The organism is Paraburkholderia franconis (assembly GCF_009362735.1).
Classification (GTDB): domain Bacteria; phylum Pseudomonadota; class Gammaproteobacteria; order Burkholderiales; family Burkholderiaceae; genus Paraburkholderia; species Paraburkholderia franconis.
Genome location: NZ_WHNP01000010.1, coordinates 167123 through 224793 on the forward strand (window position 1 = coordinate 167123; position 57671 = coordinate 224793).

Sequence of the window (57671 nt, forward strand, 5' to 3'; positions counted from 1 at the left end):
TACATCGCGCCGATCGGACAGATCGGCATGCAGTTGTTGTTGCCGCAGCAGGTGGGCCGCGCATCATACGGACGGCTGTTGCGCGCGACGGGCTCGGGTACGACCTTGAAGCCGTTCGCGTTCAGCACGTCGGAGAAGCGCTGGTCCATGTACGACAGCGGCAAGCCCGCCATCGGATACGGCTTCGAGCGCGGCGAGCCGAGATCGATCGACGGGTCCGGCCCGGACACGCCCAGTTGCACTTCGGCCGCGTAGTACCACGGCTCGAGCGTTTCATACGGATACGGCCAGTCGCGGCCCACGCCGTACCGCTTCTTCAGTTCGAAATCCGATGGCAGCAGACGCCACGTCGCGGCGGCCCAGTGCCACGTGGTGCCGCCGACGAGCCGCAGGTACTGCGAGTTATACGGATAGTCGCCCTTCTGGATCAGATAGTCGTTCGCGGGCGAGTACTCGGGATGCGGCGCATAAGGCGTCGACGGATACGGCGTCGCGAAGTCCAGCTTCGCGGGCGAATTGCGGAAGTTCTCGACGATCTGCCCACGCTGCAGACGCGGCCCGGCTTCGAGCAGAATCACCGACGCGCCCGCGAGCGCCATCTGATGCGCGACGAGACCGCCCGCCACGCCCGAGCCGACTACGACGACGTCGGCGGAATTTGCGTTTGCCATCCTTGCCCTCTTCTTTGCCTTCTGCGGCTGGCTTGATCCGCTGGCTTATGTGTTGTTCACGGGTGTGGCAACCCGTCCGGAGACCCCGCCGCGCGTCGAAGGCAAGCGGCGTGCGAGACGTACGCGTGACGCTGCATGCGCAGCGCTCACGCATTCGAGGGTTTCCGGGTCCAGTAAAACGGCACGTCGCGGCAATACGACGGAATCGTCAGGATGTCCTTCACGGGCTCGAACATCAGTGCGCTTTCATACGCGATCACCTGGACGTTCGGCGAATCGCCGACGAGCCCCAGATACCACGCTCGCGTGATCGCGCTGACGGTCTTCGCGAGATTCGGCTGCTCGGCCTGCAATGCCTGCGTGACGGTATCGGACGGCACGCCGCCGTGGGTTTGCAGCCACGTATTGAGCGCGGCGACGTTCTGCGTGAACTGGCTGTCCGCCCTGGACAACGCTTTGTAAGCACGCTTGCCGAGCACGGGATCGAAGCTGGCATGCCCCGTGAGCTTGCCCGACAGCGCGATGAACGCATCGAAGCCGCCGCCCGCGGGCAGCGTATCGGCGTAGGCAGGCGAAATGCCCGCGAGGTGCGAAAGGCTCGCAAGGCCCACAACGGGACGGATGCCGCGCGCGGCACGATGGCTCGCCGCTGTTGAAAACGCAAAGCCTGCCGCCGATGCGAGCGCACCGAGCATCCACATGCGCCGGCGCGGCGAGCGCGCGATGAAGCCGGAACCCGAACCCGGGCTGTGATGGCAACCGCCCTGCGCGCCGTCGATGCCCGCCGCTTGCACCGCCTCATGAGCGGCCTCGCCGGCGTGCGCGGCATCCGTGCGCGCAGCGTGTTGTTCTACATCTGTCATTGGGGGCTCCAGATGATGTTTGTCTTTCGACGGGCGCGCGGCGTCCGGCTATTGGCCGAACCCTGCGAGCACGCCGTGCGTCCACCCCAATACTGGTCTTGCTGGTCTTGCGCCGCTGTCTTGCGGTCTCTTATCGTCGGGCGCATTCGAGCGCTTCGATCGGGGCCGTCCGCGCGGCGCCAGCGATTGCGCCACACATCCGGTAATTCCGGCGATGCCCGATCGTGATCGACGGCCTGTTGCGTGCTTCTAGCTTCTTGCTTCCTTTGCGCCCCGGGACAAGGCAACGCACCTCGTGAAAGCCGCATGCAAGGCCATTGAGCAAAACTGCGGGAAAACTATAACGTCCAGGTACCCTTTTCGACAAATCATGCTGCATGCAAACGTAGAATCGCCGCAACCTTTGGCATCGCTTCGCGACATGCCCTTGTCACAACATCCTGCCAGGAACGCGCGCCCATGAACGTCTATCCCCAGGTACTACGCAACCGCCCGCGCATGATGGCGGGCCTGCTTGTCGGCGTGCTGATCGGCGCGCTGCTCGCGGGCACGCAGATGCGCCCGATGATCCGCGTGCTCGTCTCGTGGGACGTCACCGTATGGACTTATCTTGCGCTGATGTGGATCGAGATGGCGCGCGCCGATCACGACCGCGTGCGCGAGATCGCGCAGCGCGAGGACGAGAACGCGACGGTCGTGCTGTTCATCATCTGTCTTGCGACGGTGGCGAGCATCGCGGCGATCGTGCTGGAGCTGGCGTCGTCGAAAGGCGGCTCCGGTTCGCAGGGGCCGGGCCTGTCGCATTACGTCGTGACGGCCGTCACGCTGATCGGCGCGTGGTTCCTGATACCGACCATCTTCACGCTGCACTACGCGCGTCTGCACTTCGCGACGGACAAGCAGGAAACGGCGCTGAAGTTTCCCGATCACAAGCTCGATCCGAACTACTGGGACTTCCTGTACTTCTCGTTCACGATCGCCGTCGCTTCGCAGACATCGGACGTCGTGCTGCGCTCGCGAGACATACGCCGCGCGGCGCTCGCGCAATCAGTTCTGTCGTTCTACTTCAACGTGGCCGTGCTCGGGCTGTGCATCAATATGGCGGCGGGGCTGCTCGGCTCGTAGCCCACATTTGCGGCAGGCGACGCTTCGCGCTTCGCATGCCGCGCCGGCCCGCTGCGCATTCGAGCGACGATGCCGAAACAACCTGCCATGTAACAGCCGGCGCACGACACGCCCGATTTACACGCCTTCCATTGAGCCGCGCATCGCCATTCATATGAACGCCGATGCGCGCGCGCCGTTTCAACGCGCCGTATCCGCCCGCGCCAGCCTTCGCCCGCGCGCGTGTCGCCTTGCCTGCCTTGCCGGCACGGCATCGGCTTCTGGCATAGCGCTTGCTGCTTTACCGCCTGCCGACGCATGCCGGACCGACGACATGACGCGCATCCTGTTCAGACCGGCTAGTCCGAATCAGACGCTTTGAACTGGCGCGCGGCATTTCGATCAATGCACTACATTGAGCAATACGCGCCGTCGCAGGACGCATCGCGCGGCATCCGGCTCTGAAGCCTAATAGGCGGTCGTGATCGTACGAATGTGCATCCACGCCGCAAAGCAGGACGAATCTGGAAACGACCGATGGAAGCTCCTCACGCTTATGCGCCGCGGATCTACTTTGTTCATTCCCCCCTCGTCGGACGGCTGGATGCGTGGCTCGCGCAGTTCGAACATGCCGCCGCGCTCGGTTTCGATCATGTGCTGATCGGCGGGCTGTTTCAGCCGGGACAGGCCGGGCACGCGCAGATCGTCAGCGATCACGCGCGGCTGCATCCCGCTTTCGCCACCGATCAATCCGCGCCCGACGTGCTGCACCGTCTCGCCGAATCCGCGAGCCGGCATGGGCTGACATTGCTCGTCGATCTCGTGATCGATCGCGCGGCCGCCGACGGCCAGCTCTACCACCAGCATCGCGACTGGTTTCATCCGTTCGAGCCGGAGGAAGCGCGGCTCGATCCGCGTCACGCGCGCCACGAGGACAACGTCGCGTATGCGAACTTCAGCAACGAGCAGGCCGCCGCGCCGCTGATCGACTGGTGGGCGCATACGCTCGATGCGCTCGCGGAAACGGGCATCGGCGGCTTCCGTTTCGATTCGCCGCATCGCGTGCCCGCCTTCGCATGGCGGCGTCTCGAAGATGCCGTGCGCTCGTCGCAACATCCGTCGACGCGCTTTCTCGCGGCGACGCCCGGACTCGCGCGCGCGGACATCGCGGCGCTCGAAGGCGTGGGCTTCGATGCCGTGTTTACGTCGTCGCGGTGGTGGGACTTTCGCGCGCCATGGCTCTTCGACGAGCACGCGGTGCTGATGCGCGTCGGTTCGCCCGTCGCGTTTCCCGAAGCGCCGTACGGCACGCGGCTCGCCGCCGACCTCTCGCACGTGCACGATTCGGCCATCGTCGAGCGCGCGTACCGTCGCGCGCTGCTGACGGCGGCATCGACGGGCACCGGCTGGCTGATGCCGACGGGCTTCGAGTACGGCATCGCCGAGCCGATCTCGCACACGCTCGGCAACGCCGACGAATACGCGAGCAAGCGCGCTGCGGCGCGCTTCGATCTCTCCGAGCGCGTGCGCCACGCGAACGCCGTTTCCCGCGACACCTGGCCGCTACAGACGAACGGCGAGCTGTGCTCGCTGTCGAGCCCCGACACACACGCGACGATCCTGATGCGCGGCGATCAGCGCGATCTGCGCAACGCGGGCGAAGCCGTGCTGATCGCGATCAATCCCGAACTCGGCATGCCCGTGCACGTCGATCCCGCGCGCTTTCTCGACGGCGTGCCCGGCAGCTTCACACGCTTCGTGCCGCTCGGCACGGAGACGCGCAGCGCGCCGCAGCCGCTTGGCTCCTTCACGCTAGCGCCGGGCGCCTGCCGCCTGTTTCGCGCCGTCGCTGAAAAGCCTGTGCTGCTCGCGCCGCCCATCGACAAGAAGCACGACGACAAGACCTCCGGACACAAGAGCGTGCTGGACGCGATCGCGACGTCGCGCGTGGCGATCGAAAGCGTGTCGCCCGCCGTCGATCATGGGCGCTTTCCGGCGAAGCGGATCGTCGGCGAACGCGTGCCCGTCACGGCGGCCGTATTCGCGGAAGGCCACGACAAGATCGCGGCCGCCGTCATCTGGCGCGCCGCCGACGAAACAGCATGGCACGAAGTACCGATGACGCCCGCGCAGCCCGCCGGCAACGACATCTGGGAAGCGCGCGTTCCGCTCGAACGCATCGGGCGGCACGAGTTCACGGTGATCGCGTGGCGCGACGACTTCGCGTCGCTCGCCGATCACATGCAGAAGAAGCTGAAGGCCGATCAACCCGTCGATCTCGAACTCGAAGAGGCGAAGCATCTGTTCGCGCTCGCGCTGGCCGAAGCGGAAACGGCCGACGGCTCGCAGCCGCAGCAACTCGAAGAGATCACGAGGGAGTTCATGAAGGCCGATACAGGCGAACGGCTCGCGATCGTGCTCGCGCCGACGACGGCGCAGGCGTTCGCGGCCGCGCGTCACCGGCCGGGCCTGTCGCGCGATCCCATCGTTTATCGGATCGACGCCGAACGCGCGGAGGCGCGCTTCGGCAGCTGGTACGAGATCTTCCCGCGCTCGATGAGCGACGACGAGCATCGTCACGGCACGTTCGACGATGTGATCGCGAAGCTGCCGCGCATCCGCGACATGGGCTTCGACGTGCTCTACTTTCCGCCGATCCATCCGATCGGCCTCGCCAATCGCAAGGGGCGCAACAACACGCTGACGGCGAAGCCCGACGACGTCGGCAGCCCGTACGCGATCGGCGGCGAAGCGGGCGGCCACGATGGTGTGCATCCGCAGCTCGGCACGCTCGACGATTTCAGGCGGATGCTCGCCGCCGCGCACGACGAGGGCCTCGAAATCGCGCTCGATTTCGCGATTCAATGCTCGCCCGATCACCCGTGGCTCAAGCGACATCCGACATGGTTCGCATGGCGTCCCGACGGCACGCTGCGCTACGCGGAAAATCCGCCAAAGAAGTATCAGGACATCGTGAACCCGGACTTCTACGCGCGCGACGCGAAGCCCGATTTGTGGATCGCGCTGCGCGACGTGATCCTGTTCTGGATCGATGCGGGCGTGCGCATTTTCCGCGTCGACAATCCGCACACGAAGCCGTTCCCGTTCTGGGAATGGATGATCAACGACGTGCGCTCGCGTCATCCAGACGTGATCTTTCTCTCGGAAGCGTTCACGCGCCCGCGCGTGATGGCGCGGCTCGCGAAGCTCGGCTTCTCGCAGTCGTACACGTACTTCACGTGGCGCGAGTCGAAGCGCGACTTCACCGAGTATCTGACGGAGCTCACGCAGACCAATCTGCGCGAATTTTTCCGGCCGAATTTCTTCGTCAACACACCGGACATCAACCCGCGTCACTTGCAGGCTCAGGGACGTCCGGGCTTTCTGATCCGCGCCGCGCTCGCGACGATGCTCTCGGGACTCTGGGGCGTCTATAGCGGCTTCGAGCTGTGCGAAGCGGCCGCGCTGCCGAACAGCGAAGAGTATCTGGACTCGGAGAAGTACCAGATCCGCGCGTGGGACTGGAACCGGCCCGGCAACATCGTCGGTGAGATCACGGAACTGAACCGTATCCGCCGCACGAATCCGGCGCTGCACACGCATCTGAATCTCACGTTTCTGCCCGCGCACAACGATCACATCCTGTTCTTCGAAAAAGCCACCGAGGCGCGCGACAACGTGATCGTCGTCGCGATCAATCTCGATCCGTACAACGAACAGGGCGCCGATATCGAACTATCGTGGGCAACGTTCAACCGCTGGGGCCTGCACGATCACGCAGCCATCGACGTGATCGACCAGATGACGGGCGAGCGGTTTCAATGGCATGGCAGATGGCAACACGTGCGGCTCAATCCCGGCTTGAGGCCCTTCGCGATCTGGCGCATTGCGCCGGCGGGCGGCCTGCCGCGCGATGAGGTTCCCGAAGACACAGAGCCGACCGCCAACGACACACTGATCAACGAATTGCAGGTGCGATATGAAACGTGACGATCCCGCGGAAAGCACGTCGCAAGCGCATATCACCGATACGACGGCCGCCGTGCCCGAGAAACCTCGCAAGGCGCGCCGCGGCAAGGTCTCGATGCTCGCCGACGATCCGCTCTGGTACAAGGACGCGATCATCTACCAGGTGCACATCAAGTCGTTCTTCGATGCGAACAACGACGGCGTGGGCGATTTCCCTGGTTTGATCGCGAAGCTCGACTACATCGCTGAACTGGGCGTGAGCGCAATCTGGCTGCTGCCGTTCTATCCGTCGCCGCGCCGCGACGACGGCTACGACATCGCCGATTACAGGAACGTGCACCCCGATTACGGCTCGATCGGCGACGTCAAGCGCTTCATTCAGGAAGCGCACGCGCGCGGCCTGCGCGTAATCACCGAGCTCGTCATCAACCACACGTCCGACCAGCATCCGTGGTTCCAGCGCGCGCGCCGCGCGAAGCCCGGCTCGAATCATCGCAACTACTACGTGTGGTCCGACACGGACAAGAAATACGAAGAGACGCGCATCATCTTCATCGACGCGGAGCCGTCGAACTGGACACACGATCCCGTCGCGGGCCAGTACTACTGGCATCGCTTCTATTCGCACCAGCCCGACCTGAACTTCGACAATCCCGCCGTGATGCGGGAAGTGCTGCAGGTGATGCGCTTCTGGCTCGACATGGGCATCGACGGTCTGCGGCTTGATGCCGTGCCGTATCTCGTCGAGCGCGAAGGCACCAACAACGAGAATCTGCCGGAGACACACGCGGTCCTGAAGAAGATCCGCGCGACCATCGACGCCGAGTACCCGAACCGTATGCTGCTCGCCGAAGCGAACCAGTGGCCGGAAGACGTGCAGGAATACTTCGGCGACGAAGACGAATGCCATATGGCGTTCCACTTCCCGCTGATGCCGCGCATCTACATGTCGATTGCGAGCGAGGACCGCTTCCCGATCACCGACATCATGAAACAAACGCCGGATCTCGCCGAAACGAACCAGTGGGCGATCTTCCTGCGCAATCACGATGAACTCACGCTCGAAATGGTCACGGACTCCGAGCGCGACTACTTGTGGAACACGTACGCGAGCGACCGGCGCGCGCGGCTGAACCTCGGCATCCGCCGCCGGCTCGCGCCGCTGATGGAGCGCGATCGCCGTCGCATCGAACTGATCAATTCGCTGCTGCTGTCGATGCCGGGCACGCCCGTCATCTATTACGGCGACGAGCTCGGCATGGGCGACAACATCCACCTGGGCGACCGCGACGGCGTGCGCACGCCGATGCAATGGTCGTCCGACAGAAACGGCGGCTTCTCGCGCGCCGACCCCGAACAGCTCGTGCTGCCACCCGTGATGGGCGCGCTGTATGGATTCGATGCCGTCAACGTCGAAGCGCAGAGCCGCGATCCGCATTCGCTGCTCAACTGGACGCGCCGCATGCTTTCGACGCGCCGCTCGAAGCACACGTTCGGACGCGGCACGATCCGCTTCCTGAAGCCGAGCAACCGCAAGATTCTCGCGTATCTGCGCGAGCTGCCCGGCGAGCCGCCCATTCTGTGCGTCGCGAACCTGTCGCGCGCGCCGCAAGCCGTCGAGCTCGACCTGTCCGAATTCAACGGCGCGGTGCCCATCGAAATGACGGCGGACTCCGTGTTCCCCGCGATCGGGCAACTGACCTATCTGCTGACGTTCCCGCCGTACGGCTTTCTGTGGTTCCTTCTTTGCGAAGACGGAGGCCGCCCGACATGGAGCCAGGCGCCGTCCGAACCGCTGCCCGACTTCGTGACCATCGTGATTCGCGAAGGGCAAACGGGCCCGACACCCGAGAACGTGCGGCTGCTCGAATCGGAAGTGCTGCCGTCTTGGCTCGGGCGGCGGCGCTGGTTTGCATCGAAGGATCAGAAGATGCATGCGGTGCGGCTCGCCGCGCTCACGACGATTCCCGAAGCGGGCTTTGCGTTCACGGAACTCGAAGCGGATGTCGGCAAGCACACCGAGCGTTACGTGCTGCCGATCGCAATCACATGGGGCGCCGACACGACGACACCGCTCTTCATGCAACTGGCGCTTGCGCGCGTGCGGCGCGGCCGCACTGTCGGCCATCTGACGGATGCGTTTTCGCTGCCGCAATTCGCGTATGGCGTGCTGCGCAAGCTGCGCGAGCGCGCCGCCGTGCCGACCGTGCAGAAGAGCACGATCCACTTCATGCCGACCGACCGTTTCGCCGAACTCGATCTCAGCGACCAGCCCGAAATCCGCTGGCTCGCCGCCGAGCAAAGCAACAGCTCGCTCGTGATCGCCGACAAGATCGTGCTCAAGCTCGTGCGGCGTCTGTTGAAGGGCACGCATCCCGAAGCGGAGATGAGCCGCTATCTGACGCAGCTCGGCTATGCGAACACGGCGCCGCTGTACGGCGAAGTCGTGCGCATCGATCCCGAGGACGTGCCGCATACGCTGTGCATCCTGCAAGGCTTCGTCGAAAACCAGGGCGATGCATGGAACTGGGCGCTCGACACGCTGCGCCGTTCCGTCGACGAGCTCGCGCTCGCCGTCGAAAGCGGCGATGCGAATCAGGCGAACCAGGACCGCGTGAACGAGGAAGAGGCGATCGAAGGCTACGCGTCGTATATGGGCATCATCGGCAAGCGCCTGGGCGAACTGCACGTCGCGCTCGCGACGCCTTCCGACAATGCCGCGTTCGCGCCCGAACCCGCCGATCCGGGCCACGTGCAGGCGTGGATCGACGGCACGCAGACGATGCTCGCGACCGCGCTCGAATTGCTCGAGAAGAACGTCGAGCATCTGACGGAAGACGGCGCGCTGCTCGGGCGCAGCATTCTCGATCGCAAGGACAAGCTGGTCGAAGCCGTCGCGAACCTCGTGAAGCCCGACGCGCATGCGCTGCGCACGCGCATTCACGGCGACTTCCATCTGGGCCAGGTGCTCGTGTCGCAAGGCGACGCGTTTCTGATCGACTTCGAGGGCGAGCCCGCGCGCGAACTCGAAGAGCGCCGTGCGAAGTCGAGCCCGTTGCGCGATGTGGCGGGTCTGCTGCGTTCGCTGTCGTATGCGAGCGCCGCCGCGCAATCGTCGACGGAAGCCGCGCCGCAAATCACGGCCGACCGCAAGCGTGCCCTCTTCGACCGCTTCCGCCAGGCCGCCGCCGAAGCGTTCCTCGACGAGTACCGTGCCGCGACGGAAGCTGCATCGCAGCCGCTCGTCGCGCCGGAGCACGAACAGGCGCTGCTCGATCTGTTCCTGATCGAGAAAGCCGCCTACGAAATCCGCTATGAAGCAGCCAACCGGCCCGCGTGGCTCAGCTTGCCGGTGCGCGGGCTCGCGGCGCTGACGAGCCGCCTGCTCGGCGACACGGGCGCGCCGCCGGAGCCGCCCGCTGACGACTCCGCGCCTCCCGCCGCATCGGAGGGTGACTATGAGTGAGCAACACGACGTTCAGCTTGAAGCGGCCGGTCTGCATCGTGTGGACCTGGATGCGCTCGTCGATGCGCGCCATCACGATCCGTTCTCGCAGCTCGGCATGCATCACACGAGCGCCGGTCCCGTCGTGCGCGTGATGCAGCCGAACGCGGCGCGCGTGTCGGTGATCGCGCGCGACGACGGCAGACTGCTCGGCGAACTGGAGCCGCTGCATCCGGGCGGCCTGTTCGCGGGCCCTGTCAGCGAGGCCGTGCCGTATCGCTTGCGGATCGACTGGCATGGTCCCGTTCAGGAAATCGAGGACACGTATTCGTTCGGCCCCGTGCTCGGCGACGAGCCGTTGCAGCGCGTCGCGTGGGGCGATCCGTATGCAGTGCTCGAATGCCTCGGCTCGCGGCCTTACACGATGGACGGCGTGCCGGGCGTGCGCTTTGCCGTGTGGGCGCCGAATGCGCGGCGCGTCTCCGTGGTGGGCGACTTCAACGCGTGGGACGGCCGCCGGCATCCGATGCGGATGCGGCATCAGGCGGGCGTGTGGGAACTGTTCGTGCCGCGTATCGGCGCGGGCACGCGCTACAAGTACGAGATGCTGACGCGCGACGGCCATCCGTTGCCGCTGAAGGCCGACCCTTGCGCGATGCAAACGGAGAAGCCGCCCGCGACGGCCTCCGTGGTTGCGCATGTCGATGACGTCGAGCGCTTTGCGTGGACGGACGGCGACTGGATGCAGACGCGCGCGGCGAAGCAGACGGTGCAATCCGCGATCTCGATCTACGAGGTGCATGCGGAGTCGTGGCTGCGTATCGCGGAGGAAGGGCATCGCGGGCTCGACTGGTCCGAGCTTGCGGACCGTCTGATTCCATACGCGAAGGAGATGGGTTTCACGCATATCGAGTTCATGCCGATCGCCGAGCATCCGTTCGGCGGATCGTGGGGGTATCAGCCGTTGTCGCAATTCGCGCCGTCGGCGCGCTTCGGCACGCCGGAGCAGTTCGCGGGCTTCGTGAACCGCGCGCACGAAGCGGGGCTCGGCGTGATACTCGACTGGGTGCCCGCGCACTTTCCGAATGATTCACATGGGCTCGTGCAATTCGACGGCACCCCGCTCTACGAGCACGCCGATCCACGCGAGGGCTATCACCAGGACTGGAACACGATGATCTACAACCTCGGACGCAACGAGGTCAGCGCGTTCCTGATCGCATCGGCGCTTGCGTGGCTCAAGCGTTATCACGTCGACGGATTGCGCGTCGACGCCGTGGCATCGATGCTGTATCGCGACTACTCGCGCGCAGCGGGCGAATGGGTGCCGAATATCTATGGCGGCCGCGAGAACCTCGAATCGATTGCGTTCCTGAAGCGGCTGAATCATGAAGTGCAGCATATGCCGGACGTGCATGGCGCGATCACGATTGCGGAGGAGTCGACGGCATGGCCTGGCGTGACGGCGCGCACGGAGGACGGAGGACTCGGCTTCCAGTTCAAATGGAACATGGGGTGGATGCACGACACGCTGCACTACATGCATGAGGACCCGATCAATCGCCGATGGCATCACCACAACATGACGTTCGCAATGGTGTATGCGTACTCGGAGAAATTCGTGCTGCCGCTCTCGCATGACGAGGTCGTGCATGGCAAGGGATCGTTGCTCGGCAAGATGCCTGGCGACCGGTGGCAGAAGTTTGCGAATCTGCGAGCGTACTTCGCGTTCATGTGGACGCATCCTGGCAAGAAGCTAATGTTCATGGGCGGCGAGTTCGGTCAGATGGCCGAATTCGATCACGACGGCTCGCCGCATTGGCATCTGCTCGACGACGACTTGCACCATGGCGTGCAAAGGCTCGTGCGTGATCTGAACCGTCTGTATCGCGAGGAGCCTGCGTTGCATCGGCTCGATTCGGAGCCTGGCGGGTTCGAGTGGATCGTCGGCGACGACACGGGGAATTCTGTGTTTGCGTGGCGGCGCGTGGATGGCGCGGGGCGCGAGCTCATCACCGTTTGCAACTTCACGCCGGTGCCGCGACAGGGATATCGGGTTGGCATGCCGCGTCCGGGGCGTTGGGTCGAAGTCGTGAATACCGATGCGGGTGTTTATGGCGGGTCGAATGTGGGGAATGCCGGTGTGATCTATACGGAAGAGGTGGCGGCGCATGGACGGCCGCAGTCGGCTTCGTTGATCTTGCCGCCGTTGGGGACGGTAGTACTCCGGGCGGATTAATTATTCTCTGCGAGGCTGTTTGGGTTTTTGGCTTGCCGTTGCTTTGCCCTTAACGCGGGCGTCTGCGATTTTTTTGGTTTGCCTTGCACTTTGCGGGCATCCGCGATGCATTGGTTTGCTTTGCACTTCGCGGGCATCCGCGATGCGCCTCGCGGCGCGGGCGTTGCCCCTGTGCGGGGCGGCACTCACTTTCTTTGCCGCCGCAAAGAAAGTAAGCAAAGAAAGCGGGCTCACACCGCCAGTGCTTGACGTTTACCCACGGGCTCTCAACGGCCCCGTGCTTCACACCGCAATGTGCTCGCTGATGTTCGTTGCCAACGCGCTACTTGAACGCCTCACCCGCTTCATGCGCGTGTGGCACAGCTAAGGGCATCGAACGTTTCAGCGGCGCATCTCGGTAGTGAATATGGGTTGCTGTGCCGCACAGGACGCCGCCCGCACTTGTAGCGCATTGAGTAACGAGGGGTGTCCTGTGTGGTGCGAATGCCTACACACAGTTTGCCGCAAAGGGGCCGGGGATATTCGATGTCGCGGGCCGCAATTCGGGTACTCGATGCAGGTGAGGCGCTTGGTAGTGCGTTGGCAACGAACATGGGCCAATACGCTGCCGTGTGAACGATGGGGACGTTGAGGGCCCGTGGGTAACAAATAGCACTAGCGGTGTAAGCGGCTTTCTTTTGCCTACTTTTCTTTGCCGCTGCAAAGAAAAGTAGGTGCCGCCCCGCACAGGGGCAACGCCCGCGCCGCGAGGCGCATTGCGGATGCCCGCGATAAGGGCAAGGCAACGAACGCATACGCGGATGCCCGCGAAGAGCAAAGCGAACCCAAAAAAATCGCAGACGCCCGCGATAAGGGCAAAACAGCAGTCGCAGACAAAGTGAAATACGCAACAGCAGTCGCAGACAAAAAAGGAAAACCATGTCCCATGTACTACCAGACCGACTGTTGCCGGGCAACCCATACCCCCTGGGTTCGAGCTGGGATGGCTTGGGCGTGAACTTCGCGGTCTTCTCCGCGAACGCGCAACGAATCGAACTGTGCCTGTTCGAGCCGACAGGCAGAAAGGAACTCAAACGCTACGCACTGCCCGAATGCACCGACGAGATATGGCATGGCTATCTGCCCCACGCGCACCCCGGCGCCGTCTACGCGTTCCGGGCCCACGGCCCCTATCAGCCGCAAAACGGGCATCGTTTCAATCCGCACAAGCTGCTGCTCGACCCCTACGCGAGAAAGCTCATCGGTCAGTTCAGATGGTCGGACGCACTCTTCAGCTATCGCGTCCATTCGAACAGAATGGACCTGTCGATCGACCGGCGAGACTCGGCGCCCGCCATGCCGAAGTGCGTCGTCGTCGACGAAGCGTTCGACTGGTCCCACGACAAGCGCCCCAACGTGCCGTGGAACGAAACCGTCATCTACGAAACGCACGTGCGCGGCGCATCGATGCTGCGCAAGGATCTGCGCGCGCCGGAACGCGGCACGTTCGCAGCGCTCGCGTCGCCGGAATTCATCGAGCATCTGCTCAAGCTCGGCGTCACGGCCGTCGAACTGCTGCCCGTTCACGCGTTTCTCAACGACCGCTTTCTCGTCGAGCGCGGACTGCGCAATTACTGGGGCTACAACACGGCCGCGTTCTTCGCGCCGGAGCCGTCGTATCTGGCCGCGCACCGGCTCGACGAAATGCGCATCGCCGTCCGTCAACTGCACGCGGCGGGAATCGAGGTGATACTCGACGTCGTCTATAACCACACGTGCGAAGGCAATGAAATGGGCCCCACCGTGTCGTGGCGCGGACTCGACAACGCCAGCTACTATCGCCTCATCCCCGGCGACGAGCGACATCACATCAACGACACGGGCTGCGGCAATACGCTCAACCTGCCTCACCCGCGCGTGCTGCAAATGGTGATGGACTCGCTGCGCTACTGGTCGACGGCCTTCAATATCGACGGCTTTCGTTTCGATCTCGGCGTCACGCTCGGACGCGAGCACTCGGGCTTCGATCCCGGCTCGGGCTTCTTCGACGCCATGCGTCAGGACCCCATCTTGTCGCAGCGCAAGCTGATCTCCGAGCCGTGGGACATCGGCCCCGGCGGCTATCAGCTCGGCAATCATCCGCCCGGCTTCGCCGAATGGAACGACCGTTTCCGCGATTCCGTGCGCCGCTTCTGGCGCGGCGACGCCGGCATGCGGCCCGATCTCGCCGCGCGTCTGACGGGATCGGCGGATCTCTTCAACCGGCGCTTTCGCAAGCCGACGGCGTCGATCAACTTCGTCGCGTCGCACGACGGCTACACGCTCGCCGATCTCGTCTCGTACACGCAAAAGCACAACGAGATGAACGGCGAGAACAACAACGACGGCCACAACGAAAACTGCAGCTCGAACTGGGGCGTCGAAGGCCCGACCGACGATCCCTCCATCGCCGAAACGCGCGAACGCGTCGCACGCTCGCTGATCGCGACGCTCTTCATCGCGCTCGGCACGCCGATGATGCTCGCCGGCGACGAAATGGGCCGCACCCAGCGCGGCAACAACAACGCGTACTGCCAGGACAACGAAATTTCGTGGATGGACTGGGAACGCGCCACGCTCCCGCACGGGCGCACAATGACCGCGTTCTTCGCGCGCATGATCGCCTTGCGCAAACAGCACCCGCTGTTGCGCGAAAACCGTTTCCTGTTCGGCGATCGCGAAGTGCTGCCCGGTCTTTACGACGTCGGCTGGTTCGACGAGCACGGTGAGGCGCTGACGATCGAAGCATGGCAGGACCCCGAAGGCCGCGCGTTCACGCTGCGGCGCGCCGGCCCGGGCCTGAACGAAGAAACGGAAGTATTGTTGATGATGTTGAACGCGTCGGCGGCGGCCGTGCGCTTCACGCCGCCCCCGCCGCACCTGGAATGGCACGTGCTCATCGATACGTCTGACCCGCAAGCGCCGCCCGCTCCCCTCGCGGCGCCCGATCTGGAAGTCGCGGCGCACAGCATGGCTGTGCTCGCGGCGCAGCCCACGGGCGACGCGGACTGGCAGGCGAGCTGGCGCGCGGGCGCGCAGTACGGCCCGCGTCTGTTGACGGCGCTGCCGCCGGACCCCGGCACGTCGATGCCGGACCCGGAGCCATCCGAACGGGCGCACGAATGAACACGCGAACGAACGCACGAATATGAGCACACGAACGGGCCCGTCAATGAGCACACGAATGAGCACATCGATGAGCACGCCGATGAATGGTGACAATCATGCATGAACGTCCGATCGACCCTCACGCGCATCATCACGCGCACTGCCTGCCGTTCGGTGCGCAGCTGCTCGGCGCGGCGAGCGCGAAACCGCGCACGCGCTTCAGGCTGTGGGCGCCGTCGTGCGCGAAGGTGCAGGTGATGATCGAAAGCGGCCCCGCGCAGGGCCTGCTCGACATGAGCGCGACAGGCAACGGCTGGTTCGAAACGGAAGCCGGATGCGGCGCGGGCACGCTGTATCGCTACAAGCTCGACGGCGCGCTGATGGTGCCCGACCCCGCGTCGCGCTTCCAGCCGCAGGACGTGCACGGCCCGAGCGAGGTGATCGACCCGCGCGCCTACCACTGGCAGCACACGCACTGGAGCGGGCGCCCGTGGGAAGAGATGGTGCTGTACGAGCTGCACGTCGGCGCGCTGGGCGGCTACGCGGGCGTGATGACGCGCCTGCCCGAGATCGCGGCGCTCGGCGTCACCGCAATCGAGCTGATGCCGCTCAACGACTTTCCGGGCCAGCGCAACTGGGGCTACGACGGCGTGCTGCCGTATGCGCCCGACTCCGCGTATGGCCGCCCCGACGACCTGAAAGCGCTGATCGACGCCGCGCACGGCCTCGGCCTCGCCGTTTTCCTCGACGTGGTCTACAACCACTTCGGTCCGGACGGCAATTATTTGCAGCAGTATGCGAAGCCCTTCTTCCGCGAAGGCACACATACGCCGTGGGGCCCCGCGATCGACTTCGAGCGCAGCGAAGTGAGCGAGTTCTTCAGCGACAACGCGCTCTACTGGCTCAACGAATATCGGATCGACGGCCTGCGCCTCGACGCCGTGCATGCGATCGACAACGACACGTGGCTGCGCGGTTTCGCCGATCACGTGCGCGCGCATATGCAGCACGGACGTCACGTGCATCTCGTGCTCGAAAACGAGCGCAATACGGCGAACCTGCTCGACACGCACTTCACCGCGCAATGGAACGACGACGCGCACAACACGCTGCACGTGCTGCTGACGGGCGAGCACGAAGGCTATTACGCCGCTTACGCCGATCAGCCGGTCCATAAGCTCGCGCGGATACTCGGCAGCGGCTTCGGCTATCAGGGCGATCCTTCGCCCATCCACCACGGCAAGCCGCGCGGCCAGCCGAGCGGCCATCTGCCGCCCGCGTCGTTCGTGATGTTCCTGCAGAACCACGATCAGATCGGCAATCGCGCGATGGGCGACCGTCTGCGCGCGCTGTGCGCCGACGACGCGCTGCTCGCCGCGACGGGCCTGCTGCTGCTGTCGCCGCAAATTCCGCTGCTGTTCATGGACGAAGAGTACGGCTCGAAGCAGCCGTTCCTGTTCTTCACCGACTACACAGGCGATCTCGCGAACGCCGTGCGCGAAGGACGCCGCAAGGAATTTGCGCGCTTCTCCGCGTTCGCCGACGAAAAGCGCCGCGCGCAGATTCCCGATCCGAACGATCCGCAGACGTTCGCGAAGTCGTCGCCGCCCGCCGCGCGCAGCAACGACACGCCCGACGACAACGAAGCGTTCGAATGGATGCACTTCTACAAGTCGGCGCTGGCCGTGCGCGCGAAGCTGATCGCGCCGCGCCTGCAGCGCGCGAAGCCGCTCGGCGCGGCCGTGCTGAAGGCGAACGGCGGACACGATGCGAACGCGCTCGTCGCGCGCTGGAAGCTCGATGACGGCGAGACGCTGTCGATCGCATTGAATCTCGGCAACGAAGCGGTGCGGCTCGAAACCCAGCCCGAGGGCAAGGTGATCTTCGAGACGCCGCCGCGCGTGCGTGATCGCGTCGATGCGGGCGAGCTGCCGTCGAATGCGTTCGTCGCATGGCTGACGGGCGACGTCTGCGAGTACGCGGTCGGTCACGACGCGCGCAAGAACGCCGACGCCGATTACGCGGCATGGGACCAGAGTACGGCGCCAAAGCGCCAGCTCTCGTCCACCGCTTTGCATGGGACCAGAGTAGGTGCTCTGCATGGGGCTGGAGAAGGTGCTAAAGCACTGGCTCCAGCCGACAGCTCAAGCGCCAACTCTGGTCGACCGCTTTGCATGGGACCAGAGTAAGGTGCTCTGCATGGGGCTGGAGAAGGTGCTAAAGCACTGGCTCCAGCCGACAGCTTAAGCGCCAACTCTGGTCGACCGCTTTGCATGGGACCAGAGTAAGGCGCTCTGCATGGGGCTGGAGAAGGTGCTAAAGCACTAACTCCAGCCGACCGCTAAAGCGCCAACTCTGGTCGACACAGGAGTGACACGTTTGGCCACTACCCGACGCCCCGGCATGCCCGTCGACAGCCTCGCCGCGCGCGCAGGCTTCGAGGTCGAATGGGAAGACGCGCATCGCAGGAAACAGCGCGTGCCCGACAGCACGCTCGCCGTGCTGCTCGAACGCATGGGCCTGCCTTGCGCGAGCGCCACGCAGGTCCGCCAGAGCACGGCCGCGCTCGAAGCCGAACTGTCCGGCCGCAAGCTGCCGCCGCTGATGACGGTCGAATGCGGGCGCGGCATCGCGTTGCCCGCCGCCGCGATCAAGTCGGGCAGCCACTACCGGATCGAACTGGAAAGCGGCTCGCTGATCGACGGCCGCTTCACGGCGCCCAAGGGCGAAGCGGCGCTGCTCTCGCCGATCGACGAGCCCGGCTATCACACGCTCGTGCTCAACGATCACCGGATGACGCTCGCCGTCGCGCCCCCGCGCTGCTACACCGTCGCCGATGCATGGCACGCGATGCACGGCGACGACGCCAGCCCGCCGCCGCTGTGGGGCATCGCCGCGCAGATCTACGGCTTGCGCCGGATCGGCGACGGCGGCATCGGCGACTACACGGCGCTCGCGACGCTTGCGATCGAAAGCGCGAAACGCGGCGCGCATGCGCTCGCGATCAGCCCGACGCACGCGATGTTCAGCGCGCTGCCGAAAAGCTTCAGTCCGTATTCGCCGTCGTCGCGATTGTGGCTGAACGTCACGCATATCGATCCCGCCGCCGTGTTCGGTGCGCAAGCCGCGCAAGCCGCGCTCGATGCAGCGGGCGCCGCCGATGCCTGGACGCAACTGGAACCGCTGCCGCTGATCGACTGGAAAACGGCGATCCCGCTGAAGCTCAAGATGCTGCGCGTGCTGTTCGAACGCTTCTGCGCAAACGAGCGCGCGCAAGATCTGCCGCGCGCGCTGGAATTTCACGGCTTCTGCGAGCGCGGCGGCCGCGCGCTCGAAGACCATGCGCGCTTCGAAGCGTTGCATGCGTTCCAGTTGCAGCACGGAGGCGAAGGCTACTGGCGCAAGTGGGCCGAGCGGCTGCAAGATCCGCGCAGCCCCGAAGTCGAGGCGTTTGCGAACGAGCATCGGCATGAAGTCGAGTTCCATCTGTTCTTGCAATGGCTCGCCGCGAAGGGCCTGTCGCACGCACAGCATGCGGCGCGCGATGCGGGCATGGCCGTCGGACTGATTGCGGATCTCGCCGTCGGCTGCGACAGCGCGGGCTCTCACGCCTGGTCGTATCGCGACGACATGCTGCAAGGCGTCTCCGTCGGCGCGCCGCCCGATCTGTTCAACCAGGCGGGTCAGGCGTGGGGCCTCACGACCTTCTCGCCGCGCGCGATGCGCAACCAGGGCTTCTCCGCGTTTATCGACATGCTGCGCACCGCGTTCGCATACGCGGGCGGCATCCGCATCGATCACATCCTCGGCTTGCGTCGGCTGTGGCTCGTGCCCGAAGGCGAGCCCGCGAAGAACGGCGCGTATCTGCGCTATCCGCTCGAAGACATGCTCCGGCTGATCGCGCTCGAATCGTGGCGGCATCGCGCGATCGTGATCGGCGAGGACCTGGGCACCGTGCCGCCCGGCTTGCGCGAGCGGCTGACGGAGCACGGGCTAGCTGGCATCCGCGTGCTGTGGTTCGAGCGCACGAAGGACGGCAGCGGCTTCAAGCCGCCCGCCGAGTGGGACCGCCACGCCGTCGCGACGACGACCACGCACGATCTGCCGACTGTCACCGGCTGGTGGCGCGGCGAAGACATCGTGTGGCGCAATCGCGTCGGGCAGACGGCTCCGCGCGCCGATGGCCGTGACCCCGTCGCGCTCGCGCAGGCCGAACGCGCCGACGACCGCGCCGCGTTGTGGCAGGCGTTCCAGCAGGCGGGCATCGCGCCGCATGATGTCGCTGCGCCGCCGCCCGACGATGCGCCCGTCGACGAAGCGCTCGCGTTCGTCGCCGTCACGCCTTCGCCGCTCGTCACGTATCCGCTCGAAGACCTGCTCGGTCTCCCGGACCAGCCGAATCTGCCCGGCTCGATCGACGAGCATCCGAACTGGCGCCGCCGCGTGACGCAGCCCGTCGAAGCGCTCTTTGCCGATGAAACGTTTTGCGACCGCCTGCTCGCGATCGAGCGGGCCCGCACCGATCCAACCTCAGCATCTTCGTTGTCCGATACGCCATGACTGTCCCGCGCGCCACGCTCCGACTCCAGTTCCATCGCGGCTTCACATTCGACGATGCGCTCGCGCACGTCGACTACTTCGCCACGCTCGGCGTGAGCCACCTGTACGCATCACCCGTCACGACGGCGACGCCCGGCTCGATGCACGGCTACGACACGGTCGACTACAGCCAGGTCAGCGCCGAATGCGGCGGCGAAAACGGCCTGCGGCGCCTTGCCGACAAGCTGCACGAACGCGGCATGGGCCTGATCGTCGACATCGTGCCGAATCACATGGGCGTGAGCCGGCACAACGCGTGGTGGCAGGACATTCTCGAATGGGGCCGGCACAGCGCCCATGCGCGCTATTTCGACGTCGACTGGCACTCGCCCGATCCCGCGCTGCGCGGCAAGGTGCTGATGCCCGTGCTCGGCGCGGCCTACGGCGAAGAGCTGATGTCAGGACGCATCGCGTTGCGCTTCGATGCCGATAGCGGCCGCTTCGATATCGCCTATGGCGATCACGCGTGCCCCGTGTGTCCCGTCGATTACGCGGCGATTTTGCAGTCGGCGGATCGCGCCGACCTCAGCGCGCTCGCCGAGCGCTTCGCTCCCGTGACGACGCAGCCCGCCGATCAGCCTCGCGCCATCGAAGGCCGCGAAGCGCTCGTCGAGTTCGTGCGGCAGAACGGCGCGTCGGCGATCGAGTTCGTGCTCGAAACATACTCGCCGCACGAGCCCGTCACGCGCGACCGCCTGCACCGGCTGATCGAGCGGCAGCATTTCCGGCTTGCATGGTGGCGCACGGCATCGGACGAAGTGAACTGGCGGCGCTTCTTCGATATCAGCTCGCTCGCGGCCGTGCGCGTCGAGCGCCCCGAAGTGTTCGACGCCGTGCACGCGCTGACCTTCCGGCTATATGCGGATGGCGTGATCGACGGCGTGCGCGTCGATCATGTCGATGGACTTTCGGAGCCGCGCGAATACACGCAGCGGCTGCGCCAGCGGCTCTCGGAGCTGCGCGAGGGCACGACGCCGTATATCGTCGTCGAAAAGATTCTCGGACGCGGCGAGACGCTGCGCGACGACTGGCCCGTCGATGGCACGACGGGCTATGACTTCATGAACGACGTCGGCGCGCTGCTGCACGATCCGGCGGGCGCCGCGCCGCTCGCGAACGCGTGGGCCGAACTGAGCGGCCGCCCCGCTAACTTCGCCGATGAAGCGCTGCCCGCGCGCCGCCAGATACTCGCGGAAAATCTGCCCGCCGAACTGGACCGCGTGGCGCGCGCGCTGCATCGGATTGCACGCGACAACCTCGCCACGCGCGACTTCACGTACACCGCGATCCGCCGCGTGACGAACGAACTCGCGGCGCACTTCCCCGTGTATCGCATCTATCCGCAAAACGGCTTGCGCAGCAGCGCCGACAACGCGTACTTCGACATCGCGCTCGACGCCGCGAAGCAAACGCTGTCGCGCGCCGATCATGGCGTGCTGGCGCAGATCGATGCGTGGCTCGGCAGCGGCACGGACGAGAGCGGCAATGGGCGTTCCGCTTCGCTGCAACAGTCGCAGTCTTCACAGTCGCAGCAGTCCTCACAATTGCAGCAAGCGCAGCCGAGCAATCCTGGCGCGTTCAATCACACGGCATCGGCGCGCCGAACGGTGCAGACGCTGTTCGCGCAACTGACGGCGCCCGTCGCCGCGAAGGCGATCGAAGATACCGCCTGCTATCGCTATGGGCGTCTGCTGTCGCGCTGCGAAGTGGGCGCCGATCCGGGCGAGTTCGCGCTGTCGGCCGAGCAGTTTCATGCGGGCAATCAGGAGCGCGCGCGGCGCTTTCCTCATGCGATGCTCGCGACAGCCACGCACGATCACAAGCGCGGCGAAGACTTGCGCGCGCGGCTCGCCGTAGTGAGCGAAATCGCGGACGAATGGATCGCGACGCTGCGCGCGTGGACGACGCTGAACACGCCGCATCGCCGCGCGCTGAACGGCAATGACGGCGACTGGGCGCCCGGTCCCGCCGCCGAGGCGATGCTGTATCAGACACTGGTCGGCTGCTGGCCGCCGGGTCTGTCGCCCGACGACGACGCGGGCATCAAGGCGCTCGCCGAACGCGTCGCGCAATGGCAACTGAAGGCGCTGCGCGAAGCGAAGTTACGCACGACATGGCTCGCGCCCGATGAAGCGTTCGAGAACGGCTGCCGCGAGTTCCTGTTCGACATTCTCGCGCCGCAGCGCCGCGACGGCTTTCTGCGCGAGCTGTGCGCGTTCGTTGCGCGTATCGCCCGCGCGGGCGTCGTCAACAGCTTGCAGCAGACGGTGCTGCGTCTCGCGTCGCCGGGCGTGCCCGATCTGTATCAGGGCACGGAGCTATGGGACTTCAGTCTCGTCGATCCCGACAACCGCCGGCCCGTCGATTTCGCGCGGCGACAAACGATGCTGGCGGATGCGCCGCCCTCCGCCTATCTCGCGAACTGGCGCGATGGCCGCGTGAAGCTCGCCGTCATCCAGCGGATGCTCGCGTTGCGCATGCAGATACCGGAACTGCTCAGCAAGGGCACCTATCTGCCGCTGACGGTGCAAGGCCGGCACGCGGATCGTGTGATCGCGTTCGCGCGGCGTCACGGCAACTGCTGGGCGGTGGTGATCGCGACGCGTCTGTCGACGGCGCTGCTCGACGCAGACAACGACGTGCCGCTCGTCGATCCGATCAGTTGGGAGGACACGGCCGCGCAGATGCCCGAAGAACTCTTTGCGCGCGCGCTGTTCGACTGGGTGAGCCCCGCCGCGCCGAAGGTTGAAGACACGGGGCTGCTCTATCTGCGCGATGCGCTGACGACGATGCCCGTTGCCGTGCTCGTCGAGGATGGTGTGCCGCGTGTGTGACGCTCAACCGCCTTCGTCATCGAACGTCTTCGGATAGACGCGCACCAGCACTATCCGCGGGCCCTTCATCTTCTTCACGACGACATCGAAGCGGTCGAATTCGATGCGCTGCCCTTCTTCCGGCAGATCGCCGAGCGCATTGATCACGAGGCCACCGACGGATTCGGCACGGCCTTCGTCGATGTCGATACCCAACGCGCGCTCCAGCGACACCACGGGCAAGCTGCCCTTGCCCATCAGCGTGCCGTCGTCCATGCGCGTCCAGTCGGCGTCGCCTTGACGGAACTCGTCGTGAATCTGGCCGACCAGCGCGCCCAGCAGATTGTCGAGCGTGAGAAAGCCGATCGGCTTCGCGTTCTTCTGCCCGACGAGCGCTAGATGCGGCGCGCCCTTGCGAAAGCGCCGGAACAGTTCGAGCGCGGGCATGTTGGGCTTCACGTACTGCACGGGACGCACGTAGTGCGACAGGTCGTCGAGCGTGCTGCCCGCGTGACGCGCGAGAAGCAGGTCCTTCAGATGTATCGTGCCCGCGACGCGTTCGCCCGTTGCATCTTCGAGCAACGGATAGCGGCTGAAACGATGGCGCGCGACGGTCTGCATGTTCTCGCGCCACGGCAGATCGCGGCGCAGGCTCACGAGCTCGTGCGCGGGCCGCATCAGGTCGGACACGGTCATCCGCGAAAAGTCGAGCGAATGCGCGATCGTGTTCCATTCGTCCTGCGAATAGGCGTCCTTCGGCGCGTCGAGTCCGTTCGCGACGCTCGCGCGGCGGCCGCGCAGTATCAGCTTGAGTTCTTCCGTCGAGTAGTGCGTGTCGCCGCCGTGATCGTCAGACAGTCCCGCGACGCGCAGCACGGTATTCGCACTCGTGTTGAGCAGCCAGATCGCGGGATACATCGCCCAGTAGAAACCGTACAGCGGTATCGCGACCCACAGCGCAATCTGTTCGGACTGGCGGATCGCGAGCGACTTGGGCGCCAGCTCGCCGACGACGATGTGCAGGAACGAAATGCACGAGAACGCGAAGAACAGCGAGATGCCGTGTATCAGCTGCTCGGACTCGATGCCGAACACGTGGAAAAGCGGGTTGAGCAATTCCGCGAAAGCGGGCTCGCCGATCCAGCCGAGTCCCAGCGACGCAAGCGTGATGCCTAGCTGGCACGCCGACAGATACGCATCCAGCCGCCCATGCACTTTCGCGAGCAGCTTGCCGCGCAAGCCGTGCTTCTCCGCGAGCGTTTGGACGCGCGTCTGCCGCAGCTTCACGAGACCGAATTCGGCGGCGACAAAGAAACCGTTGAGGGCAACGAGCAACAACGCGCCAACGAGCGCGACGACCTGGATCAAAGCGGAGAACTCCGGCAACAAAAGCCGTCAGTATAGAGCGCGAAAGGCGTGTGAAAGAGCGTGTCGCGCGCCGATTGGCCATCCGGCCAGGTCATCGGTGCATCGCGTGTGCCGTCATGCGCCCGCGAGCGGCACGCGCAGCTTGAGCGTCGACGGCTGGCCGTCGATCCATTCGCCCTGTTCGAATGCGCCGTCGTGCGCTTCGGCGACGCGCTTGCACAAGCCCAGCACCCACGAGATGCGGCCGGCTTCGTGCGGGTGCGTCGCTTGCTCGCGAGCGAATTTTTCGAGCACGTGCGGCAGCCCGGCATCCGTCAACGCGGCGGGCGCGGGCGGCCACGTGACGGTGGCCTCGAATGCCGACGCATCGACGCGCGCAGCGAGCGCGACCGTCGCGCCGCTCGCGCTCGCTTCGACGGCGAACGTGACGAGCAGCCACAGCGCGGCAGCGAGTCGCTCACGGTCGCCGTCCAGTTGCTGCGCATCGATCGACGCATCGAGTTCGAGCGCGACGTTGCGCTGCGCAGCGAGTGCGTCGCGCACGTCGCCGATCGTTTCATCCATCAATGGCCGCAACGCGAACGGCGCGCGGTTCAACGCGAGCGTCCTCGTTTCGGCGCGCGTCGTATCGACGATCGATTCGAGCAGCTTCACCTGCTGATCGACGCCGTTGCGGATTCCTTCGAGCGCGCGTTGCGCAGTGGCGTCGTTCGTGTCGATCTTGCGGTCGAGCACGTACGCCCAGCTGTGAATCGCGTTCAACGGGCTGCGCAGATCGTGAGAGGCGAGGGAGAGCACATGATCGCGCATGAAGAGCGCCGTTTCGGCGCAGCGTCGCGCGGTGCGATCGGCGGAGGCATGCATCCCCTGGTTGCTGCCGGAAGAAGACGGTGTAGACGTGGTCACGATCGACATCCTCGTTGGCGGTTCATCATCGGTTGCAGTCTGGTCATTATAGGCTTGGCCGTTCGGACGATCTTCGCGACAGTACGCCGACACGCCTACAATAACGGTTTCGAACGATTATCAAAGGAGCATCGCATGACCACTGTCACCACCGCCTCGGGCCTCAAGTACGAAGACCTGAAAGAAGGCACGGGCGCCGAAGCGAAGGCTGGCCAGACCGTCAGCGTGCACTACACCGGCTGGCTCACGGACGGCCAGAAGTTCGATTCGAGCAAGGACCGCAACGACCCGTTCGCGTTCGTGCTGGGCGGCGGCATGGTCATCAAGGGCTGGGACGAAGGCGTGCAGGGCATGAAGGTCGGCGGCGTGCGCAAGCTGACCATCCCGCCGCAACTCGGCTATGGCGTGCGCGGCGCGGGCGGCGTGATTCCGCCGAATGCGACGCTCGTCTTCGAAGTCGAATTGCTCGACATCTGAGCGTTTCTGCGCTTTTGAATTTTGATTTTGACGTCCTGAGATGAGCCACGCCGTCAACGACGCGCCCAACGTTTCCCTGCGCCGTTACGGCGCGGTGGAAGCGTCGGACGTGCACGACTTTCATCAGATCGTGCTGGGTCTCGATGGCTCGATGGTGATGGTCGTCGACGGCATCGAGCGTGAGATCGACAGCACGTCGGCTTGGCTCATTCCGGCGGGCTCGCGGCACGATTACGCGGGCGTCGGCGAGAACCGGCAGCTCGTGCTCGATCTGCCCGCGTCGTCGGTTGCGGTGCCGCAGCGTCTGTTCGACAAGGCGCGCGCGGTGGCGATCGATGCATCGCTCACGCAACTGGTTTCGCACATCGCGGGCCGCGCGACGGGACATATCGACGGCGATGCCGCGTGGCGGCGCTTCAACTGGGATGCGGCGGCGCGTCTGTGCGCAGCGATCGTCGAAGAGACGGGCATGGCGGATGCTGCGCCCGGCGCGGGCCTCGACTTCGCGCGCATCGACGGCTGGCTGCGCGCGCATCTATCGGAACCGCTGCGTATCGCCGATCTCGCCACGCACTGCGGCTTCGGCATGCGGCGCTTTCATCAGCTCTTCATCGAGGCGTTCGGCGAAACGCCACATCGCTATTTGCAGCGTCTGAGGCTGGATACGTCGGTCACGCTGCTTGCCGATCCGCGCCGCTCGCTGACGGACGTCGCGCTCGAAGTGGGCTTCGGCGATCAGAGCGCGTACACGCACGCGTTCACGCGGCGCTATGGGATGGCGCCCGGCCAGTGGCGGGCGCTGTTGCACTGAACTTTCCCTTGATGACGATGGCGACGAACCGGCGCGCATTCGCGCGCCCGGCTCTCTCTTCAAACGATCAAACGATCAGCCGGTCAGGCCGCGCGCAAGATCGTCGCGGATATCGTCAGCGTTCTCCAGACCCACGGCGAGGCGGATCAGCCCTTCCGTGATGCCCGCCGCCGCGCGCGCCTCGGGCGTGATGCGGCCGTGCGTCGTGGTCGCGGGATGCGTGATCGTCGTGCGCGTATCGCCGAGGTTGCCCGTGATCGAGCAGATCTTCGTGCTGTCGATCACGCGCCATGCGTTCTCGCGCATCTGCTCGGGCGTGTCGCCCTTCACTTCGAACGAGACGATCGCGCCGCCCGACTTCTGCTGACGCTTCGCGATCTCGTACTGCGGATGCGATTCGAGGCCCGGATAGAACACGCGGCTCACGGCGGGATGCGTGTCGAGCCAGCGCGCGATTTCGAGCGCATTCGCCGACTGGCGCTCGACGCGCAGCGACAGCGTTTCCATGCCCTTCAGCAGCACCCACGCGTTGAACGCGGACAGCGTCGGGCCGGCGCTGCGCACGAAAGGAAACACCTTTTCCATGATGAACTGCTTCGAGCCAACCAGCGCGCCGCCGAGCACGCGGCCCTGGCCGTCGAGGAACTTGGTCGCCGAATGCATCACGACATCGGCGCCGAGCTTCAGCGGCTGTTGCAGCGCGGGGCTGCAAAAACAGTTGTCGACGACGAACAGCGCGTTCGCGGACTTCGCGATCTTGCTGATCGCTTCGATGTCGGCAATTTCGGTCAGCGGATTCGAAGGCGTTTCGAGGAAGAACATCTTCGTCTCGGGACGCACGGCGTTTTTCCACGCATCGAGATCGGTCGGATCGACGAACGTCGTCGTGATGCCGAACTTGCTGAAGATCTGCGAGAACATGCCGAGCGTCGAGCCGAACAGGCTCTGCGAGCTGACGAGATGATCGCCCGCCTGCATCGCCGACATCACCACCGACATGATCGCGGCCATCCCCGACGCCGTCGCCATGCACGCCTCGCCGCCTTCGAGCGCCGCGAGGCGGTCCTGAAACATCGTGACCGTCGGGTTCGTGAAGCGCGAGTACGTGTAATAGTCTTCGGATTTCTTGAAGCGCTCGGCGGCTTCCGCGGCGCTTGCAAAGACAAAGCTCGACGTCAGAAAGATTGCCTCGGAATGCTCGCCGAAATCGCTGCGTAACGTGCCCGAGCGGACTGCGAGAGTGTCGAAGTTGAGGGTGTCGTCCATGTTCGTTCTGTTCCGTTTTTTCCAGGCCGCATGCGCTTCCCCAAGGTTCCGCCAGGGTTCGCGCATGCGAGAGCAACAAAAAAGCCCGCTTTGCGTCGGCATAAGCGGGCTTCGTGTACGGGGATGCTGTGAGCGTCGATGGCTGTGCTGCTGGCCCCACCGTTCGCTTTAGCTGTTTTGGGTTTCCCCGCGTCCGCAAGCTGAGATCAAATCGACGCAAGCCCCGATGGTAACACTGCATGCGCTTTTCGGGACCGAAACACAGCGCGCGAGATTCGATCATACCGATCCCGCGCGCGCGGCGATTTACTCCACCGACAGTTGCAGATGCAATTGCGAACGCGCGGTGCCGCCTTCGAGCGCTTCGCTCGCCGCGTCGCGGTCCGATTGCGCGGACGGCGCGAGGCGCGCGGATTCGACGCGGTCGAGATATTCCGTCGTCACGTCGCCAGTGATGTAGTTGCCGTCGAAGCACGACGCCTCGAATTCCTTCAACGCCGGGTTGATGTCGCGCACCGCGCTCTTCAGCGCGTCGACGTCCTGATAGACGAGGAAATCGGCGCCGATCAGGCGCGCCACTTCTTCATCCGAGCGGCCGTGCGCGACCAGTTCGCTGCGCGTCGGCATATCGATGCCGTAGACGTTCGGGTACTTCACGGGCGGCGCCGCCGACGCGAAGATCACCTTGTTCGCGCCCGCATCGCGCGCCATCTGCACGATTTCGTGTGAGGTGGTGCCGCGCACGATCGAATCGTCGACGATCAGCACGTTCTTGCCCTTGAACTCGATGCCCATCGCGTTCAGCTTCTGGCGCACCGACTTCTTGCGCACCGCCTGGCCCGGCATGATGAAGGTGCGGCCAACATAGCGGTTCTTGAAGAAGCCTTCGCGGTATTCGACGCCGAGCTTCGCCGCGACCTGCATCGCCGCCGGCCGCGACGAGTCGGGAATCGGCATCACGACGTCGATCTTCACGTCCTTCGGCAGTTCGCGCACGATCTTCTCGGCCAGATAGTCGCCCATGCGCAGACGCGCGTTGTAGACGGGCACGCCGTCGAGCACCGAGTCCGGACGCGCGAGATACACGAGTTCGAAGATGCAGGGGTTCAGGCTCGGATTCGTCGCGCATTGCTGCGCGTGAAAATTGCCTTCGAAGTCGATGAAAATCGCCTCGCCCGGCGCGACGTCGCGGACGAATTCGAAGCCGATGCCTTCGATCGCCACCGATTCCGACGCCAGCATCCATTCCGTTCCCGACGCCGTTTCCAGCTTGCCGATGCACAGCGGACGGATGCCGAACGGGTCGCGGAAGCCGAGCAGACCGTAGCCCGAAATCAGCGACACGATCGCATACGAGCCGCGCACCCGCCGGTGCACGCCCGACACGGCCTTGAACAGCGCCGTCGGATCGAGTTGCAGACCCGAACTCGCCGTTTGCAGCTCGTGCGCGAACACGTTGAGCATCACTTCCGTGTCGGAGTTCGTGTTGATGTGGCGGCGATCGACGCGGAACATCTCGTCTTTCAGCTGCGGCCAGTTCGTGAGGTTGCCGTTGTGCGCGAGGATGATGCCGAACGGCGCATTCACGTAGAACGGCTGGGCTTCTTCTTCGCTCGATGCGGAACCCGCCGTCGGGTAGCGCACCTGCCCGATGCCGCTCGTGCCGGGCAGGCTGCGCATGTTGCGCGTGCGGAACACGTCGCGCACCATGCCGTTGGCCTTGTGCATGTGGAAAGTGCTGCCATTCGCCGTAGCGATGCCGGCTGCGTCCTGACCGCGGTGCTGCAGGAGCAGCAGGCTGTCATAGATCAGCTGGTTGACGGGAGACTGGGAAACTACGCCTACGATGCCGCACATGGCATGTCCTTCAAAGGGTACGAAATTCGATCAGTGGCGGTGCCGGGGAGGCAGCCGCGCGCGCCGTAGTTCTGACTGCCTCACCCATCGGCCCGCCTTGTCTGCCGCTTTCGTCCCTTGCGCGCAACGCTTCGTTACACGCGGACGTAGGCGGCGAGCGTCTCGGGAAGCAGAGGCTTCAACTCTCGAACGCCCTGCTCGGCGTAGGGCCGCAGCAGCGCGTTGCGCCAGAATTCCTGTCTGGGCAGTTCGGTCAAGCCAGCGAGGGCGACCAGAATCAGCACCAGTATGACCCCGCGTACGAGGCCGAACATCAATCCAAGCGAGCGGTCAATTCCGCCCAGGCCGGAAACCTGCACCAGCCGGCTCAGCAGCGCATTCGCCACGCTCGCCACCAGTATCACGCCGATGACGATCGCAGCGAACGCGATCAGCCACTGCGTCAACGCGCCGCCCGGCCAGTTCGCCGGCACGAACGGCACCAGCAGGCCGACGAAGCGCGCCGCCACCAGAAACGCGACGACCCAGCCAATCAGCCCGAACACCTCGGACAGAAAGCCGCGCCACGTTCCGCGCAGCGCCGACAAGCCGATCACCGCCATTACAGCGTAGTCGAATGCGGTGAACATCGTCGGCTTACTGCGCAGCGCCGTTGTTCGCACCCGACGTCAGGCCCGCCTCGCGCACCTTCGCGATAGCCGCCGACGCCGCCGCGCGATCCGCGAACGGACCGGCACGCAGCAAGGTGCGGGTCGAGCCATCAGCCTGCTTGCGACGCTCGGTATATGCGGGCACGCCCGCCGCTTTCAACTTGCTTGCCCATGTGTGCGCACTGGCATCGTCCTGGAACGCGCCCAGCTGGACCGCGAAACGGTTGCCGGGAGGCGCCGCGGGCGTGCCCGATTCGGTGCCGGAAGCGGCAATTTGTGCGGTGTCGGTGGCGGCGGGCTTCTGTTCCGGCTTCTGCTCTGGCTTTGCCGCCGGCTTCGCTTCGACTTGCGGTTTGGCAGCGGGCTTCGCGGCCTGAGCCGGCGTGTTGTTCGCGACGACGGCGGGCGCCTGCGGCTTCGCCGGCGTCATGGCGATCGGCGCGCTCGGGCTGTCGTGCTGCGACGCGACGGCACCCGTTGCCGCCGTGCCCGACGGGGCCCGCACGAGGCCCGACGCAGCCAATGCGGCATCCGGCGCGGCGGGATTGTCGGGCGCGACGCCCGCTTGCGTGTCGGCGTCGTCTGCCGCACGCGACTTCGGGATCGGGCGGCTGGGAATATCGATGGAAATGTCGTCGGTGACGGGCTTCGGATGCGAGTCGAGCACCATCGGCAAGATCACGACGGCGGCGATCACCAGCGCGATTGCGCCAACCAGGCGGCGGCGCGCGCGCTGCTTCTCGGGAAGCGTGGGGTCGAGCATCATCGCATCGGCGTCGCCGGAACGGTCCGCGCGGCGACTGCGCCGTTCGACCCGCTCTGCACGACTGCCGCGACTGGAACTGGAATTTGCGCCGCGCCGCGTAGGTGCGTCGTCTTTCTTGCCGAACGAGAAAATACCCATGAATGGCTTGGTTCGAGGCCCGCGCGTTCAGTGTTGCTGCGATTTACGGTAGGCCATTACGCCCGCAACCGTATAGAAACTGCCGAAAACCACGATTCTATCATTGTCGGAAGCCCGTTTTAGCGCATCCTGGAAAGCTTCTGCAGGTGTTGCAAAACGCGTGACACTGCAATCGGGCCCATCGGCGACGCCGGCCTCACGCAGCGCCATTTCCAGTTCTTCGGCGCTCGCTGCGCGCGGTGTCGGCAGATCCGTCACGCACCAGTGGTCGATCTCGCCCTTCAGGTGCGCCACCACGCCGGCGATGTCCTTGTCGCGCATGGAGCCAAACACGGCGTAGGTGTACGGAAAATAGCCCATGTTGCCGAGATTTTGGCCCAACACGGCAGCGGCATGCGGATTATGCCCGACATCGAGCACGATCGACGGCTTGCCGGGCAGCACCTGGAAGCGTCCCGGCAATTCGACATTGGCAAGACCCAGCCGGATGTCCTGCGCCGACACGGGCAGACGGTCGCGCAGCGCTTCGAGCCCCGCCAGTGCCGCCGACGTGTTGATCAGCTGATTCGCGCCGCGCAGCGCCGGATATGCGAGCGCCGAACGGCGCATCGACGGGCCGATGTAGCTCCACTGCTGCCGCTCGCTGCCCGCCTGGCCTTCGTAGCGGAAATCGCGCCCGAACAGCCACAGATCGGCGCCGATCTTCTCAGCATGCTCGATGAGTGTCTGCGGCGGAATGGGATCGGCGCAGATGGCCGGCTTGCCCGGGCGGAAAATGCCCGCCTTCTCGAAGCCGATTTTTTCGCGCGTCTCGCCGAGAAAGTCGGTGTGATCGATGTCGATGCTGGTGATGATCGCGCAATCGGTATCGAGGATATTCACGGCGTCGAGGCGCCCGCCGAGCCCCACTTCGAAAATCACCGCGTCGAGGCCGCGCTCCGCGAACAGATGCATGATCGCGAGCGTCGTGAACTCGAAATACGTCAGCGAGACGGGCTCGGGCAGCGACCGGCGCGCCTGCTCGACAGCCTCGAAATGCGGCAGCAGCTCGGCATCCGTTGCCATCTGGCCGTTGATCCGCGCGCGCTCGTTGAATGCAAGCAAATGCGGCGACGTGTGGCAACCGACGGAATAGCCGGCGCGCAGCAGGATCGACTCGAGAATCGCGCACGTCGACCCCTTGCCGTTCGTTCCGCCGACTGTGATGACCGGGCACGCGAACGACAGTTGCAGCGCGTCGCGCACCTGGCTGATGCGGGCAAGGCCCATATCGATGCCGACGGGATGTGCGGATTCCAGATGCGTGAGCCACGCGTCGAGAGTGGGGAAAGTGGTCATCGGATGAAACTGAAGTGCGGACCGGAATTATCCTGGAAATGACAACGCGCCGCTTGATTACCTCTCGCGGCGCGTTGGTTTTTCTTACCGACTACGCGATTCAATTGCGCGGCCGTTAGCGGGGACAAGCGTTCAGGCGACGGCGTCGGCCGGCTGGCGCGTGAGCAGCGCCATCAGTTTCGCCAGCTCTTCGCGCAGCTTGCGGCGGTCGATGATCATGTCGATCGCGCCCTTTTGCAGCAGGAATTCGGCGCGCTGGAAGCCTTCCGGCAGCTTTTCGCGCACCGTTTGCTCGATCACGCGCGGGCCGGCGAAGCCGATCAGCGCTTTCGGCTCGGCGATCACGACGTCGCCAAGGAACGCGAAGCTCGCCGACACGCCGCCCATCGTCGGATCGGTCAGCACGGAGATGAACGGCAGCTTTGCTTCGGCGAGCTTGGTCAGCATGGCCGTGGTCTTGGCCATCTGCATCAGCGACAACAGGCTTTCCTGCATCCGTGCGCCGCCCGACGCGGTGAAGCAGATAAACGGCACGTGTTGCTCGATCGCGTTCTGCACGCCGCGCGCGAAGCGCTCGCCGACCACGGAGCCCATCGAGCCGCCCATGAACGCGAACTCGAAGCACGCGACGACGACGGGCAGCGTGTGAATCGCGCCACCCATCACGACCATCGCGTCGGTTTCGTCCGTCTCGTCCATCGCCTCTTTCAGGCGGTCGGGATACTTGCGGCTGTCCTTGAACTTGAGCGCATCGACGGGGAGGATTTCCTGGCCGATCTCATAACGGCCTTCCGGATCGAGCAAGCCGTCGAGCCGTTCGCGCGCGCCGATCCGCATGTGGTGATCGCACTTCGGACAGACGTGCAGATTCGCCTCGACGTCGTTGCGGTACAGCACCGCTTCGCACGACGGGCACTTGATCCACAGCCCTTCCGGAATGCCCTTGCGGCTCTTCGGGTCGGTTTGCTTGATTTTCGGCGGCAACAGTTTGTCGAGCCAGCTCATGGTCATTCCTTCCAGGATTCGCAATACGCGAAGTGGCGCGGTCCGATCCGCGCCGTCAGCATAACTGCGACAAAATTATTGTTTATCGGGCAGTCGCGCCGATGCTGTCGATGGCCTGGCGAATCTCCGCGATGAAATTCGTCAGCTTGCTGGCAGCGGACTCGGGTGCCGCTTCTTCGAGCAATTGCACGATACGGCTGCCGATCACGACGGCATCGGAAACCTCGGCGACTGCGCGCGCCGATTGCGCGTTGCGAATGCCGAAACCGACGCCTACCGGCAGCGGCACGCGCGACTTGATGGCCGGGATTTTACCCGCGATGCTCAAAACGTCCAGATTTGCCGCGCCCGTCACACCCTTGAGCGACACATAGTAGACGTAGCCGCTTGCGATTTTACCAACCTCGGCGATCCGCTCGTCCGTCGACGTGGGCGCGAGCAGGAAAATCGGATCGATTCCGGCCGCCTTCATCTTTTCGGCGAAGTTAGCCGATTCTTCCGGCGGATAGTCGACGACCAGCACGCCGTCGACGCCCGCTTCCTTCGCAGCCGCCGCGAACGCGTCGGCGCCCATGCGCTCGATCGGGTTCGCGTAGCCCATCAGGACGACGGGCGTTGTGTCGTCGGTTTCGCGGAAGCGCTTCACGTCGGCGAGCACGTGTTTCAGCGACACGCCCTTCGCCAACGCGCGCTCCGACGACTGCTGGATCACGGGGCCGTCGGCCATCGGATCGGAGAACGGCACGCCAAGCTCGATGACATCGGCGCCGCCCTTGGCGAGCGCGTGCATGAACTCGACGGTGCGCGCGGGGTCCGGGTCGCCGGCGGTGATGAACGGGATCAGGCCTTTCTTGCCCTGCGCGGCGAGCGCCGCAAACGTCGATTGAATACGGGACATGGAATTTTCTCGAAGTCGATGACTGCGCGATTCGGCTCAGGCCGCCGGATCGGCGACGGTTGCCTTGCCGCGAGAAACGGTCTCGGGCGGATTCGCCGCCAAACTGACGCGTTCTCGCGCTATCGCGCAGTAACTTTCATTGATCTCATAGCCGACGAATTCGCGCTGCTGCCTTGCGCAAGCGACGGCCGTCGTGCCGCTTCCCATGAACGGGTCGAGCACGCGGCCACCCGGCGGACAACTCGCAAGAACCATCCGCTCGACGATTTCGAGCGGCTTCTGCGTCGGGTGCGCGACCCGCTCGGCGTGCTGCCGATGCAGGCGCGAGACCGACCAGACGTCCTTCGGGTTGTAGCCAAGCTCCAGCCACTTGCTGCCTTCGAACAACTTACGCGAACGCGCCTTCTTCGTGGCGGCATCGTACGGGATGCGGACGGGATCGAGGTCGAAATAATAGTCTTTCGACATCGCGAAATAACCGATGTTGTCGTGCACGGACGTAAAGCGGCGCGTCGTGCCGCCCATGCTCGGCACGCGCCGGTCCCAGATGATCTCGTTGATCATCGTGAGCCTGCTCTTCAGAAACACGAAGATTTCCGGCGCGTACTGCCACGTGCAGAAGATGTACAGCGAACCCGACGGCTTGAGCTTCGGAATGGCCAGATCGAGCCAGCCACGCGTCCAGGCAAGAAAATCCTCGCCCGTGCGCATGTCCGAATCGTTGCCATAGTCCTTGCCCAGACCATACGGCGGATCGGCCACGATCAGGTCGATCGAGCCATCCGGCAGGTTCGCTGCCTCGGTCAGAAAATCGCGGTTCAGGAGCTCGATGCCCGCCGGCAACGGCAGCAGCGATGCAGCGCCCGCCCGATGCGACAGCTCGGCGACGCCTGCTTCGGCGTCACCGTTCAGCGCGGACGGCTGCGGCTCCTCGAACTCGTCGCGCATCGTCGGGGCGCTCAGAACTGGATGCCCGATCGTTCGGCGACCGTGTGCATGTCCTTGTCGCCTCGGCCCGACAGGTTCACCAGAAGGATTTTGTCCTTTGGCAACGTCGGCGCGAGCTTCGCCGCGTACGCGAGCGCGTGGCTCGACTCCAGCGCGGGAATGATGCCTTCGATGCGACAGCAGTCGTGGAACGCCTTGAGCGCCTCTTCGTCGGTAATGCCGACGTACTCCGCGCGTCCGCTGTCCTTGAGCCAGGCGTGCTCCGGACCGACACCCGGATAGTCGAGGCCCGCCGACACCGAATGCGTCTCGATGATCTGGCCGTTCTCGTCCTGCAGCAGATATGTGCGATTGCCGTGCAGCACACCCGGGCTGCCGCCAATCAGCGACGCCGCGTGACGTCCCGTGTCGATGCCGTCGCCGGCAGCTTCCACGCCGATCAACTTCACGGAAGTGTCTTCAACGTACGGGTAAAAGATGCCCATTGCGTTCGAACCGCCGCCAACGCACGCGATCACCGCGTCCGGCTGGCGCCCCGTCAGTTCGGGCATCTGCACCTTGCATTCGTCGCCGATCACGCGCTGGAAGTCGCGCACCATCATCGGATACGGATGCGGACCCGCCACCGTGCCGATGATGTAGAACGTGTTTTCGACGTTCGTAACCCAGTCGCGCATCGCTTCGTTCAGCGCGTCCTTCAGCGTGCGCGAGCCTGATTCAACGGGCACGACGGTCGCGCCGAGCAGCTTCATCCGGTAGACGTTGGCGGCCTGGCGGCGCACGTCCTCGGCGCCCATGTACACGACGCATTCCATGCCGAAGCGCGCCGCGATCGTTGCCGTGGCGACGCCGTGCTGTCCCGCGCCCGTCTCCGCGATCACGCGTGGCTTGCCCATGCGCTTCGCAAGCAGCGCCTGGCCGATCACGTTGTTCACCTTATGCGCGCCCGTGTGGTTCAGGTCTTCGCGCTTCAGATAAACCTGCGCGCCGCCGAGCAGTTCGCTCCAGCGTTGCGCGTGATAAACAGGGGAAGGGCGACCGACGAAATGCTTCAGTTCGCGTTCGTATTCCGCGATGAAGTCCCGGTCTTTGGAGTACTTTTCGTATGCTTTGCGCAGTTCGTCGAGCGCATGAATCAGCGTCTCGGCGACGAACACGCCGCCATATTGGCCGAAGTGGCCGCGTTCATCGGGTAAGTTGTACATATTCCGTCACTCTTCTCAGTGTGCCGCTAGCTGCGCGATGCGCGGCGCGGCCTGGGAATCATCCGGCATCCGCTTCGCGCACCGCGCGCACGAACGCCGCCATCCGGGCGTGATCTTTCACACCCTTTGCGCCCTGCACCTCGATGCCGCTCGAGACATCGACCGCGTACGGGCGCACGCGATGAATCGCTTCACTGACGTTTTGCGTGTTCAACCCACCACTCAAAACGGCCCGACGCGCGAGCTCTGCTGGAATAAGTGACCAATCGAAGACCTTCCCGCCGCCGCCATAGCCTTCGACATGGGTGTCGAACATGAGACCGCTGGCGGCTGAATAGTTAAGGGCTGATTTTATCAAATCGGCCGGTTGAGTATCGGGCGCAATTCGCAGCGCACGCAACCAAGGCAAACCCGCAATGCCCGCCAGTTTCTCGCACTGCTCGGGCGTTTCGTCGCCGTGAAACTGGAGCATCGTCAGCGGCACGTTGCAGGTGACTTCGTTGAACCACTCCGGCGCCGGATTCACGAACAGCCCGACCACCGACACGAACGGCGGCACGACGCGCGTCATCTCGACGGCCTGCGCGACGCTTAGCGCGCGCGGGCTGGGCGGATAGAACACGAGGCCGATCGCGTCGGCGCCCAAGGCGACGGCATGCGCGATGTCGGCGGCGTTGCCGAGCCCGCACAGCTTGATGCGCGTGCGGTGCGGGACAGTTTCGTTGGCGGGCGAAACGCTTTCGGCCCGGTTATCAGCGGAAACGGCGGAATCGGCGGATTTGGCGGAAGTCATGAGTCGGTCCAAACAGTGCTCCACGGGACGCTGCCCGCCTGCGGCGCAGGCACAGCGAACGCCTCAGGATAGCCTACTTGGGCGAGATACAGCCCGTCGGGCATGAACGTAGGCGCGGCCTGATTCCGGTCGAGGCTCTCGAGCACTTCGGCGAGCCACGTTGCCGGATAGCGTCCGCGGCCCACGGCCACGAGGCATCCCATCAGATTACGCACCATGTGATGCAAAAACGCGTTCGCCCGGAAGCGGAAATGGATAAAGTCGCCCTGCGGCCGGATATCGATCTGATACAGATGCTTGACGGGCGTTTTCGCCTGGCACTCCGACGAACGGAACGCCGAAAAATCGTGCTCGCCGATCAGGCAGGCGGCTGCTTCGCGCATCGCGTCGACGTCGAGCGGCGTATGAATCCAGCCGGCACGGCCCACCAGCATCGGCGAACGCACGGGATGCACATAGAGCGCGTAGTAGTACGTGCGCTCGAATGCGGAAAAACGCGCGTGGAACGCGTCCGGCATCGGCTTCGCCCATTGCACGGCGACCGTCTTCGGCAAAAACGCGTTCGTGCCGCGCACCCACGAGAATTCCGCGCGATCCAGCCCGGTGTCGAAATGCACGACCTGCCCGAGCCCGTGGACGCCCGTATCCGTGCGCCCCGCGACGACCGTCTGCAGCGGCGTCTGCGCGAATTCGCGCAGCGCGCGCTCGAGTTCGTCCTGCACCGTCTTGCCGTGCGGCTGCGACTGCCAGCCGCAAAACGCCGCGCCGTCGTACTGGATGCCTAGCGCAATACGCTTCACGACAGACATCACGAAAGCGGCGCGAGCGTCGACAGCAATGCGCGGGCATCGGCGCGCGTCGCGGCATCGTTCGATTCGATGACTTCGTTGATCAACGTGCGCGCGCCGACGACGTCGCCGAGATCAATGTATTCGACGGCCAGATCGAGTTTGTTGCGGGCGATCCGCGCGAGCTCTTCCGGTGTGAATGCGGGCACCGCCTGCGACGGGCCGGGCGGCAATTCGAGGTCGAAATCGAGGTTCAGCGCACCGAACGGCGCGGCGCCCAAGCCCGCGACGGCAGCCGCGCCCGCCGTGCCCGCGACGATTTCATCGGCGGCGGCGGGCGGCTCGGGCGCGTGCTCCGGCATCGCCTGCTGCGCCGTGATATCCGGCGCAACGACGGGCTGCGTGGTGAGCGACGCAGGCGGCGTCACAGCGGGTGCGTCCGGCGCGGCCGGCAAGTCAAAGTCCGCCGCGGGCTCAGCGTGCTCGGTGCGCGGCGGCAACGCGAAATCGTCGAGGCTGTCGAGCGCGCGGATGGCGTCGCGCGGGAAATCGTCCGCGATGGCGGGTCCCAGCGGCGGCGGTTCGCCCAACGGGAAACGCTCGGGCGTCGACGGCTGGTCGGGCAACGCGAGCGAGTCGTCGTCGGGCAGTGGCTCGATCAGTTGTTCGTGCTGAGCGGCCGGTTCGACATGGCCCAGTTGAATCGGCGGCGTGTCGGGCGAGATGGGCGGCTCGAACGTCGGCTCGCGAAACGCCGTGTCCGGCGCCGTGCCGAGATCCAGCTTGAGCGGTGCGGGCGTAGTTTCCGGCGCTTCTTCCGATGCTTCGAGTGCTCGATGCGCTGTCGGCTCTATGGGCGCGTGAATCGGCGCTTCATCGAGCGACGGCTCGACGCGCGTGGTTTGAGCAGCACGATCGGCCGCCTGCGCAGCCTGTTCGCGCGCGACCTGTTCCTGCGCGGCAGCCTCGGCGGCACGCGCTTCCTCGCGTGCGGGGTCGAGCGACTCGCGCGGCAATGCGTCGGCGCCCAGCGACGCAGCCGCCGCCAGACCCGCTTCAGCCGACGCGGCGTCGAAGGTTTCAGGCTCCGACTTCGTTTCGCTTTCGGCGACGACGGGCGCAGTCGGAGCGGCGTGCGCTGCTGGATGCGTGTCGGCGGGCGAAGGCGACGGTGCTTTCGGCGCGGCAGGCGTTTCGTCGCGGACCCGTGCCGCGTCCGGCGCGACGCGCGGCATTGCATCGCCGGGCGCGGACGCCTCGCTCGCCGCTGCCTCGCTCGCCGCAGCCTCTTCGCGCGCGGCCTTGCGGCGCCGGCGCATCGTCAGACCGGCCAGCAAAGCCACGAGCGCCGCGCCGACGACAGCCGCCACGCCCAGATACTCCTGCGGAATACTGGCGGGTCCGCTGGCTGGGTGCGTCGTCGCCGGTGCAGCTGTCGGCGAAGCGGGCATCGCATTGGCGGGCGCGCTGGCGCCAGCCGTCGAACCCGAAGGCTGTGTCGCGCCGGGCGCGGTCGCAGCACTCCCGTTCGACGCCGGCTGCTTGCCGATGCCATGCTTCTGCAATTCCATCAGCACGCGGTTCTTCAGCGCCAGCAACTGCTGCAAGCTCGAAACCTGCGGATGCGCCTGCGACGCGGGCTGCGCGCCGGCAGCCGGTGCGCCGCTCTGGATCGAGCCCGTCCACGCATGCGCGCCGCTCGCCGCCGATGCCGGTGGCGAAGCCGTGCTCGCAGCCTGCGAGCCAGCAGCGGGCGTCATTTCGGCCGTCGCTGGCGCGCTGGCGCCCTGTGAAGACAGCGCCGCAGCCGCCGACGAAGCCGCCGTTCCAGCGGCCGCGCTCGCGCCCGTATCGGCCGGTGCCGCGGGCGTCTGCGCCGCTGGCGCTGCCGCTGATGTCGTCACGGAAGCGTTAGACGCTGCCTGTGCCGTCAATCCCGACGCGGACGCCAGCCCCGCTGCCGCAGCCGCGCTGGCTGCCGCGCCGGTCGCATCGACGGGCGGCAGGTTCAGGACGGCACCCAGCCGCAAGCGGCTCGGATCGTGCCCCATGAACGCATTCGGATTCGCGTCGAAAATCGCTTTCGCCGCGCGCGCCAGCACCGCGCGATCATGCGACTGCGTGAGCGCAATCGCGGCATCGTTCAGCGATTGACCCGGCTGAACGGTGAATTGCGTCGCGCCAGCGTCCGCACCCGACGGCGCGCCGGCCGTTGCGGCGGCGCTCGCCGCACCCGTGGCGGCCGCTGTCTGCGCGAATGCCGCGCCGGGAGTCGAAAGTGCGCCGGCAAATACGATCGCGACTGCTGCCGCGATCTGATGCGAGCCGCTGCGCAAGGCGGCGGGAAGAGTCTGGAATCGGGCCGTCATCGGGACCTTTTTTGCATGGCCATACGGCGCATGTTGAAGAGTGTTGGCGACAAGATTCGGTAATGCCCAAATGAAAAAAGCGTCACGAGAATCGCGACGCTTTCTAGAGTTTTTTACGCGTCGTTGAACTGATCGCGCGTAGTTTACTTTACTTGTCGAGCAGAATGCGAAGCATACGACGCAGCGGCTCCGCAGCGCCCCACAGCAGCTGGTCGCCGACCGTGAACGCGGACAGGTATTCGCCGCCCATCGCCAGCTTGCGCAGACGGCCGACAGGAACCGTCAGCGTGCCCGTCACCACGGCGGGCGACAGATCGCGGATCGACGCTTCGCGCTCGTTCGGCACGACCTTCACCCAGTCGTTTGCCGATGCGAGGATGCCGTTCACTTCGTCGAGCGGCACGTCCTTCTTCAGCTTGATGGTCAGCGCCTGCGAGTGGCAGCGCATCGCGCCGATGCGCACGCAGAGGCCGTCGACAGGGATCGAGCCCGGCTCGCCCATCGCGGGCTTGCCGAGAATCTTGTTGGTTTCCGCGCCGCCCTTCCACTCTTCCTTCGACATGCCGTCGCCGAGATCCTTGTCGATCCACGGGATCAGCGAGCCGGCGAGCGGCACGCCGAAGTGGTCGGTCGGCATGCGTTCGCTATTCATCGCAGACAGCACGCGACGGTCGATGTCGAGAATCGCCGACGACGGATCAGCCAGGTCTTCCTTCGCCGCGCCGTAGAGCGTGCCCATTTGCTGCAGCAGTTCGCGCATGTTTTGCGCGCCCGCGCCCGATGCGGCCTGATACGTCATGGCCGTCATCCAGTCGACGAGGTCTTCGCGGAACAGGCCGCCCAGCGCCATCAGCATCAGGCTGACCGTGCAGTTGCCGCCGATGAAATTCTTCTGGCCCTTGACCAGCGCATTCTTGATCACGTCGAGGTTGACAGGATCGAGAATGATGACAGCGTCATCCTTCATGCGCAGCGCCGACGCCGCGTCGATCCAATAGCCGTTCCAGCCCGCTGCGCGCAGCTTCGGGAACACTTCGTTCGTATAGTCGCCACCCTGGCAGGAAATAATGGCGTCGCACTTCTTCAGGTCGTCGATGCTTGTCGCATCTTTGAGCTTGGTCTCGTTCTTGGCGAACGACGGCGCATTGCCGCCCGCGTTGCTGGTGCTGAAAAACACCGGTTCGATCAGATCGAAATCGCGTTCCTCTTGCATACGCTGCATCAGGACGCTGCCGACCATGCCGCGCCAACCTACGAGACCTACGTTCATGACTTACCCTTCGAGTGGACACTTCCCCGCAACTTTGCCCGGCGTGACCGCGCGGGGAAGATGGGCGGGCACGACGGACGATCAGCGCTTCGTGATCGTTTTCGGGGTAATCGTTTTGGTAGTAATGGCGAGCGCAACCACGCGGGCCGTTTTGCCGCGCAGTGTCGAAATCGAGGTGATTTGAGGAATCGTCGCCATCATCGGAGTCTACACGAAAACCCGCTTTTTGCGGCGCGTACGCCGTTTTGCGTGAATCGGCGCGAAATCGGCCGATTCACGCGTATTTGCCTGTAAAACAGCGCCGTTACAGCGCCGCGACAACGGCATCGCCCATCGCCGATGTGCCGACCTGCAGGCAACCCGGCGTGACGATGTCGCCCGTGCGATAGCCCTGCTCCAGCACCTTCTTCACGGCGTTTTCGATGCGGTCGGCCTGCTCGGCCTTGTTCAGCGAATAACGCAACATCATCGCGGCCGAAAGAATTGTAGCGAGCGGATTCGCGATGCCCTTGCCTGCGATATCAGGCGCCGAACCGTGCGACGGCTCGTACAGGCCCTTGTTGTTCTTGTCGAGCGACGCCGACGGCAGCATGCCGATCGAGCCCGTCAGCATCGCGGCTTCGTCGGACAGAATGTCGCCGAACATGTTGCCCGTGACGATCACGTCGAACGACTTCGGCGCCTTCACGAGCTGCATCGCCGCGTTGTCGACGTACATGTGCGACAGCTCGACGTCCGCGTATTCGTTCGACACGTCGATCATGACGTCCTTCCAGAACTGCGACGTTTCGAGCACGTTCGCCTTGTCGACGGACGTCAGCTTCTTGCCGCGCTTCTGCGCCGCCTGAAACGCGACGTGCGCGATGCGGCGGATTTCGGGTTCCGCATAACGCATCGTGTCGAAGCCTTCCTTCGCGCCTTCGAACAGACCGTCCGGCGCCTGGCGCACGCCGCGCGGCTGGCCGAAGTAAATGTCGCCGTTGAGTTCGCGCACGATCAGGATGTCGAGGCCCGACACGATTTCCGGCTTCAGCGACGAAGCGCCCGTCAGCTGCGGATAGCAGATCGCCGGGCGGAAGTTCGCGAAGAGCTGCAGATGCTTGCGCAGGCCGAGAATCGCCTGCTCCGGGCGCAGCGAGCGCTCGAGCGAATCGTATTTCCAGTCGCCGACCGCGCCGAACAGAATCGCGTCCGCTTCCTTCGCGAGCTTCAGCGTGGCCTCCGGCAGCGGATGGCCCGCCGCTTCGTAACCCGCGCCGCCGACGGGCGCCTCTTCCAGCTCGAACTTCTCGCCGAGCACGTTCAGCACCTTGACTGCTTCCTTGACGATTTCCTTGCCGATGCCGTCGCCCGGCAACACTGCGATCTTCATGCGTATTCCTTGTTGATTTCTATCAGGCCTTCACCGGGCGCTTCAACGCGTGAGCGTGAGCATGAACGCGCGCTTCAGCGCACGAGGCGGTGATTCAGCCACGGCTGCTTCGCGATGCGCTCCGCTTCGAACTGGCGGATCTTGTCCGCGTGACGCAGCGTGAGGCCGATGTCGTCGAAGCCGTTCAGCAGACAGTACTTGCGGAAAGCGGCAACCTCGAACGGATACTCGGTGCCACCGTCCGTCGTGCGCACGACCTGCTTGTCGAGATCGACGGTCAGCTGGAAGCCGGTGAACGCAAATGTTTCGTTGAACAGATGGTCGACCTGCTGCTCCGTCAGAACGATCGGCAACAGGCCGTTCTTGAAGCAGTTGTTGTAGAAAATGTCCGCGAAGCTCGGCGCGATGATCGCGCGGAAGCCGTACTGTTGCAGCGCCCACGGCGCGTGTTCGCGCGAACTGCCGCAGCCGAAGTTCTGGCGCGCGAGCAGGACAGACGCGCCCTGGTAACGCGGCTGGTTCAGCACAAAATCGGGATTCAGCGGACGCTTCGAGTTGTCCTGACCCGGCTCGCCGTGATCGAGGTAACGCCACTCGTCGAACGCATTCGGACCGAAACCCGTGCGCTTGATCGACTTCAGGAACTGCTTCGGAATGATCGCGTCGGTGTCGACGTTCTCGCGATCGAGCGGCGCCACGACGCCGGTGTGTACGATGAATTTTTCCATGACGCTTTCGCCTGTTCGAAGCCGGACGGCGCGCGCTGTGCGCGGCAGGCGCGTCCGGCGAATCAAAAACCGCTTACTTTGCCGCCTTGTCGCTGATCGACCCGCCCAGATGCTGCAGGTCTTCGCCAAAGCCATGCACCGTGTTGCAACCGGCGAGTCCGAGCAGCAGCCCGGCGAGCGTCGCGAGTGCGAATCGGCGCAGAAGTGCGATGCGATCGATATTCATGTTGCGAGTCATCCCAGCTTGCGAATGTCGACGAAATGCCCTTCGATGGCGGCGGCCGCGGCCATCGCGGGGCTCACGAGGTGTGTGCGTCCGCCCGCGCCCTGACGGCCTTCGAAGTTGCGGTTCGACGTGGACGCGCAGCGCTCGCCCGGCTCGAGCCGATCGGCGTTCATCGCGAGACACATCGAGCAGCCCGGCTCGCGCCATTCGAACCCGGCGTCGGTGAACACCTTGTCGAGCCCTTCGCGCTCGGCTTGCGCCTTCACGAGACCCGAGCCGGGCACGACCATCGCGAGACGGACGTTCGACGCGACGCGTCGACCGAGCTTCTTCACGACCCACGCGGCCGCGCGCAGGTCTTCGATGCGCGCGTTCGTGCACGAACCGATGAAGATCTTGTCCGGCTTGATCGATTCAATCGGCAGATTCGGTTCGAGCGCCATGTACTGCAGCGCGCGTTCCATCGCGTCGCGCTTCACCGGGTCTTTCTCTTTCTCCGGATCGGGCACGCGGCCGTCGACGGATGTGACCATTTCCGGCGACGTGCCCCACGTGACCTGCGGCACGATGTCGGCGGCGTTCAGCTCGACCACGCGATCGAAATGCGCGTCCGGGTCTGACTTGAACTGCTTCCAGTACTCGACGGCCTGATCCCACTCGACGCCTTCCGGCGAGAACGGACGGCCCTTCAGGTATTCGACCGTCGTATCGTCGACGGAGACCATGCCGGCGCGCGCGCCCGCTTCGATTGCCATGTTGCAGACGGTCATGCGGCCTTCCATCGACAGCGCGCGAATCGTCGAGCCGCCGAATTCGATTGCGTAGCCCGTGCCGCCCGCCGTGCCGATCTTGCCGATGATCGCGAGCACGATGTCCTTCGCGGTGCAGCCGCGCGGCAACGCGCCTTCGACCTTCACGAGCATGTTCTTGCTCTTCTTCTGCAGAAGCGTCTGCGTGGCCAGCACGTGCTCGACTTCCGACGTGCCGATGCCGTGCGCCAGCGCGCCGAATGCACCGTGCGTCGACGTGTGCGAGTCGCCGCAGACGATCGTCATGCCCGGCAGCGTTGCGCCCTGCTCCGGCCCGATGATGTGCACGATGCCCTGGCGCAGGTCGTTCATCTTGAACTGCGTGATGCCGAACGCGTCGCAGTTCGAGTCGAGCGTATCGACCTGCAGCTTCGACACGGGATCGGCGATGCCGTGGCTGCGATCCGTGGTGGGAACGTTGTGATCCGACACAGCCAGATTCGCGCTGATGCGCCACACCGGGCGCTCCGCCATCTTCAGGCCTTCGAACGCCTGCGGGCTGGTCACTTCGTGCAGCAGATGACGGTCGATGTAGAGAATTGCCGTACCGTCTTCTTCCGTGTGGATCACGTGCGTGTTCCACAATTTGTCGTAGAGAGTCTGTGCCATGGTATGCGGGGTAGTAATGACAACGGGCAGTTCGTGTCCGGTCGATTATGCCACGCAGTTGGCGCCAGGGGCTCACCAGCCATCGAAAAAACCGATAAAAAACATGGAGTTGGCTGGTAGTGCCGATACCTGTATCGGCACTACCAGCGGCGAGCGTTTTTCTCCTGCTGGGCCCGGCACCCGCGCCTGACACCTGCGTTTTGGCGCCTGCGTTTGGCGCCCGCGTTTGGCACCCGCACGCTCGCCTCAAAGATCGAACCCAAGTTGCGCGCGGCCGAGCGGCGTCAGGTCGCTTTCGGTTGCGCGCCCGATGAAGTCCGTTTCGAAGTGATCGGACGGAAAATCGGGCGGGCTCTCGCCGCGCATGAAGCTCGGCAACTGGCGCTTCAGATACGCCTCGTTCTTCGCGCACCAGGGCGCCGACGCGATATACATCACGTTGCTATAGCCGCTGCCGCGATGCGCGTCTTCGACGGAATGCACGACGTCACAGTGCCAGAACACAGCGTCGCCCGGCTGCATGTGAGGAATCGGCGTGACGGCTTCGAGCAGCAACGCGTGCCATTCGCGCTTGATCGACAGCGCGCGAGACGGTTGCGCACCGCACAACTCGTCATCGGGGACGTCGTCCTGAAGCGCGCGCAGCAGGATGTAAGGCATCGCGTTCGCGATCGGGACCAGTTGCAGCGTGCCGTCGCCGGGACCTTGCGCCGTCAGCGCCGTCCAGCCCTGGAACGTGCGGAACATCGAGCACACGGCGGGCGACGGAATCTCTTCGGCATCGGGACGGAATGCGGCGTCGTATGCATCGTAGGCACGCCAGTTGCCCGATAGCACGTGCCGATAGACCTTCCGATAATTCGGATCGAGCCATCGTTCGACCGAGCCGCCGTCGACGTGCGGCGACAGGCCCAGTGACTCCGAGCCCGGCGGCCGCCTGCGGATACGATCCGCGTAGACGGGCACGCGATCGGGATCGAAGTGGCGCTTGCCTTCGCTTTCCGCGCGCCACAGCCGGTTGAGAAACACGCGCGTGTTCGTCAACTGCTCGGACTGGCGCGCAAGCGTCTGAGGCTTCGACCAGTACACGCCGTAGATCTGCGGCTTGCTCGACGCCAGCGTGCCGAAGTACTTGTCCTCCGCGCGATGCGCGAGCCGGTCGTCGAGATGGTTGCGCGCGACGTATTGCGCGATTTCTTCGTTCCATTCGCTCGCCTGCTGCGGATCGAACACGCGGCGCACGACACACGCGCCGCGCTCCTTGATGCGCGCGACGACGCGAGGATCGACGTCGCCAGACGCAATCGACGCATAGTCGAATACAGGAATCTCCTCCTCGCCGCGTTCGCGCTCGCGGCGGATCGCTTCGACCTGCTGGGCGATCGTGCCTTCGACTTCGCGGAACACCCGCGCATAGTCCGGCAGCGCGTCTCTCAGCGCGCGTTTCGTGCTGCGAATCGCCTCGGGTATGTTGTTGATGATGAGTGGCATGGCATGTCTCCATTGGACTGATCGTGTACCGCCAGATTAGGCATCTTCGACAGGCACCGGCGATGCAATCCAGCCATTTATCGATACAATCCGGACACGCAGTCAACGCCGCCATACCGCGTGAGGCAAGACAGCCAGGAGCCGCCGATGAAGCCGCAATACGAACGCGTGACGATTCCCGACGGTTGCTCGGTGCGCGTCTATCACCGGCGGCTCGCGCAGATTCCTTTCGAATGGCATCACCATCCGGAATACGAACTGACGTTGACGCTGAACAGCCGGGGCCGCCGCTTTATCTGCGATCACGTCGACGATTACGCCACCGACGATCTCGTGCTCGTGCCGCCCGACATGCCGCACACGTGGGCGTCGACGGCACCCGTCGATGCGGCGCGTCCACAGGTGGCGATCGTCGTGTGGTTCAGCGGCGACTGGGCGCGGCGCGTGGCCGACTGCTGCCCCGAGTTTGCGCCGCTTCCCAAGCTATTGCGGCGCGCCGCGCCGGGCCTGCATTTCGACCCGGCCGCGACCGCCATGATGCGCGGGCAAGTCGATGCGCTGCTCGATGCCGAACCGCGCACGCGTCTTTCTGCCGTGCTCGACATCCTCGCCCGGCTTGCCGATGCCGACGCGCAGCCGCTTGCGTCGCCATCGGCGCACACGGCCAAGCCCGACGAGATGGCCTCCGAGGCCGAGCGCCTGAACCGCGTGCTCGACCTCATCGACAGGCGCTTCGACGAACCGCTGCGCATCGCCGATCTGTGTGCCGTCGCGCATCTTTCCGAGCGCTCGCTGCATCGTCATTTCATGCGGCACGTCGGCGAAAGCGTGGGCCGCTATCTGAGCCGCGTGCGCATCGGCTACGCGTCGCGTCAACTGACGGCGACGACGTGGCCCGTTTCCGTGATCGCGACGAAAGCGGGCATTCCGAATCTCGCCAACTTCAACCGGCAGTTCTTCGCGACGCGCGGCATGACGCCGAGCGCGTGGCGCCAGTTCTTCGAAACGCACGGACACGCGCCCGCCGGCACGCCGCAGCCCCCGCTCGACGTGCGCCCGCCGTCGCTGGAGCAGACCACCAGGCGCAAACGGACGGCGCGCACAAAATAAAACACCCCGACGGCGAACCATCGGGGTGTTTCTGTCGATGCGTTTGACGCGTGCTCGAGGCGCTAGCGTGCCCGTTGCTTAGCGCTTGGCGATCGGCTTTGCTTCACGCGGCGTTTCGCCGATGAAGAGCTGACGCGGACGGCCGATCTTCTGCTCGGGATCAGCGATCATTTCGTTCCACTGCGCGATCCAGCCGACAGTACGCGCCATCGCGAAGATGCACGTGAACATCGACGTCGGGATGCCCAGCGCGCGCTGCACGATGCCTGAGTAGAAATCGACGTTCGGATACAGCTTGCGCGACACGAAGTACTCGTCTTCCAGCGCGATTTTTTCGAGCGCCATCGCGAGCTTGAACAGCGGGTCGTCGTGCAGGCCCAGTTCATTCAGCACTTCGTGGCACGTTTCGCGCATCAACTTCGCGCGCGGATCGTAGTTCTTGTACACGCGGTGGCCGAAGCCCATCAGCTTCACGCCCGAGTTCTTGTCCTTCACCTGCTTGATGAACTCAGGAATGTTGTCGACCGAGCCGATTTCTTCCAGCATGTTCAGCGCCGCCTCGTTCGCGCCGCCGTGCGCCGGGCCCCACAGACAGGCGATACCGGCTGCGATACACGCGAACGGATTCGCGCCCGACGAACCGGCGAGACGCACCGTCGACGTCGACGCGTTCTGCTCGTGGTCTGCGTGCAGGATCAGGATGCGGTCCAGCGCGCGGACCAGCACGTCGTTGACCTTGTACTCTTCGCACGGGTTCGAGAACATCATGCGCATGAAGTTCGCGCTGTACGACAGATTATTCTGCGGATACACGAACGGCTGGCCGATCGAGTACTTGTACGCCATCGCGACCAGCGTCGGCAGCTTCGCGATCATGCGGATCGCGGAAACTTCACGGTGACGCGGGTTATTGATGTCGAGCGAGTCGTGGTAGAACGCCGACAGCGCGCCGACTGCGGCGACGAGAATCGCCATCGGGTGCGCGTCGCGGCGGAAACCGCGGAAGAAGAACTGCATCTGCTCGTGAACCATCGTGTGGTTCGTGACCGTCTTCACGAACTCGTCCTTCTGCGCCTGGTTCGGCAGATCGCCCTTCAGCAGCAGGTAGCACGTTTCCAGAAAGTCGGCATTCTGCGCGAGATTGTCGATCGGGAAGCCGCGATAGAGCAGCTCGCCCTTGTCGCCGTCGATGTAGGTGATCGCCGAGTTGCACGACGCCGTCGACATGAAGCCCGGATCATACGTGAACTTGCCGGTTTGACCGTACAGCTTACGGATGTCGATCACGTCCGGGCCCATCGTACCCTTGTAAATCGGCATTTCAACGCTCGGCGAGTTGTCGCTGAACGATAGCGTGGCTTTAACATCTGACGGGGTCATAGCACATCCTCAATCGAAAGTATGGAAACAGGGTTTCGATAATTGCACGCCTGGATCAAACTTACCTGCGCACCTGTGACGCTCACACAGTGCGCAGCATCTCCAGCACCCGCGCGACGTCGGCGTCGGCGAGGTCGCCTTCCGGTTCCTTGCGTGCGAGAAGCAAGTCCATCAGGTCGTTATCGCTCAGTTCGAGCAGGCGCGTGAGCGCGCCTACGTCCGCATCACTGAGGTCATGCTCATATCGGCTGAAAAAACGTTCGAAGATCAGATCGTTTTCCAGCAGGCCGCGCCGCGCGCGCCAGCGGAGACGCGCGCGGCGTAGAGGGTCGGACTGATGCGATGATCCGTCCATCTCAGACAGCACGGCGAACCATCAATTCCTTGATCTTGCCGATCGCCTTCGTCGGATTGAGGCCCTTCGGGCACACGTCGACGCAGTTCATGATCGTATGGCAACGGAACAGACGGTACGGGTCTTCCAGGTTGTCGAGACGCTCGCCCGTCGCCTGATCGCGGCTGTCCGCGATGAAGCGATAGGCTTGCAGCAGGCCCGCCGGGCCGACGAACTTGTCCGGGTTCCACCAGAAGCTCGGGCACGACGTCGAGCAGCTGGCGCACAGGATGCACTCGTACAGGCCGTCGAGCTCGTCGCGTTCTTCCGGCGACTGCAGACGTTCCTTTTCCGGCGGCGGCGTATCGTTGATCAGGTACGGCTTGATCGAATGGTACTGGTTGAAGAACTGCGTGAAGTCGCAGATCAGGTCGCGCACGACGGGCAAGCCCGGCAGCGGACGCAGCACGATTTTCTGCGGCAGGTCGTTCAGGTTCGTCAGGCAGGCAAGACCGTTCTTGCCGTTGATGTTCATCGCGTCCGAACCGCACACGCCTTCACGGCACGAACGGCGGAACGACAGCGTTTCGTCCACTGCCTTCAGCTTGACGAGCGCGTCCAGCAACATGCGCTCGTGCGAGTCGATGTCGATCTCGTACGTCTGCATGCGCGGCGCGGCGTCCTTGTCCGGGTCGTAGCGGTAGATTTCAAAAGTACGCTTGGCCATTTCTCAGATCCTTTGATGTGCCTTAGAAGGTACGCGCTTTCGGCGGCACCGATTCGACGGTCAGCGGCTGCATGTGAACCGGCTTGTAGTCGAGGCGATTGCCTTCGCTGAACCACAGCGTATGGCGCAGCCAGTTCTCGTCGTCGCGATGTTCGAAGTCGCTCTGCGCGTGCGCGCCGCGGCTTTCCTTGCGAGCCTCCGCCGACACCATCGTCGCGCGCGCCACTTCGATCAGGTTCTCCACTTCGAGCGCTTCGATGCGCGCGGTGTTGAACACCTTCGACTTGTCCTTCAGATGGACGTGAGCCGCGCGCTCCTTCAGTTCCTTCATCTTTTCCACGCCTTCAGCCAGCAGCTTCGACGTGCGGAACACACCTGCGTGCGCCTGCATCGTCGAGCGAATGTCCCCCGCGACAACCTGCGCGTATTCGCCGGAGCTGGAGTTGTCGAGCTTCGCGAGACGCGACAGCGCGAAGTCGGCAGCGTCGGCCGGCAGCGGCTTGTGTTCCTTGATTTCCTTCACGTGCTTGACGATGTGGTTGCCGGCGGCGCGGCCGAACACCACGAGGTCGAGCAGCGAGTTCGTGCCCAGGCGGTTCGCGCCGTGGACCGACACGCACGAGCATTCGCCGACGGCATAGAAACCGTTGACGGGCTCTTCGTGACCCTTCGACGTACCCACGACCTGGCCGTGGATGTTCGTCGGAATGCCGCCCATCTGGTAGTGAATGGTCGGCACGACGGGGATCGGCTCCTTGATGCAGTCGACGTTCGCGAACTTCAGCGCGATTTCGCGGATCGACGGCAGACGCTTCATGATCGTCTCCGCGCCGATGTGCGACAGGTCGAGCAGCACGTGGTCCTTGTTCGGACCCACGCCACGGCCTTCCTTGATTTCCTGGTCCATCGAACGCGAAACGAAGTCGCGCGGCGCCAGGTCTTTCAGCGTCGGCGCGTAGCGCTCCATGAAGCGCTCGCCGTCCGAGTTGCGCAGAATGCCGCCTTCGCCGCGCACGCCTTCCGTGATCAGCACGCCAGCGCCCGCCACGCCCGTCGGGTGGAATTGCCAGAACTCCATGTCCTGCAGCGCGATGCCCGAGCGGGCCGCCATGCCGAGGCCGTCGCCCGTGTTGATGAACGCGTTCGTCGATGCTGCGAAGATGCGGCCCGCGCCGCCCGTGGCGAACAGCGTGGTCTTGCCTTCGAGGATGTAGACGTCGCCCGTTTCCATTTCGAGCGCGGTCACGCCCAGCACGTCGCCATCGGCGTCGCGGATCAGGTCCAGCGCCATCCATTCGACAAAGAACGTCGTCTTGGCCGCGACGTTCTGCTGATACAGCGTGTGCAGCAGCGCGTGGCCGGTACGGTCAGCCGCCGCGCAAGCGCGCTGCACCGGCTTTTCGCCGTAGTTCGCGGTGTGGCCGCCGAACGGGCGCTGATAGATCGTGCCGTCCGCGTTGCGGTCGAACGGCATGCCGAAGTGTTCCAGTTCGTACACGGCGTTCGGCGCTTCGCGGCACATGAACTCGATCGCGTCCTGGTCGCCGAGCCAGTCGGAGCCCTTGATCGTGTCGTAGAAGTGATAGTGCCAGTTGTCTTCGCTCATGTTGCCGAGCGATGCGCCGATGCCGCCTTGAGCAGCGACCGTGTGCGAGCGCGTCGGGAAGACCTTCGACAGCACGCAGACCGACAGGCCCGCGCGCGCGAGTTGCAGCGACGCGCGCATTCCGGAGCCGCCCGCGCCGACGATGACCACGTCGAAGCGGCGACGCGGCAGAGAATTCTTGATTGCAGCCATTCTTTTACACTCTCCAGAGAATCTGCGCAGCGTAGCCCGCGCAAGCGAGCAGCCAGACGATCGTCAACGCTTGAAGCAGAAGGCGCGTGCCAACGGGCTTGATGTAGTCCATCCAGATGTCGCGCACGCCGACCCAGGCGTGATAGAACAGCGACAGCAGCGTGACGAAGGTGGCGAGCTTCATCCACTGCGTAGCGAAGATCGCGGCCCAGCCGTCGTAAGAGAATGCCTGCGCGCCGAAGAACCAGCACAGCAGGATGATGGTGTAGACGGCCATGATGACGGCCGTGACGCGCTGTGCGAGCCAGTCGCGCAGACCGTAGTGAGCGCCGACGACGAGGCGCTTCGAGCCAACCCGGTTATTAGCTGACATTTTTTTAGAATGCTCCGAACAGTTTGAGCGCGAATGCGATCGTCAATAGCGACGACACGACGAACACGACGATCGACGTGTTCTTGCCGCGTTCCTTCGACACAGCGTCGTGGTTCATGTCCATCAACAGGTGACGGACGCCGGCGCAGAAGTGGAACAGGAACGCCCACGCGAGAACGAGCGTGATGAGCTTGACGATGATGTTGGACAGGAAGCCCTTGAAAACTTCGAAACTGAGTTCAGATGTGAGACTCTGATCGAAGAGGTACAGCAGGAACGGAAGGAAGATGAAGAGCAGTCCACCGCTCAAGCGGTGAAGGATCGACACGCGCCCCGCGAGAGGAAGACGATACGACGTCAATATCTGCCCGATACCGATGTTCCGGAATTCCGGCCTCGGTTTTTTTACGGCTTCAGCCATGCTAGACCCCTACTATGTAGTCACACTAATCTGCAATTTTAGCGCCTTTTTATTTCGCGCTGCAGCGAAACCCCGCACAAGACAGCGTTACGCCACGCGCACGTAAAGGCACATGCAAGCCTCGCCGCAAGCCCACGGCAAAGCTGCTTCGCTCAACTCAAGTCGTTCTGATAGTAATACCCGGTTGTGACATACCATCCTCGTCGAACTTCGACGGGACGGTCCCCATAGGTATAGGACACGCGCTCCACGGATAACAGGGGAAATCCCGTCGGCACATGCAGCAGATCGGCAACGGCCGGGTCCGCGGCAACGGCGCGAATCTTTTCCGATGCTCGGATCATCCGCGTGCCGAACTCCGTTTCGAACATCGCATAGAGCGGCCCCTTGTACTCTGACAGGCGCTCGAGCGTCAGCCCGCGGAACACGCCGCCCGGCAGCCAGATCTCGTCGAGCACGGTGTCTTCGCCGTCGAAAGTCAGGAGACGCTTGATCAGCACGACGGGATCGGCGGGCTTCATATCCAGTTGCCGCGCAATCTCCGCTGACGCGCGCAGACGCCGGCATTCGAGCAGCCGGCTGATATGCGGATGCTCGGCGCCGTCGTCGGCGAGAAGGCGCAGGAAGCGGAACTGGGCGCGGTCTTCGTTGTGCGTGGCAACAAACGTGCCCTTGCCCTGGCGGCGCACCAGCAGGTTGTCGGCGGCGAGTTCGTCGATCGCCTTGCGCACGGTGCCCTGGCTGACCTTGTAACGCGCGGCCAGCTCGACTTCACTTGGGATGATCTCGCCGGGCTTCCATTCACCCGATTCGAGACTCTGCGTGATGAGCGCCTTGATCTGCTGATAGAGAGGACTGAAGGTCGGCGATGGAGCCGGCGTGGAGACAGGCGCGCCGTCACCCGCGCCGGACGCGCCGGGAGGGTTTGCTGTGCTGGCCTGGTTCGAATTCATGCGCGCATTTCAACACAAAGCGCCTCGCGCCGTCCAGATTTTTTGCCGCAATAATTATGTCTTATATAAGACATAAGATACTGTTGACTTTGTGCCTCCCGAATCCTACACTCCTTGTCGAGCAAGGGTTTGCGGGTAGTGCCACGCATTTTTGACACCGCTTTGTGTCAACAGCGTGATGCACCGAAAGCCACCCTGCATCACGCCGTTCCCTCACGCAGTCCAGGTTTCGCTTCGCCCTGCATTGCCCGGCATGCGCCGTCAATGCCCGCCGAAACGCGCTGTTTGCAGGAGCCCGCGCCATGCAGCGGCCACGTGCGGCATCGCCGCGAGGCGAGCCTCGCCAGCATCCCCCGTTCCCCGCGCTCGGCAGCACCGATTATCCGGCATGGCGGTTTCGCCGGCGGCGTGCCTTCTGGCCTTCTCGTGAGCGCCCGCAAGGCTCGCGCAGCGAATTTGCCGTGCTTAAACCACGCTTCGCGTAACGCGCATATAGAATGGCGTTTTCCCTAGCGTTCAACGCATCGTCCTGGAGATTTCTCAATGGCTAAGCCCGCAAAGCGCGTTGCCGTCACTGGCGCCGCAGGTCAAATCGGTTACTCCCTGCTGTTCCGTATCGCCAATGGCGACATGCTCGGCAAGGACCAGCCGGTCATCCTGCAGTTGCTGGACCTGCCGCAAGCGCAAGCCGCCGTCAAAGGCGTCGTGATGGAACTCGAAGACTGCGCGTTCCCGCTGCTCGCGGGTGTCGTGGTGACTGACGATCCCAAGGTTGCGTTCAAGGATGCCGACGTCGCGCTGCTGGTCGGCGCGCGTCCGCGTTCGAAAGGCATGGAGCGTAAAGACCTGCTGTCGGCGAACGCCGAAATCTTCACGGTTCAGGGCAAGGCGCTGAACGAAGTCGCAAGCCGCGACGTGAAGGTGCTGGTCGTCGGCAACCCGGCGAACACGAACGCGTACATCGCAATGAAGTCGGCACCCGATCTGCCGAAGAAGAACTTCACCGCCATGCTGCGCCTCGACCACAACCGCGCGCTGTCGCAACTGGCGGCCAAGTCGGGCAAGCCGGTCTCGTCGATCGAAAAGCTGGTCGTGTGGGGCAACCACTCGCCGACGATGTACCCGGACTTCCGCGTCGCAACGGCCGAGGGCAAGGACCTGACGAAGCTGATCAACGACGACGAATGGAACCGCAACACCTTCATCCCGACGGTCGGCAAGCGCGGCGCGGCGATCATCGAAGCGCGCGGCCTGTCGTCGGCGGCTTCGGCGGCCAACGCAGCAATCGACCACGTGCGTGACTGGGTGCTCGGCACGAACGGCAAGTGGGTGACGATGGGCATTCCGTCGGACGGCTCGTATGGCATCCCCGAAGACATCGTCTACGGCGTGCCCGTGACGTGCGAAAACGGCGAATACAAGCGTGTCGAAGGCCTGTCGATCGACGCATTCTCGCGCGAGAAGATGGACAACACGCTGAACGAGCTGCTCGAAGAGCGCGACGGCGTTCAGCACCTGCTCGGCTAATCGCCGGATGCAGACACGAACCGGGACTCCGTTGCAACGCGGCGGGTTCCGGTTTTTTACGTGCGATCTCTTGCATGGCGTTCTGCGCATCAGACGGCATGCAGCGGATCGCAACTGATCCGAACGCGTTTTGGTTCATCTGCCTGTTCGACCTGCTTCGATGCGACCTGCTTCGACGCAAGCCAAAACGGACAGAACGCGTCCGAATCGGAATTTTCAAACACGCTCCCGACGCCGATAATGCGCGCACTGACTCCCGCCGAAGTCCTGTTTGACGGCGAAGCGCCGCCTGCCGTGCTGCCTGCCTGCGATCACTACGCGGGCAGCGAAAAGCTGATGCTCAAATCGCTCTCGTTGCAGCAGCAGCTCGGGCCCGTCTTCGATGTCACGCTCGACTGCGAAGACGGCGCGCAAGTGGGCCGCGAGGCGGAGCATGCCGAGCTTGTCGGATCGCTCGTCGGCGGCGAGCACGACCGGTTCGGCCGCGTCGGCGTGCGCATTCACGATTTCAACCACGCGCACTGGCGCGACGACGTGCGCCTCATCCTGCGCGCCGCGAAGCGCGCCCCTGCCTACATCACGCTGCCGAAAGTCCGCCACGTGCCCGATGCCGCCGAAATGTGCGCGTTCATCGAAGCCACGCGGCGCGAGCTCGGCATCGCGAAGCCCGTCCCTGTCCATCTGCTGATCGAAACGCACGGCGCATTGGCGCGCGTGTTCGATCTCGCCGCGCTGCCGGGCGTCGAGGCGCTGAGCTTCGGCCTGATGGACTTCGTGTCCGCGCACGACGGCGCGATTCCCGACAGCGCGATGCGCTCGCCGGGCCAGTTCGATCATCCCCTCGTGCGGCGCGCGAAGCTCGAGATTTCGGCGGCTTGCCATGCGCATGGCAAGGTGCCGTCGCACAACGTATCGACGGAAGTGCGCGACATGGACGTGGTCGCGAACGACGCGCTGCGCGCGCGCAACGAATTCGGCTACACGCGCATGTGGAGCATCCACCCCGCGCAGATTCCCGCGATCGTGTCGGCCTTTGCGCCGCGCGACGAAGAAATCGCGACGGCGACGGAAATCCTGCTCGCCGCGCAGTCGGCGCAATGGGGCCCGACGCGCCATCGCGATTCGCTGCACGATCGCGCGAGCTATCGCTATTACTGGTCGGTGCTGCGCCGCGCCCGCTCGACGGGCCGCGCTGTACCCGCCGAAGCCGCGCCGCTTTTCGGGCCGAACGACATGCCCACGACGAAGGAGTCCGCATCATGAGCACGACCGCACACACGTCCGCAGGCGCCGCGTTTCGCGCGGCCGTCGCCGCCGAAAAGCCGCTGCAGGTCGTCGGCACGATCAACGCGAATCACGCGCTGCTAGCGCAACGCGCGGGCTTCAAGGCGATCTACGTATCGGGCGGCGGCGTCGCGGCCGGCTCGCTCGGCTTGCCCGATCTCGGCATCTCGACGCTCGACGACGTGTTGACCGACGTGCGCCGCATCACCGACGTGTGCGATCTGCCGCTGCTCGTCGATGTCGATACGGGCTTCGGCCCGTCGGCGTTCAACATCGCGCGCACCGTGAAGGCGCTGACGAAAGCGGGCGCGGGCGCGATGCACATCGAAGACCAGGTCGGCGCGAAACGCTGCGGACACCGGCCGGGCAAGGCGATCGTGTCGCAAGCCGAAATGGTCGACCGCGTCAAGGCGGCCGTCGACGCGCGCACCGATCCGGACTTCGTCGTCATGGCGCGCACGGATGCGCTCGCCGTCGAAGGCTTGCAGTCGGCCATCGACCGCGCGTCGGCATGCGTCGAAGCAGGCGCGGACATGATCTTCCCCGAAGCGATGACGGAGCTCGGCATGTACAAGCAGTTCGCGCGGGCCGTGAAGGTGCCCATCCTCGCGAACATCACCGAGTTCGGGGCGACGCCGCTCTTTACCGTCGAAGAGTTGCGCGGCGCGGACGTGTCGCTGGTGCTGTACCCGCTGTCGGCGTTCCGCGCGATGAACAAGGCGGCCGAAAACGTTTACACGGCAATCCGCCGCGACGGTACGCAAAAGGCCGTCGTCGAGACGATGCAGACGCGGGCCGAACTGTATGACCGCATCGGCTATCACGCGTACGAGCAGAAGCTCGACGC

At 64.6% G+C, this 57671-nt stretch carries 43 protein-coding genes (2 of these 43 running past the window's edge); 14 read left to right on the forward strand and 29 right to left on the reverse strand.

What is annotated here, in order from left to right; genetic code table 11:
• Both GCT13_RS13720 and GCT13_RS13725 read right to left on the reverse strand, forming a co-directional pair.
• On the reverse strand, positions 1-671 hold the 5' end (the start) of the coding sequence (locus tag GCT13_RS13720; RefSeq protein ID WP_152758785.1) for a GMC family oxidoreductase. 931 nt of this gene lie to the left of the window's left edge; the window shows 671 of its 1602 coding nt (coding positions 1-671); its start codon is at positions 669-671; its stop codon lies off the left edge, out of view.
• A gap of 146 nt (positions 672-817) precedes the next feature.
• Positions 818-1534 (reverse strand): sugar dehydrogenase complex small subunit, encoded by a 717-nt coding sequence (locus GCT13_RS13725; protein ID WP_407670785.1) that lies wholly within the window; start codon positions 1532-1534, stop codon positions 818-820.
• Positions 1535-1993: 459 nt separating this feature from the next.
• Between GCT13_RS13725 and GCT13_RS13730 the strand changes: the two genes are divergently transcribed.
• The 8 genes from GCT13_RS13730 (at position 1994) to treY (ending at position 22850) form a co-directional block, all read left to right on the forward strand.
• A complete protein-coding gene (locus GCT13_RS13730; protein WP_152758787.1) occupies positions 1994-2659 on the forward strand; it encodes a DUF1345 domain-containing protein in 666 nt (221 codons plus the stop codon).
• 516 nt (positions 2660-3175) lie between these two features.
• Positions 3176-6628 (forward strand): maltotransferase domain-containing protein, encoded by a 3453-nt coding sequence (locus GCT13_RS13735; protein ID WP_152758790.1) that lies wholly within the window; start codon positions 3176-3178, stop codon positions 6626-6628.
• A complete protein-coding gene (treS, locus tag GCT13_RS13740) occupies positions 6618-10073 on the forward strand; it encodes a maltose alpha-D-glucosyltransferase (RefSeq protein ID WP_152758792.1) in 3456 nt (1151 codons plus the stop codon). The genes GCT13_RS13735 and treS overlap by 11 nt, the downstream gene beginning before the upstream one ends.
• Positions 10066-12291, forward strand: coding sequence for a 1,4-alpha-glucan branching protein GlgB (gene glgB / locus GCT13_RS13745; protein WP_152758795.1), 2226 nt, complete (start codon positions 10066-10068; stop codon positions 12289-12291). The genes treS and glgB overlap by 8 nt, the downstream gene beginning before the upstream one ends.
• Before the next feature lie 918 nt (positions 12292-13209).
• Positions 13210-15435, forward strand: a complete 2226-nt coding sequence (gene glgX, locus GCT13_RS13750; RefSeq protein WP_152758797.1) for a glycogen debranching protein GlgX — start codon at positions 13210-13212, stop codon at positions 15433-15435.
• A 98-nt stretch (positions 15436-15533) separates the two neighbouring features.
• Complete coding sequence (gene treZ, locus GCT13_RS13755) at positions 15534-17606, forward strand: malto-oligosyltrehalose trehalohydrolase (RefSeq protein ID WP_152758800.1); 2073 nt, start codon at positions 15534-15536, stop codon at positions 17604-17606.
• 214 nt (positions 17607-17820) lie between these two features.
• On the forward strand, positions 17821-19977 hold the full coding sequence (gene malQ / locus GCT13_RS13760) for a 4-alpha-glucanotransferase (RefSeq protein WP_193727658.1): 2157 nt from the start codon (positions 17821-17823) through the stop codon (positions 19975-19977).
• On the forward strand, positions 19974-22850 hold the full coding sequence (treY, locus tag GCT13_RS13765) for a malto-oligosyltrehalose synthase (RefSeq protein ID WP_152758803.1): 2877 nt from the start codon (positions 19974-19976) through the stop codon (positions 22848-22850). Before malQ ends, treY begins: the two co-directional genes overlap by 4 nt.
• 3 nt (positions 22851-22853) lie before the next feature.
• Here treY and GCT13_RS13770 read toward each other — a convergent pair whose 3' ends face one another.
• Together GCT13_RS13770 and GCT13_RS13775 are read right to left on the reverse strand one after the other, a co-directional pair.
• Positions 22854-24197: a hemolysin family protein gene (locus tag GCT13_RS13770; protein ID WP_152758805.1), complete on the reverse strand. Its 1344-nt coding sequence runs from the start codon at positions 24195-24197 to the stop codon at positions 22854-22856.
• 114 nt (positions 24198-24311) lie between these two features.
• Positions 24312-25112, reverse strand: coding sequence for a sensor histidine kinase (locus tag GCT13_RS13775; RefSeq protein ID WP_152758807.1), 801 nt, complete (start codon positions 25110-25112; stop codon positions 24312-24314).
• Positions 25113-25238: 126 nt separating this feature from the next.
• On the opposite strand from GCT13_RS13775, the gene GCT13_RS13780 reads away from it, so the two are divergent.
• Positions 25239-25580 carry an FKBP-type peptidyl-prolyl cis-trans isomerase gene (locus GCT13_RS13780; protein ID WP_090871137.1) on the forward strand — a complete coding sequence of 114 codons (342 nt, stop codon included), beginning with the start codon at positions 25239-25241 and terminating at the stop codon, positions 25578-25580.
• Between the two features lie 40 nt (positions 25581-25620).
• Positions 25621-26391 carry an AraC family transcriptional regulator gene (locus GCT13_RS13785; RefSeq protein ID WP_152758809.1) on the forward strand — a complete coding sequence of 257 codons (771 nt, stop codon included), beginning with the start codon at positions 25621-25623 and terminating at the stop codon, positions 26389-26391.
• A 75-nt stretch (positions 26392-26466) separates the two neighbouring features.
• Here GCT13_RS13785 and GCT13_RS13790 read toward each other — a convergent pair whose 3' ends face one another.
• From GCT13_RS13790 to GCT13_RS13875, 18 genes are all read right to left on the reverse strand, one after another.
• Positions 26467-27657 carry an O-succinylhomoserine sulfhydrylase gene (locus GCT13_RS13790; protein WP_152758811.1) on the reverse strand — a complete coding sequence of 397 codons (1191 nt, stop codon included), beginning with the start codon at positions 27655-27657 and terminating at the stop codon, positions 26467-26469.
• A 306-nt stretch (positions 27658-27963) separates the two neighbouring features.
• Entirely contained in the window at positions 27964-29514 is a 1551-nt protein-coding gene (gene purF / locus GCT13_RS13795; protein ID WP_152758813.1) for an amidophosphoribosyltransferase, read from the reverse strand.
• Between the two features lie 134 nt (positions 29515-29648).
• Positions 29649-30143: a CvpA family protein gene (locus GCT13_RS13800; RefSeq protein WP_152758815.1), complete on the reverse strand. Its 495-nt coding sequence runs from the start codon at positions 30141-30143 to the stop codon at positions 29649-29651.
• A 7-nt stretch (positions 30144-30150) separates the two neighbouring features.
• On the reverse strand, positions 30151-31068 hold the full coding sequence (locus GCT13_RS13805) for an SPOR domain-containing protein (protein ID WP_152758817.1): 918 nt from the start codon (positions 31066-31068) through the stop codon (positions 30151-30153).
• A gap of 27 nt (positions 31069-31095) precedes the next feature.
• Positions 31096-32406 (reverse strand): bifunctional tetrahydrofolate synthase/dihydrofolate synthase, encoded by a 1311-nt coding sequence (gene folC / locus GCT13_RS13810; RefSeq protein WP_152758819.1) that lies wholly within the window; start codon positions 32404-32406, stop codon positions 31096-31098.
• 132 nt (positions 32407-32538) lie between these two features.
• On the reverse strand, positions 32539-33411 hold the full coding sequence (gene accD, locus GCT13_RS13815; RefSeq protein ID WP_152758821.1) for an acetyl-CoA carboxylase, carboxyltransferase subunit beta: 873 nt from the start codon (positions 33409-33411) through the stop codon (positions 32539-32541).
• Between the two features lie 82 nt (positions 33412-33493).
• A complete protein-coding gene (trpA, locus tag GCT13_RS13820; RefSeq protein WP_152758823.1) occupies positions 33494-34309 on the reverse strand; it encodes a tryptophan synthase subunit alpha in 816 nt (271 codons plus the stop codon).
• 36 nt (positions 34310-34345) lie between these two features.
• Positions 34346-35257, reverse strand: a complete 912-nt coding sequence (locus GCT13_RS13825; protein WP_152758825.1) for a DNA-methyltransferase — start codon at positions 35255-35257, stop codon at positions 34346-34348.
• A gap of 11 nt (positions 35258-35268) precedes the next feature.
• Entirely contained in the window at positions 35269-36462 is a 1194-nt protein-coding gene (gene trpB, locus GCT13_RS13830; protein ID WP_152758827.1) for a tryptophan synthase subunit beta, read from the reverse strand.
• Positions 36463-36520: 58 nt separating this feature from the next.
• Complete coding sequence (locus tag GCT13_RS13835) at positions 36521-37255, reverse strand: phosphoribosylanthranilate isomerase (RefSeq protein ID WP_152758829.1); 735 nt, start codon at positions 37253-37255, stop codon at positions 36521-36523.
• Complete coding sequence (truA, locus tag GCT13_RS13840) at positions 37252-38055, reverse strand: tRNA pseudouridine(38-40) synthase TruA (RefSeq protein WP_321574347.1); 804 nt, start codon at positions 38053-38055, stop codon at positions 37252-37254. The genes GCT13_RS13835 and truA overlap by 4 nt, the downstream gene beginning before the upstream one ends.
• An 8-nt stretch (positions 38056-38063) precedes the next feature.
• Positions 38064-40412 carry a FimV/HubP family polar landmark protein gene (locus tag GCT13_RS13845; protein WP_152758833.1) on the reverse strand — a complete coding sequence of 783 codons (2349 nt, stop codon included), beginning with the start codon at positions 40410-40412 and terminating at the stop codon, positions 38064-38066.
• A 148-nt stretch (positions 40413-40560) separates the two neighbouring features.
• Complete coding sequence (asd, locus tag GCT13_RS13850; protein ID WP_152758835.1) at positions 40561-41682, reverse strand: aspartate-semialdehyde dehydrogenase; 1122 nt, start codon at positions 41680-41682, stop codon at positions 40561-40563.
• Positions 41683-41986: 304 nt separating this feature from the next.
• On the reverse strand, positions 41987-43054 hold the full coding sequence (gene leuB / locus GCT13_RS13855) for a 3-isopropylmalate dehydrogenase (RefSeq protein ID WP_152758837.1): 1068 nt from the start codon (positions 43052-43054) through the stop codon (positions 41987-41989).
• Between the two features lie 74 nt (positions 43055-43128).
• Positions 43129-43782: a 3-isopropylmalate dehydratase small subunit gene (gene leuD / locus GCT13_RS13860; RefSeq protein ID WP_087735654.1), complete on the reverse strand. Its 654-nt coding sequence runs from the start codon at positions 43780-43782 to the stop codon at positions 43129-43131.
• Between the two features lie 73 nt (positions 43783-43855).
• Positions 43856-44020 (reverse strand): entericidin A/B family lipoprotein, encoded by a 165-nt coding sequence (locus GCT13_RS13865; protein WP_087735655.1) that lies wholly within the window; start codon positions 44018-44020, stop codon positions 43856-43858.
• Positions 44017-45426: a 3-isopropylmalate dehydratase large subunit gene (leuC, locus tag GCT13_RS13870; protein ID WP_152758839.1), complete on the reverse strand. Its 1410-nt coding sequence runs from the start codon at positions 45424-45426 to the stop codon at positions 44017-44019. Before leuC ends, GCT13_RS13865 begins: the two co-directional genes overlap by 4 nt.
• Before the next feature lie 246 nt (positions 45427-45672).
• Positions 45673-46917 carry a DUF1479 domain-containing protein gene (locus GCT13_RS13875; protein ID WP_152758841.1) on the reverse strand — a complete coding sequence of 415 codons (1245 nt, stop codon included), beginning with the start codon at positions 46915-46917 and terminating at the stop codon, positions 45673-45675.
• 147 nt (positions 46918-47064) lie between these two features.
• On the opposite strand from GCT13_RS13875, the gene GCT13_RS13880 reads away from it, so the two are divergent.
• A complete protein-coding gene (locus tag GCT13_RS13880) occupies positions 47065-48027 on the forward strand; it encodes a helix-turn-helix domain-containing protein (protein WP_152758843.1) in 963 nt (320 codons plus the stop codon).
• 78 nt (positions 48028-48105) lie between these two features.
• Here the strand turns inward: GCT13_RS13880 and gltA are convergent, their stop codons facing one another.
• The 7 genes from gltA to GCT13_RS13915 form a co-directional block, all read right to left on the reverse strand.
• The gene (gltA, locus tag GCT13_RS13885) at positions 48106-49407 is read right to left on the reverse strand and encodes a citrate synthase (RefSeq protein WP_152758845.1); all 1302 of its coding nucleotides are present in this window, start codon (positions 49405-49407) and stop codon (positions 48106-48108) included.
• An 82-nt stretch (positions 49408-49489) separates the two neighbouring features.
• Complete coding sequence (locus GCT13_RS13890) at positions 49490-49762, reverse strand: FAD assembly factor SdhE (RefSeq protein ID WP_090871098.1); 273 nt, start codon at positions 49760-49762, stop codon at positions 49490-49492.
• 1 nt (position 49763) lies between these two features.
• A complete protein-coding gene (locus GCT13_RS13895) occupies positions 49764-50468 on the reverse strand; it encodes a succinate dehydrogenase iron-sulfur subunit (RefSeq protein WP_152758848.1) in 705 nt (234 codons plus the stop codon).
• A gap of 22 nt (positions 50469-50490) precedes the next feature.
• Positions 50491-52266 (reverse strand): succinate dehydrogenase flavoprotein subunit, encoded by a 1776-nt coding sequence (gene sdhA / locus GCT13_RS13900; RefSeq protein WP_152758849.1) that lies wholly within the window; start codon positions 52264-52266, stop codon positions 50491-50493.
• Positions 52267-52270: 4 nt separating this feature from the next.
• Positions 52271-52639 carry a succinate dehydrogenase, hydrophobic membrane anchor protein gene (sdhD, locus tag GCT13_RS13905; RefSeq protein ID WP_152758851.1) on the reverse strand — a complete coding sequence of 123 codons (369 nt, stop codon included), beginning with the start codon at positions 52637-52639 and terminating at the stop codon, positions 52271-52273.
• A gap of 4 nt (positions 52640-52643) precedes the next feature.
• Positions 52644-53060 carry a succinate dehydrogenase, cytochrome b556 subunit gene (gene sdhC / locus GCT13_RS13910; protein WP_152758853.1) on the reverse strand — a complete coding sequence of 139 codons (417 nt, stop codon included), beginning with the start codon at positions 53058-53060 and terminating at the stop codon, positions 52644-52646.
• A 152-nt stretch (positions 53061-53212) separates the two neighbouring features.
• A complete protein-coding gene (locus GCT13_RS13915) occupies positions 53213-54013 on the reverse strand; it encodes a GntR family transcriptional regulator (protein ID WP_152758855.1) in 801 nt (266 codons plus the stop codon).
• Between the two features lie 543 nt (positions 54014-54556).
• On the opposite strand from GCT13_RS13915, the gene GCT13_RS13920 reads away from it, so the two are divergent.
• The 3 genes from GCT13_RS13920 to prpB all read left to right on the forward strand — a co-directional run.
• A complete protein-coding gene (locus tag GCT13_RS13920; protein ID WP_152758857.1) occupies positions 54557-55540 on the forward strand; it encodes a malate dehydrogenase in 984 nt (327 codons plus the stop codon).
• Positions 55541-55780: 240 nt separating this feature from the next.
• Entirely contained in the window at positions 55781-56803 is a 1023-nt protein-coding gene (locus tag GCT13_RS13925; protein ID WP_152758859.1) for an HpcH/HpaI aldolase/citrate lyase family protein, read from the forward strand.
• Positions 56800-57671, forward strand: partial view of a methylisocitrate lyase gene (gene prpB, locus GCT13_RS13930; protein WP_152758861.1) — the 5' portion only. It continues 43 nt past the right edge of the window; the window shows 872 of its 915 coding nt (coding positions 1-872); its start codon is at positions 56800-56802; the stop codon falls past the right edge of the window. The genes GCT13_RS13925 and prpB overlap by 4 nt, the downstream gene beginning before the upstream one ends.

What these genes read in the sequence shown, in the direction of transcription:
- malQ (WP_193727658.1), top strand. Translation starts at nt 17,821, where the DNA reads ATGCCCGTCGACAGCCTCGCCGCGCGCGCAGGCTTCGAGGTCGAATGG.
- GCT13_RS13890 (WP_090871098.1), bottom strand. Translation starts at nt 49,762, where the DNA reads ATGGACGGATCATCGCATCAGTCCGACCCTCTACGCCGCGCGCGTCTC.
- GCT13_RS13735 (WP_152758790.1), top strand. Translation starts at nt 3,176, where the DNA reads ATGGAAGCTCCTCACGCTTATGCGCCGCGGATCTACTTTGTTCATTCC.
- sdhC (WP_152758853.1), bottom strand. Translation starts at nt 53,060, where the DNA reads ATGGCTGAAGCCGTAAAAAAACCGAGGCCGGAATTCCGGAACATCGGT.
- treZ (WP_152758800.1), top strand. Translation starts at nt 15,534, where the DNA reads ATGCATGAACGTCCGATCGACCCTCACGCGCATCATCACGCGCACTGC.
- asd (WP_152758835.1), bottom strand. Translation starts at nt 41,682, where the DNA reads ATGAACGTAGGTCTCGTAGGTTGGCGCGGCATGGTCGGCAGCGTCCTG.
- GCT13_RS13790 (WP_152758811.1), bottom strand. Translation starts at nt 27,657, where the DNA reads ATGGACGACACCCTCAACTTCGACACTCTCGCAGTCCGCTCGGGCACG.
- leuB (WP_152758837.1), bottom strand. Translation starts at nt 43,054, where the DNA reads ATGAAGATCGCAGTGTTGCCGGGCGACGGCATCGGCAAGGAAATCGTC.
- glgX (WP_152758797.1), top strand. Translation starts at nt 13,210, where the DNA reads ATGTCCCATGTACTACCAGACCGACTGTTGCCGGGCAACCCATACCCC.
- GCT13_RS13895 (WP_152758848.1), bottom strand. Translation starts at nt 50,468, where the DNA reads ATGGCCAAGCGTACTTTTGAAATCTACCGCTACGACCCGGACAAGGAC.
- GCT13_RS13775 (WP_152758807.1), bottom strand. Translation starts at nt 25,112, where the DNA reads ATGTCGATCGTGACCACGTCTACACCGTCTTCTTCCGGCAGCAACCAG.
- GCT13_RS13800 (WP_152758815.1), bottom strand. Translation starts at nt 30,143, where the DNA reads ATGTTCACCGCATTCGACTACGCTGTAATGGCGGTGATCGGCTTGTCG.
- sdhA (WP_152758849.1), bottom strand. Translation starts at nt 52,266, where the DNA reads ATGGCTGCAATCAAGAATTCTCTGCCGCGTCGCCGCTTCGACGTGGTC.
- trpB (WP_152758827.1), bottom strand. Translation starts at nt 36,462, where the DNA reads ATGTACAACTTACCCGATGAACGCGGCCACTTCGGCCAATATGGCGGC.
- gltA (WP_152758845.1), bottom strand. Translation starts at nt 49,407, where the DNA reads ATGACCCCGTCAGATGTTAAAGCCACGCTATCGTTCAGCGACAACTCG.
- accD (WP_152758821.1), bottom strand. Translation starts at nt 33,411, where the DNA reads ATGAGCTGGCTCGACAAACTGTTGCCGCCGAAAATCAAGCAAACCGAC.
- GCT13_RS13835 (WP_152758829.1), bottom strand. Translation starts at nt 37,255, where the DNA reads ATGACTTCCGCCAAATCCGCCGATTCCGCCGTTTCCGCTGATAACCGG.
- treS (WP_152758792.1), top strand. Translation starts at nt 6,618, where the DNA reads ATGAAACGTGACGATCCCGCGGAAAGCACGTCGCAAGCGCATATCACC.
- GCT13_RS13915 (WP_152758855.1), bottom strand. Translation starts at nt 54,013, where the DNA reads ATGAATTCGAACCAGGCCAGCACAGCAAACCCTCCCGGCGCGTCCGGC.
- GCT13_RS13880 (WP_152758843.1), top strand. Translation starts at nt 47,065, where the DNA reads ATGAAGCCGCAATACGAACGCGTGACGATTCCCGACGGTTGCTCGGTG.
- GCT13_RS13825 (WP_152758825.1), bottom strand. Translation starts at nt 35,257, where the DNA reads ATGCGCGACGAGTTCGAGGAGCCGCAGCCGTCCGCGCTGAACGGTGAC.
- folC (WP_152758819.1), bottom strand. Translation starts at nt 32,406, where the DNA reads ATGACCACTTTCCCCACTCTCGACGCGTGGCTCACGCATCTGGAATCC.
- GCT13_RS13845 (WP_152758833.1), bottom strand. Translation starts at nt 40,412, where the DNA reads ATGACGGCCCGATTCCAGACTCTTCCCGCCGCCTTGCGCAGCGGCTCG.
- purF (WP_152758813.1), bottom strand. Translation starts at nt 29,514, where the DNA reads ATGTGCGGCATCGTAGGCGTAGTTTCCCAGTCTCCCGTCAACCAGCTG.
- GCT13_RS13730 (WP_152758787.1), top strand. Translation starts at nt 1,994, where the DNA reads ATGAACGTCTATCCCCAGGTACTACGCAACCGCCCGCGCATGATGGCG.
- sdhD (WP_152758851.1), bottom strand. Translation starts at nt 52,639, where the DNA reads ATGTCAGCTAATAACCGGGTTGGCTCGAAGCGCCTCGTCGTCGGCGCT.
- GCT13_RS13875 (WP_152758841.1), bottom strand. Translation starts at nt 46,917, where the DNA reads ATGCCACTCATCATCAACAACATACCCGAGGCGATTCGCAGCACGAAA.
- leuC (WP_152758839.1), bottom strand. Translation starts at nt 45,426, where the DNA reads ATGGCACAGACTCTCTACGACAAATTGTGGAACACGCACGTGATCCAC.
- GCT13_RS13805 (WP_152758817.1), bottom strand. Translation starts at nt 31,068, where the DNA reads ATGGGTATTTTCTCGTTCGGCAAGAAAGACGACGCACCTACGCGGCGC.
- GCT13_RS13780 (WP_090871137.1), top strand. Translation starts at nt 25,239, where the DNA reads ATGACCACTGTCACCACCGCCTCGGGCCTCAAGTACGAAGACCTGAAA.
- trpA (WP_152758823.1), bottom strand. Translation starts at nt 34,309, where the DNA reads ATGTCCCGTATTCAATCGACGTTTGCGGCGCTCGCCGCGCAGGGCAAG.
- GCT13_RS13920 (WP_152758857.1), top strand. Translation starts at nt 54,557, where the DNA reads ATGGCTAAGCCCGCAAAGCGCGTTGCCGTCACTGGCGCCGCAGGTCAA.
- leuD (WP_087735654.1), bottom strand. Translation starts at nt 43,782, where the DNA reads ATGGAAAAATTCATCGTACACACCGGCGTCGTGGCGCCGCTCGATCGC.
- GCT13_RS13865 (WP_087735655.1), bottom strand. Translation starts at nt 44,020, where the DNA reads ATGACTCGCAACATGAATATCGATCGCATCGCACTTCTGCGCCGATTC.
- glgB (WP_152758795.1), top strand. Translation starts at nt 10,066, where the DNA reads ATGAGTGAGCAACACGACGTTCAGCTTGAAGCGGCCGGTCTGCATCGT.
- GCT13_RS13785 (WP_152758809.1), top strand. Translation starts at nt 25,621, where the DNA reads ATGAGCCACGCCGTCAACGACGCGCCCAACGTTTCCCTGCGCCGTTAC.
- GCT13_RS13925 (WP_152758859.1), top strand. Translation starts at nt 55,781, where the DNA reads ATGCGCGCACTGACTCCCGCCGAAGTCCTGTTTGACGGCGAAGCGCCG.
- GCT13_RS13725 (WP_407670785.1), bottom strand. Translation starts at nt 1,534, where the DNA reads ATGACAGATGTAGAACAACACGCTGCGCGCACGGATGCCGCGCACGCC.
- treY (WP_152758803.1), top strand. Translation starts at nt 19,974, where the DNA reads ATGACTGTCCCGCGCGCCACGCTCCGACTCCAGTTCCATCGCGGCTTC.